The 52,887-nt window shown below is 49.2% G+C and carries 44 protein-coding genes; 17 read left to right on the top strand and 27 right to left on the bottom strand.

What is annotated here, in order from left to right:
• Window positions 1-144 precede the first annotated feature (144 nt).
• The 3 genes from AB1757_29245 to AB1757_29235 form a co-directional block, all read right to left on the bottom strand.
• Complete coding sequence (locus AB1757_29245; GenBank protein MEW6131153.1) at window positions 145-1,263, bottom strand: energy transducer TonB; 1,119 nt, start codon at window positions 1,261-1,263, stop codon at window positions 145-147.
• Between the two features lie 95 nt (window positions 1,264-1,358).
• The gene (locus tag AB1757_29240; GenBank protein MEW6131152.1) at window positions 1,359-2,378 is read right to left on the bottom strand and encodes an energy transducer TonB; all 1,020 of its coding nucleotides are present in this window, start codon (window positions 2,376-2,378) and stop codon (window positions 1,359-1,361) included.
• A 441-nt stretch (window positions 2,379-2,819) separates the two neighbouring features.
• On the bottom strand, window positions 2,820-4,013 hold the full coding sequence (locus tag AB1757_29235; GenBank protein MEW6131151.1) for a YCF48-related protein: 1,194 nt from the start codon (window positions 4,011-4,013) through the stop codon (window positions 2,820-2,822).
• Between the two features lie 190 nt (window positions 4,014-4,203).
• On the opposite strand from AB1757_29235, the gene AB1757_29230 reads away from it, so the two are divergent.
• The 3 genes from AB1757_29230 (at window position 4,204) to AB1757_29220 (ending at window position 8,974) form a co-directional block, all read left to right on the top strand.
• On the top strand, window positions 4,204-5,982 hold the full coding sequence (locus tag AB1757_29230) for an acyl-CoA dehydrogenase family protein (GenBank protein ID MEW6131150.1): 1,779 nt from the start codon (window positions 4,204-4,206) through the stop codon (window positions 5,980-5,982).
• A gap of 199 nt (window positions 5,983-6,181) precedes the next feature.
• On the top strand, window positions 6,182-7,897 hold the full coding sequence (locus AB1757_29225; protein MEW6131149.1) for an amidohydrolase: 1,716 nt from the start codon (window positions 6,182-6,184) through the stop codon (window positions 7,895-7,897).
• Between the two features lie 30 nt (window positions 7,898-7,927).
• Window positions 7,928-8,974, top strand: a complete 1,047-nt coding sequence (locus tag AB1757_29220; protein MEW6131148.1) for an energy transducer TonB — start codon at window positions 7,928-7,930, stop codon at window positions 8,972-8,974.
• Window positions 8,975-9,007: 33 nt separating this feature from the next.
• Here the strand turns inward: AB1757_29220 and AB1757_29215 are convergent, their stop codons facing one another.
• The 11 genes from AB1757_29215 to AB1757_29165 form a co-directional block, all read right to left on the bottom strand.
• Window positions 9,008-10,348 carry an NAD(P)/FAD-dependent oxidoreductase gene (locus AB1757_29215; GenBank protein MEW6131147.1) on the bottom strand — a complete coding sequence of 447 codons (1,341 nt, stop codon included), beginning with the start codon at window positions 10,346-10,348 and terminating at the stop codon, window positions 9,008-9,010.
• Window positions 10,349-10,714: 366 nt separating this feature from the next.
• A complete protein-coding gene (locus AB1757_29210; protein ID MEW6131146.1) occupies window positions 10,715-11,314 on the bottom strand; it encodes a hypothetical protein in 600 nt (199 codons plus the stop codon).
• Window positions 11,315-11,542: 228 nt separating this feature from the next.
• The gene (locus AB1757_29205) at window positions 11,543-12,322 is read right to left on the bottom strand and encodes a LytTR family DNA-binding domain-containing protein (protein ID MEW6131145.1); all 780 of its coding nucleotides are present in this window, start codon (window positions 12,320-12,322) and stop codon (window positions 11,543-11,545) included.
• 106 nt (window positions 12,323-12,428) lie between these two features.
• Window positions 12,429-13,619, bottom strand: a complete 1,191-nt coding sequence (locus AB1757_29200) for a histidine kinase (GenBank protein ID MEW6131144.1) — start codon at window positions 13,617-13,619, stop codon at window positions 12,429-12,431.
• A 71-nt stretch (window positions 13,620-13,690) separates the two neighbouring features.
• On the bottom strand, window positions 13,691-14,473 hold the full coding sequence (locus AB1757_29195; GenBank protein ID MEW6131143.1) for an alpha/beta fold hydrolase: 783 nt from the start codon (window positions 14,471-14,473) through the stop codon (window positions 13,691-13,693).
• Window positions 14,474-14,665: 192 nt separating this feature from the next.
• A complete protein-coding gene (locus AB1757_29190; protein MEW6131142.1) occupies window positions 14,666-16,279 on the bottom strand; it encodes a wax ester/triacylglycerol synthase family O-acyltransferase in 1,614 nt (537 codons plus the stop codon).
• A gap of 83 nt (window positions 16,280-16,362) precedes the next feature.
• A complete protein-coding gene (locus tag AB1757_29185; GenBank protein ID MEW6131141.1) occupies window positions 16,363-16,803 on the bottom strand; it encodes a nitroreductase/quinone reductase family protein in 441 nt (146 codons plus the stop codon).
• 13 nt (window positions 16,804-16,816) lie between these two features.
• Entirely contained in the window at window positions 16,817-17,383 is a 567-nt protein-coding gene (locus tag AB1757_29180) for a GNAT family N-acetyltransferase (GenBank protein ID MEW6131140.1), read from the bottom strand.
• A 13-nt stretch (window positions 17,384-17,396) separates the two neighbouring features.
• Complete coding sequence (locus AB1757_29175) at window positions 17,397-18,002, bottom strand: GNAT family N-acetyltransferase (GenBank protein MEW6131139.1); 606 nt, start codon at window positions 18,000-18,002, stop codon at window positions 17,397-17,399.
• A gap of 118 nt (window positions 18,003-18,120) precedes the next feature.
• Complete coding sequence (locus AB1757_29170) at window positions 18,121-18,720, bottom strand: hypothetical protein (GenBank protein MEW6131138.1); 600 nt, start codon at window positions 18,718-18,720, stop codon at window positions 18,121-18,123.
• 80 nt (window positions 18,721-18,800) lie between these two features.
• On the bottom strand, window positions 18,801-19,673 hold the full coding sequence (locus AB1757_29165) for an SDR family oxidoreductase (GenBank protein MEW6131137.1): 873 nt from the start codon (window positions 19,671-19,673) through the stop codon (window positions 18,801-18,803).
• 224 nt (window positions 19,674-19,897) lie between these two features.
• Here AB1757_29165 and phaR point away from each other — a divergent pair, with 224 nt between their 5' ends.
• The 4 genes from phaR (at window position 19,898) to AB1757_29145 (ending at window position 22,202) form a co-directional block, all read left to right on the top strand.
• A complete protein-coding gene (gene phaR / locus AB1757_29160) occupies window positions 19,898-20,419 on the top strand; it encodes a polyhydroxyalkanoate synthesis repressor PhaR (GenBank protein MEW6131136.1) in 522 nt (173 codons plus the stop codon).
• A gap of 92 nt (window positions 20,420-20,511) precedes the next feature.
• Entirely contained in the window at window positions 20,512-21,609 is a 1,098-nt protein-coding gene (locus AB1757_29155; GenBank protein ID MEW6131135.1) for a hypothetical protein, read from the top strand.
• Between the two features lie 29 nt (window positions 21,610-21,638).
• Window positions 21,639-21,800: a hypothetical protein gene (locus AB1757_29150; protein ID MEW6131134.1), complete on the top strand. Its 162-nt coding sequence runs from the start codon at window positions 21,639-21,641 to the stop codon at window positions 21,798-21,800.
• 12 nt (window positions 21,801-21,812) lie between these two features.
• Window positions 21,813-22,202, top strand: a complete 390-nt coding sequence (locus AB1757_29145) for a hypothetical protein (protein ID MEW6131133.1) — start codon at window positions 21,813-21,815, stop codon at window positions 22,200-22,202.
• A gap of 62 nt (window positions 22,203-22,264) precedes the next feature.
• On the opposite strand, the gene AB1757_29140 is transcribed toward AB1757_29145, so the two are convergent.
• Both AB1757_29140 and AB1757_29135 read right to left on the bottom strand, forming a co-directional pair.
• Entirely contained in the window at window positions 22,265-23,794 is a 1,530-nt protein-coding gene (locus tag AB1757_29140; protein ID MEW6131132.1) for a D-aminoacylase, read from the bottom strand.
• A 13-nt stretch (window positions 23,795-23,807) separates the two neighbouring features.
• Window positions 23,808-25,214 (bottom strand): serine hydrolase domain-containing protein, encoded by a 1,407-nt coding sequence (locus AB1757_29135; GenBank protein ID MEW6131131.1) that lies wholly within the window; start codon window positions 25,212-25,214, stop codon window positions 23,808-23,810.
• 395 nt (window positions 25,215-25,609) lie between these two features.
• Between AB1757_29135 and AB1757_29130 the strand changes: the two genes are divergently transcribed.
• The gene (locus AB1757_29130) at window positions 25,610-26,722 is read left to right on the top strand and encodes a DUF3179 domain-containing protein (protein MEW6131130.1); all 1,113 of its coding nucleotides are present in this window, start codon (window positions 25,610-25,612) and stop codon (window positions 26,720-26,722) included.
• Between the two features lie 130 nt (window positions 26,723-26,852).
• On the opposite strand, the gene lon is transcribed toward AB1757_29130, so the two are convergent.
• From lon to AB1757_29110, 4 genes are all read right to left on the bottom strand, one after another.
• A complete protein-coding gene (gene lon, locus AB1757_29125; GenBank protein MEW6131129.1) occupies window positions 26,853-29,360 on the bottom strand; it encodes an endopeptidase La in 2,508 nt (835 codons plus the stop codon).
• A gap of 95 nt (window positions 29,361-29,455) precedes the next feature.
• Window positions 29,456-29,821, bottom strand: a complete 366-nt coding sequence (locus AB1757_29120; GenBank protein ID MEW6131128.1) for an Hsp20/alpha crystallin family protein — start codon at window positions 29,819-29,821, stop codon at window positions 29,456-29,458.
• A 102-nt stretch (window positions 29,822-29,923) separates the two neighbouring features.
• Window positions 29,924-32,551 carry an ATP-dependent chaperone ClpB gene (gene clpB, locus AB1757_29115; GenBank protein ID MEW6131127.1) on the bottom strand — a complete coding sequence of 876 codons (2,628 nt, stop codon included), beginning with the start codon at window positions 32,549-32,551 and terminating at the stop codon, window positions 29,924-29,926.
• A 111-nt stretch (window positions 32,552-32,662) separates the two neighbouring features.
• Window positions 32,663-33,697 carry a J domain-containing protein gene (locus AB1757_29110; protein ID MEW6131126.1) on the bottom strand — a complete coding sequence of 345 codons (1,035 nt, stop codon included), beginning with the start codon at window positions 33,695-33,697 and terminating at the stop codon, window positions 32,663-32,665.
• Window positions 33,698-33,941: 244 nt separating this feature from the next.
• On the opposite strand from AB1757_29110, the gene infA reads away from it, so the two are divergent.
• A complete protein-coding gene (infA, locus tag AB1757_29105) occupies window positions 33,942-34,163 on the top strand; it encodes a translation initiation factor IF-1 (GenBank protein MEW6131125.1) in 222 nt (73 codons plus the stop codon).
• Window positions 34,164-34,246: 83 nt separating this feature from the next.
• Here infA and AB1757_29100 read toward each other — a convergent pair whose 3' ends face one another.
• Entirely contained in the window at window positions 34,247-36,496 is a 2,250-nt protein-coding gene (locus AB1757_29100; GenBank protein MEW6131124.1) for an SMP-30/gluconolactonase/LRE family protein, read from the bottom strand.
• 260 nt (window positions 36,497-36,756) lie between these two features.
• On the bottom strand, window positions 36,757-37,587 hold the full coding sequence (locus AB1757_29095) for a patatin-like phospholipase family protein (protein ID MEW6131123.1): 831 nt from the start codon (window positions 37,585-37,587) through the stop codon (window positions 36,757-36,759).
• Window positions 37,588-37,739: 152 nt separating this feature from the next.
• On the opposite strand from AB1757_29095, the gene AB1757_29090 reads away from it, so the two are divergent.
• Window positions 37,740-38,303, top strand: coding sequence for an AAA family ATPase (locus tag AB1757_29090; GenBank protein MEW6131122.1), 564 nt, complete (start codon window positions 37,740-37,742; stop codon window positions 38,301-38,303).
• Between the two features lie 40 nt (window positions 38,304-38,343).
• Here the strand turns inward: AB1757_29090 and AB1757_29085 are convergent, their stop codons facing one another.
• Window positions 38,344-40,464 (bottom strand): FlgO family outer membrane protein, encoded by a 2,121-nt coding sequence (locus AB1757_29085; protein MEW6131121.1) that lies wholly within the window; start codon window positions 40,462-40,464, stop codon window positions 38,344-38,346.
• A gap of 188 nt (window positions 40,465-40,652) precedes the next feature.
• On the opposite strand from AB1757_29085, the gene AB1757_29080 reads away from it, so the two are divergent.
• The 3 genes from AB1757_29080 to trpD all read left to right on the top strand — a co-directional run bounded on the left by AB1757_29080 (window position 40,653) and on the right by trpD (window position 43,489).
• Window positions 40,653-41,192 (top strand): hypothetical protein, encoded by a 540-nt coding sequence (locus AB1757_29080; GenBank protein ID MEW6131120.1) that lies wholly within the window; start codon window positions 40,653-40,655, stop codon window positions 41,190-41,192.
• Window positions 41,193-41,444: 252 nt separating this feature from the next.
• Window positions 41,445-42,173: a hypothetical protein gene (locus tag AB1757_29075; GenBank protein MEW6131119.1), complete on the top strand. Its 729-nt coding sequence runs from the start codon at window positions 41,445-41,447 to the stop codon at window positions 42,171-42,173.
• 293 nt (window positions 42,174-42,466) lie between these two features.
• Entirely contained in the window at window positions 42,467-43,489 is a 1,023-nt protein-coding gene (gene trpD, locus AB1757_29070; protein MEW6131118.1) for an anthranilate phosphoribosyltransferase, read from the top strand.
• Window positions 43,490-43,785: 296 nt separating this feature from the next.
• Here trpD and AB1757_29065 read toward each other — a convergent pair whose 3' ends face one another.
• Both AB1757_29065 and AB1757_29060 read right to left on the bottom strand, forming a co-directional pair.
• Window positions 43,786-44,553 (bottom strand): CpsB/CapC family capsule biosynthesis tyrosine phosphatase, encoded by a 768-nt coding sequence (locus AB1757_29065; protein ID MEW6131117.1) that lies wholly within the window; start codon window positions 44,551-44,553, stop codon window positions 43,786-43,788.
• A gap of 165 nt (window positions 44,554-44,718) precedes the next feature.
• Entirely contained in the window at window positions 44,719-46,221 is a 1,503-nt protein-coding gene (locus AB1757_29060; GenBank protein MEW6131116.1) for a serine hydrolase, read from the bottom strand.
• 193 nt (window positions 46,222-46,414) lie between these two features.
• Between AB1757_29060 and AB1757_29055 the strand changes: the two genes are divergently transcribed.
• The 4 genes from AB1757_29055 to AB1757_29040 all read left to right on the top strand — a co-directional run bounded on the left by AB1757_29055 (window position 46,415) and on the right by AB1757_29040 (window position 51,058).
• The gene (locus tag AB1757_29055) at window positions 46,415-48,253 is read left to right on the top strand and encodes a SpoIVB peptidase S55 domain-containing protein (GenBank protein ID MEW6131115.1); all 1,839 of its coding nucleotides are present in this window, start codon (window positions 46,415-46,417) and stop codon (window positions 48,251-48,253) included.
• Window positions 48,254-48,705: 452 nt separating this feature from the next.
• Window positions 48,706-48,945 (top strand): hypothetical protein, encoded by a 240-nt coding sequence (locus tag AB1757_29050; protein ID MEW6131114.1) that lies wholly within the window; start codon window positions 48,706-48,708, stop codon window positions 48,943-48,945.
• A 137-nt stretch (window positions 48,946-49,082) separates the two neighbouring features.
• On the top strand, window positions 49,083-50,327 hold the full coding sequence (locus AB1757_29045) for a hypothetical protein (GenBank protein MEW6131113.1): 1,245 nt from the start codon (window positions 49,083-49,085) through the stop codon (window positions 50,325-50,327).
• On the top strand, window positions 50,324-51,058 hold the full coding sequence (locus AB1757_29040; protein MEW6131112.1) for a hypothetical protein: 735 nt from the start codon (window positions 50,324-50,326) through the stop codon (window positions 51,056-51,058). The genes AB1757_29045 and AB1757_29040 overlap by 4 nt, the downstream gene beginning before the upstream one ends.
• Window positions 51,059-51,074: 16 nt before the next feature.
• On the opposite strand, the gene AB1757_29035 is transcribed toward AB1757_29040, so the two are convergent.
• A complete protein-coding gene (locus AB1757_29035; GenBank protein ID MEW6131111.1) occupies window positions 51,075-51,773 on the bottom strand; it encodes a hypothetical protein in 699 nt (232 codons plus the stop codon).
• 143 nt (window positions 51,774-51,916) lie between these two features.
• Window positions 51,917-52,624, bottom strand: coding sequence for a sigma-70 family RNA polymerase sigma factor (locus tag AB1757_29030; protein MEW6131110.1), 708 nt, complete (start codon window positions 52,622-52,624; stop codon window positions 51,917-51,919).
• Window positions 52,625-52,887: the final 263 nt, after the last annotated feature.

Below are 52,887 nucleotides of genomic sequence, written 5' to 3'. Positions count from 1 at the left end.
AAGAAAAACAGATAAAAATAGATTGGCAATTTTCCATAGAGTCTGCAAGAAGCAAATTGAACAGGCATTATGAGAAGGTCAATGCAGACAATCAGAAATATAACAAAACTTAAAAAACGGTGTACTAAGAGGCAATTCATCGGATTACGAACCGGCTCCGAGATTGACCGGAACTTTGATAGGAACTTTGTAGAGGGTAATCGGCTGGCCTTTAACGGTCGCGGGACGAAATCTGGCTTTGCGAAGCGCAGCAATCGCCGCATCATCCATGCCTTCCAAGTGGGTTCTTACAACAATGTCGGTTATCGTACCATCGGCGTTGAAAGTGGCTTCGAGTAAGACATAACCGTAGACTTTATTTTCCTGTGCTTCGGGCGTGACAATCGGGCGAACCCGACTTATCCATGAGATGCCTGTGCTTTCAGGCATTGATGGAAGTTTAGTATAAGGAATTCCTGTAGGCACGATGTTACCTGTTGGCGACCCGCCCGTGCCGCCTGCGCCGGGTTTGTTGCCGGTGCTGTTTTCATTGCCCGCGCCAGGACCGTTATTATTGCCAACCCCACCATTATTCCCTTCACCAACGCCGCCATTTTTGCCAGTCCCGCCCGATGGGGTGGTTCCGGTTCCGGTAGGCGACCCAATAGTTTCGCCGGATGGAGGCGGAGGCGTTTCGGTTTCGCCTTTTAAGGTTGGATTCATCGGCAAGGCAGGGTTCGGTACATTCGGCGCAGTTGGCGGCAAGACCGGTTCAATTAGCGCGGATTGCGGCGGCATACCTTTATTTGCGGGCGTCGCTTCGTTTTGTCCACCACCACTCGCGGCAGCGTTTTTATCGCCACCACCTAAACCTTCTTGGGGAGTTTTTGAGAAATTATCTTTTGAATTCGCCTCTGGTTCTATGGGTTCATCGGGTTCGGGTTTGTCAGGAGTAACCCAATGTTTAAGAACTAACTCTTTGTCATCATTGGCTTCACTCAATGACCCTCTCTGCCACTTGACCGATACTAAAAAAATCCCTACAGCAATGTGAAAAACGATGGCGAGCGTTAGCCCCATGCGAATCAGTTTTTTGCGTTGCAGGTCTTTCGCTTCGTCAAGGAATAAATTTTTGATGAAAGCTTGCGGGTCTTTGGAAAACTCACGAGCAGCAAGCAACACCTCTTCGACCAGACGCGCAAAGATGCTTTTCTGTTGCAGCATCGCAAACGGCAATTCCGGTTCGGTCTTTTTGAATATTTCGCTGGTCGTCGCTGTAGCCATAGTGAAGCGGTTAAATTTTACCTGATTAAAACGAACGCCGCGATAAAATTCTCGCGGCGCTCCTCATTAACCATTTTTCCCGTAGCGTTCAAACGCTATCGCAAATTGAAATCAATCTGCACGTTGACCCAGTAAGCAACCGGTTGTCCGTTTTTGGTCGCCGGTCTGAAGCGTATTTGATACGCGGCGCGAATCGCTTCTTCGTTCAAGCCGTCGGGCAATCCGCGTGATACCCTAACGGATTTCACTGAACCGTCAGCGCCAACCAGAACGCGAACTAAAACGGCACCCTGAATTTTGTTTTTGCGGGCTTCTTCGGTGTAATTCGGACGTGGATAATTGAGCGCTACAGGTCTGGAATCAACGCTCTTGGCTGAACCATCCGGGTTGCGGTTACCATCGCCGCCACCAATATTCGGGTCGCCGCCGCCCATATTATACCCTCTGCCGGGACCAACGCCGGTGCCATCGCCTGAACCGATACCACCGCCTTTGCCTGAACCGATACCACCACCTTCACCGGGACCGGGCGAGGGCGGGCCCGGAACGCCTGTCGGCAGTCCGGTCGGCGCTAAATCATCGCGCTTGGGTTGCAGACGCGGGTCAACCTGAACGGTTTCAGGAACCGGTAACGCGGGCGGACGAAGCGTTGGTTCCGGGCGCGGCGCAATAATCGGCGGTTTCAAATCAAACTTGGGCAGTTGACCTTGAGACGGAGGGGTTGCAGATTTGCGACCACCGCCGCCGCCACCACCGGCTTTTTCTTTGCCTTTCGGCATATCGATTGTTTGTTCCTGAAAATCCTGAGGATTCGCTAAGGCGATGAATTCCTGCTGCTCGTCGGTTTTTTCTCCGTCTTTTGCGTGAGCAATGGTGTAAGCAGCAAGCACGCCAATGAAAGCCGTTGAAAAGACCATCATGGCAACGGCTAAACCATACAGCAAATTCATCTGGCGACGTTTTCCACCAATTCCATCACCCTTAATGGCACTGGTGATGTAACCTGCGGGGTCGTGAGAAAATTCTCTTGTGGCTTCACTAAATTCTGTCAGTAGACGCTTGGCAATGGATGGTTGATTGATAAACGCGTCTGCAAATAAACCTTTTTCTTGCATATCCTTTTTTCCTCCGTTGAGCCGTTTGGTTGATTGGGAGAATCGCGGCTCAGAGGGTTGAGAGCTTTTAAGCCCTCTACCTGTCCTGCTTTCCTTCAAAAATCATAGGCTTTTTAATTTTGACTTGAGGCTCTTTTGAGTGTCAAGTAATTGCCTTCTATATTCGTTTATAATTTACGGATTGTGCATCGGAGCAGTTTCAAACAACTCCGACAATTCTCGAACGCTTAACGGTTAAGAACTTGCGATTTTATTTCCCCAAACACCCGTTTTCTTTAGTGCTTTAAGTTGGCAATTGCGATGCCTGGGAAAATAGTAGGCAGTAGGCAGCGGGCAGTAGGCAGTTTGATAAGAATTGGGCAGCACTGATTACTCTTAAATCTTCCATTAATTTCGTGATCTACTGAATGGCGAAATTAGAGTTTGAAAACTGCCTACTGCCTACTGCCCCTCATATTTCAGAAATGCGCCGCCAAGTCCTACGGCAAAGCCACGCTCGCGGCTGAGAAAAACCACATCGCGCAAATCCGCACCGATGGCATTCGGTACGGACACCCAGCTATCGCCGCCATTGCTGGTGTAAATAATTTCACCCCGATCACCCACTGCCCAACCGTGGTCTTTATCGAAAAAATGCAAATCGCGCATTTTAAATTCAGGCTTTAAATAAACCATCTTCAACCAGGTCTTGCCGCCATCCGAAGTTTTCGCAGGCCGCCCGCTCTGCCCGACCACCCAGCCATTGTTATCATCCAGAAAACAGATGGCTCCGAAATTCAATTCCGGCAATTTCCCTTGAATCTCCGTCCAGTTCAACGCGCCGTCCGTGGTCTTATAAAATTTGCCATCAGTTGTATTCGCCCAGGCGCGGTTAGCGTCAAGAAAAAAGATGCTGTTCATATTCTGCTCGAACGGGTATTTGATTTCATTCCAGTTTTGCCCGCCATCAATGGTTTTCAAAAATATTCCGGGTTGTTCCGAGTAATCATCTTTGCGTCCACCGCCCCATGCCCAACCATGACTGGCGTTCAAAAAATAGATGCGCTCAATCTGTTCCGGTTGTTCCATCAGCGGGTTGCGCCGGTTAGCGGTGACCTTCACATTGACCTTCCCGGCTTTGCGTTGCGTCGTCCAGGTCTTCGCGCCATCCGTAGTTTTTAAAATGTCCCGGTCAATCGTAAGCGCCCAGCCCGTCTGTTCATCAACGAAAAAGACCGAGCGAATTTTGTATTTGAACTGGTCGGGCAATTGTTTCCAGGTGTTGCCGCCATCCGTGGTCTGCAAAACCTCGAAACCCTGATTGTTTTTCAGCGGGTCATCCTTGTCTTTCTCCTTTTTCTTTTCCTCGTTTTTGTTGGCGTTGCTGTTGGCGTTCTTATTGATGTTGGCGTTGCTGTTGGCATTTTGATCGGTATTGGCGTTGACATTGGCATCTTCGCCAATCGGAAGATAATTGCGGTCGGATTGGGCGTTGATCCATCCGACATTTTCATTCACGAAGTTGACCGAATAAAACGCATCGCCGATGCCTGCGTCCATCGGCACCCAGGTGCCCGGCAAATTGGTATTGGAACAGGCTGCATAAAAAATAATCGTCGTCAGACTGAGAAGCGTTAATCCAAATTTTCGTCGCATCAAATTTTCCTTGAGTTGATTTTCTTTCGCATAGATGATTCTATCATTCGTAGGATTGCACGGGCTAAGGCGTGTTTGCAGAAAAAATTTTCATACAAATAATTTTTACGCTGGCGAATTGGACTAGAACGCGGTTGTGCGATACCCTAACCAATACCTTAAATCGCCAGTTATAAACGGAGACAAGCGAATGACCAGGACAGCGAAACAACCGATCAAGGGTGGCAGTTTTTTAATCGAAGACCGCACACCCGCCGAAGTTTTCACTCCCGAAGACATTAACGAAGAACAACGCATGTTCGCCCGAACTGCCGAAGAGTTTCTTCGTAAAGAGGTCATCACCCGCGAAGAACAAATCTATGCGAAAGACTATGCGACGCATCGCGAACTGATGTTGCAAGCCGGAGAACTCGGACTCTTGAGCATCGACATTCCCGAAAAACATGGTGGACTCGGACTCAGCAAAGTGAGTTCCGCAGTGGTCGGCGAACAGTTCGCTCTGCAACCCTCGTTTGCCGGAACCCAGAGTTCGCACGTCAACATCGGCACCCTGCCACTGGTCTTTTTCGGTAATGAGGAACAGAAAAATAAATATCTCCCGAAACTGGCATCGGGCGAAATGATTGGCGCGTATGCGCTCACCGAACCGCAATCGGGCAGCGACGCGCTCGCCGCGAAAACCAAAGCGGTGCTCTCGGAAGACGGCAAACATTACATTCTCAACGGGCAGAAGATGTGGATAACCAACGGCGGTTTCGCGGATTTGTTCACTGTCTTTGCCAAAATCGACGGTGAAAAATTTACCGCATTTCTCGTCGAACGCGGCGAAGGCTTGGTAAGCGGTCACGAAGAAAAGAAGCTCGGTCTTGACGGTTCTTCGACCACCGCGTTGATGCTCGAAGATTGCAAAGTGCCTGTAGAAAATGTACTCGGCGAAATCGGACGCGGGCATAAAATCGCATTCAATGTCTTAAACATCGGGCGCTTGAAACTCGGCGCGCGTTCCGTTGGCACCATCAAACTTTCGCTCGGCGATGCCGTGCGCTACGCCAAAGAGCGCCATCAATTCGGTCAACCGATTGCCAATTTCGGACTCATCAAACACAAAATCGCCGAGATGGCGATTCGCGGTTATGTCGGCGAAGCCATGCTCTATCGCACGCTTGGCGCAATTGATGATGCCTTGCACGAAGTTGACAAAGACGACCCGACACAGGTTTTGCGCATACTCGAACAATTCGCTACCGAATGTTCGATTATCAAAATCTGGATGACCGAAGCCTTGGCTTATGTGGTTGACGAAGAGGTGCAGATTTTCGGCGGCTATGGTTATTCAAAAGATTACCCGGCGGAACGCGCCTATCGTGATGCGCGCATCGCCAGGCTTTATGAAGGCACCAGCGAAATCAATCGCATCGTCATCGCCTCACAGCTTTTCCGCCGCGCCAAAATCGGCGAACTTGCGTTGTTTGAAGCCGCGAAATGTGTCGAAGCGGGCGACCGTTTGAATTCCGATACTATGGATTTGAATGTCGCGACCTTATTGCTCAATGATGAGTTGAAGATGTTAAGAAGCGCAAAATCCATGACGCTTTTAGCCATCAATCAAGTAAATGAAACCTACGGCGATAAAGCCCGCGACGAACAGGAATTCTTAGGTCTGGTTTCCGATATGGTCATTGATGTTTACGCGATGGAAAGCGCGTTGCTCAGAACCGAACGGCTAATTGCCGACAAAGGCGCGGAAAATATTGAAACGCAAATTAACATCACACGCATCTTTGTTCGTGACGCGGCATTGCGCATAGCACGCGCGGCGCGCACCGTTGCGGTCGAAACCGGCTATGAAAAGAGTCTGGAAACCATTCAACGCCTGGTTCACAGCGCGCCGATTAAAACCATTGCCGCGCATCGCCAAATCGCTGACGCCATCATTGCCGCGGGCAAATACAATTTGTCGTCGCACTGATTTCTTGAGTCGATTTTCCTGGGGCTTTACCACTTTGATGTGCGGAGAGCCGGTGGCTCTTTGTAAAGTACGCTTATAAAGGCGGCGTAGTGGCTAAGAATAAATTCAGCCAACAGGAAAGGCAGAGCCTTTCCGCACATCAAAGCGGCAGAGTCGCCAACACAAAAGCATCCTGCTTATTATCTCATCGAGGTCTTTAATGAAATTTATTACCCTTTCGCTTATTATTCTTGCGCTTTGTTTACCTTCATTGATTTTGCCAACCGCGTCGGTTGAAGCTTTCACGCTGAAAGACACCGCTGACATTGTTTTCAAAAATGGCAATATCTATACGGTCAATGCCAAACAACCGCGCGCCGAAGCCGTAGCCGTTAAAGGCGATAAAATTATTTTCGTCGGCTCTAGCAAAGACGCCAAACAGTACGAAGGCAAAACCACTCGCGTCGTTGATTTGAAAGGCAACACCGTCGTTCCCGGCATGACCGATTCGCATTATCATCTGTCGGGCGTCGGTTTCCGCGAAATGAATTTAAACCTCGAAGGCACCAATACACTTGAAGCCTTTTTAGCCAAAGTCAAAGAGCGCGTCGATAAAACCAAAGCGGGCGAATGGGTAACAGGTCGCGGCTGGATTGAAACCTTCTGGAAACCGCAAGCCTTTCCGACGCGCTCTGATTTGGACAAAATCGCGCCGAATAATCCGGTTTATCTCACACGCGCAGACGGTCACGCGGGCGTCGCCAACAGCATGGCGATTAAACTCGCGGGCGTTGATAAAGCGACGCCCAATCCTTTCGGCGGCGAAATCATGAAAGACAAAGAGACCGGCGAACCGACCGGAATGTTTTTGGACGGGGCGCAATCGCTCATCGGGCGAAAAATCCCCCGACAGGCTGAAGGCAGTTTGGCTGATGCCATTGTGACTGGCGCAAATCGCAGCGTCGAACTTGGCTGGACACAGATTCAGGATGCGGGCGGCAATTACGGCGATGTTGATTTAATGCGCAAGCTTTACGGCGAAGGCAAAATCAAACTGCGAATTTACAAAGCGATTCACGGACCCAACCCGAACGCCATGCGCTTGATTAAAGAAGGCGCAAGCACCGGCGAATTTAAAAATCATTTCACTCTGCGCGCCATTAAAGTGGTGATGGACGGGGCGCTTGGTTCCAAAGGGGCATGGCTTCTGGAAAATTATTCCGATTACAACACCGCAGGATTTCCGACCGTAAAAGAAGACGAGTTATACCCGATGCTGGTTGAAGCCTTGAAAGCTGGCATTCAAGTTGAAACTCATGCGATTGGTGATCGAGCCAACCGCACGATTCTCGATTTGTATGAACGCGCTTTCAAAGCGGTGCCGCCGGAACAGAGAAAAGTTAAAGAGCCGCGCTGGCGCATTGAACACGCCCAGATTGTTCACCCGGACGATATTCCGCGCTTTGCCAAATTGCAGGTGATTCCTTCGATGCAGCCTTCGCACGCCATCGGCGATTTGCATTTCGCGCCCTCCAGACTTGGAATGAAGCGACTCGAAGGCGCTTATGCGTGGCAGAGTTTGATTAAACTCGGCTGTAAAATTGCCGGAGGGTCGGACGCGCCGGTCGAACGCGGCGAGCCGATGATTGAATTTTACGCGGCAGTTTCGCGCAAAGATATTCGCGGCTTTACAGGTGAAGGCTGGCATCCCGAACAGAAAGTTTTGCGTGAAGATGCCTTGAAGATGTTCACGCTGTGGGCGGCATACGCGGCATTTGAAGAAAATCTCAAAGGTTCGATTGAAGTCGGCAAACTCGCGGATTTTACGATTCTGTCGGCGGACATCATGAAAATCGCCGAACCGGAAATTTTAAAAACCCGGTGTGTGATGACCGTCATCGGCGGCGAGATTGCTTACGATGCAAATGCCAACTAAAGCTTCGTTCCTTCAACTGGAGGTTCAAAGATGTTTTCAATAAAAGGGAGCTTGAGCGTTGTGTCGGTTTTTTTGTTAGCTTGTTCTTTGTCTTCAACAGCAATCTTTGCACAATCTAAAAGAAAGAAACCTGAGCATTCAAAAAAACAGCCAATGCTCAAACCTGTTAAACTTCCATCTCTTTTTCCGATTGATTCTTCCGAGGTTTTCATTGCAAGCAAACCTGCGCCCGAACCTTCATTTATCCCGACAGGAGATCATCAAGATATGTCTGATAGACCGGGAATGAGTGCCGATAAGGGGCAAGAAGATTTGGTTCCTTATGAAAGAGCCAAAGAGTTGCTACAAACTATCGGATTGAATACCGCGGTTCCTGTGAAATTCGAGAACCCGCAGAATTCGCCTCTGGTCATTGTAAGTGCAGACCTGGAAATCAAAAAAATCAGACGACCTCACAGACCATTTAGTGATCTTTCGGAAGTTTATGTGATGGAAACAAGCATTAAATTCTCGAATGCAACCAGCAAACCGATTAAAGCCTTTGGTATCTATTTCCTCAAAATTGGCTATAGCGACCCCGATGAACTGCCCTACATTCATTCTACAGGCGTCGGACCATACAACACCTTCACTTTTCAGATGTCGAACACCTCTACGGAACTCAGTTGGCTACAAAACCCTGAACAACTGATGGTCAAAGTTGCAGGCATTGTTTTCGCCGACAACTCGATTTGGGAAGAGCAGGCTGAGTCAAAATACATCTTTGAGAATACAGTTAAGAGATTTCCTGATGAATCTCAAGAGGAAGCTGATTCAAAGCCGGCGCTTCTCAGTTCACCTAGTTCTCGTTACACCGAAGAGGCGCGAAAGAATAAAATCGAAGGCTCGGTTCAAGCAAGAGCGTTGATTGGCGCAGACGGCAAGGTAAAAAGTGTGCGCATCACTTCCGGGTTACCTGACGGCTTGAACGAAGAGGCGATATGGACTATCTATCGAATGCTTTTTAAGCCAGCAATGAAAAATGGCATAGCCATTACCTATTGGATGAAGGTAGACATTGAATTCAAGATTCAATAAATTCCTCACCTGAATCTTTCCTTCACTTCCCTGCTATCGCACCTGATATTCGCCTTCGGTGGTTTGCGCGTCTTGAGTCTGACCATCATTATTCACGGTTTTGCGCGGCAGTAAGCTCAAACGCCTGCCGGTGATGAGGCGCGCGCCACGTTGATAAGTGAAATATGACCAAGCCCAGTTGAACAAAACCATCAAGCGATTGCGAAATCCGATAAGGAAAAAGATGTGCACCATCAGCCACGCCATCCACGCGACAAAGCCGCTGAGATGCGTTGTGCCCATCTGCGCAATGGCGGCGCTGCGTCCAATGGTCGCCATACTGCCTTTGTCGAAATATTTAAATTTCTCGTAAGACTTTCCTTCAAGTGCCCACTGAATATTTTTTGCAGCGTGTTCGCCCATCTGCATCGCCACGGGACTGACGCCCGGCAAGGGTTTTCCGTCCTGATGTGTGAAGCTGGTCATATCGCCAATCGCAAAAACATTTTTATATCCCGGCACGGTTAAATCCGGTTCAAGGATAATGCGCCCGCCTCTATCAAGCGGCACACCTAAAGTTTTCGTGAGTCCGGTTGCGCCGACGCCCGCGCCCCAGATGACCGTCGCGGCGCGAATCTTATCGTCCTTCAAATAAACGCCCGTATCATCAATGTTGGTCGCTTGTGCATTGAGGCGAACCTTGACACCGAGTTCTGCGAGTTGCGCTTGGGCGCTTGCCGATAAATCTTCGGCAAAACTCGGCAAGATGCGTGCGCCACCTTCAAGCAAAATAATCTCCGCTGATTCCGGGTCAACATTGCGAAAATCTCTCGACAAGGCGTAACGCGCAAGCTCGGCGATTGCCCCCGCAAGTTCAACGCCTGTCGGACCGCCGCCAACCACCACAAAAGTCATCAGTTCTTTTTTGCGCTGAGGGTCGGTCTCTTTTTCGGCTTGCTCGAACGCCAGCAACACGCGGCGACGAATCTCTACGGCGTCGTCCAGGTCTTTCAATCCCGGTGCAAACTTTTCCCATTCATCGTGTCCGAAATAACTGGTACGCCCGCCGGTCGCGAGAATTAAATAGTCATAGGTCAACTCGCTGGCGCGCAATTTGATTTTACCGGCGGCAAGATTGACGCTGGTAACTTCGTCGAGCAGCACGTTGACGTTTTTCTGTTTGCGAAGAATCGAGCGAATCGGCGCGGCAATATCGGCGGGCGAAAGCCCTGCCATAGCGACTTGATAAAGCAATGGTTGAAACAGATGATGATTGGTGCGGTCAATGAGCGTCAGGCGCACGGGCGCTGAACGAAGCGTTCGCGCTGCCGAGAGTCCGCCAAATCCGCCTCCAACAATCACGACGCGCGGGGTCGCGCTTTTCTTCTCTTGCATAGCTTTCAAAAATCCCCTGCTCCAATTTGTTCACTTCATTTATCAGCGTAGCAAGGATACTGAACCGCACAAGGGTTTTGCCAGATGGGTTTACAGATAATCGAGATTTTTCAATTTGAGGCAGGCGACAATGAGTGATTCAAAAAAATAGCAGCGCAAAGAACGCGTTCGTTCAGAGAAACCCAGCCGTATCTCTGCTGCTAAAGGTTCACGTCCTTTGCGCTGTTTTGGCGAGGCGACTTTGTTCAGTCGCCAATTTTCAAATCAAAAATAGAGCGCGCAGTTTTTATCTTTTGAGACAGCCACCGCGCGCTCGTCTTAGGAGGAGTGTGGATTGGGCTACTCAAAAAACCTTGCTCTGCCGGTTTAAAACATCCCGACAAAAATTGGTAAATCACGTAATGATCGCTGAGGCAAATCGAGCATAAACGATGGCGAAAGCCCTGCCATCCTGGTCGCCAGTTGCCCTGTCCACTTTGCCGCGTCCAACCATTCAATCCCATCCATTAGCTTTGTCGTTTTTCTCGTAAACGGGTCATAGACATACATGCCTTTGGCAGTAATCGTAAACATCAATAAGCCAAATTTATCTGCAATCTCCATATCATCCGCAGAAGGCTGCGCTTGACAAATGTTGGGATGCGTGTGAACGATGGCAATCGCCGCCGGGTCAAGGGTAAAAGTAAATCGCTGGAACTCGTTGCTCTCGCCCAGGAATTTTGCTTTGTAAAAGCCTCCCAGCATGCGATAAATCAATACCACCCCTTCGCTGTTACTGGTTCCGCATTTGGATACGTGCCAGGCGTTTTGAAATTGTTTGACTACCTCTTTATCAAATTTTGAGAGGTCAAGCGTCCGCATGGGTTTCACCGTTTTGGTTTCTCGATTTCCTTTTGCCATTAAATCCTCGACCTCAATCAAAATGCCTGCGAGGAATATCAGAGCGACAACAGCCGATTTTTTCATGGCTCACTCCTGTTCAAAAAAATTTGCCTGGTTGATGCCAGTGGGCATCAACCAAGCAATGAGAAACTATGTTGAAAATATCCCGCGTCCGTGCAAAACGCGTTGATGTTTATGCAGTGAGTTTAAGCTGAATACGAGATGGGCGATATGAAAGTGTGATGAGCATCAGTGACTTTGTGACAGAGCGATGGATAAAGCGGATGAATCACCTGGCGCTTTACAACTCTTTTACAAATTCCTGCCGACGAATTCAATCAAGCGGTCGCGGTAATTGCGCGACAACATCAACTCCGCGCCGTTTTGCATGATGATTTTGTATTCGCCATGAAACCAGCTTTGCAATTCTTTGACGCGGTCAACATTGACGATGGTCGAACGATGCACGCGCAAAAATTTTTTCGGGTCGAGACAATTTTCCAAAGCCGTGATGGTTTCTCTGAGCAGGTGCGATTCTTTGCCAGTATGCAAACGCACATAATTGCCTTCGGATTCGATCCAATCAATCTCTTCGGTTTTAACGAAAGCAATATGACCGTTGTTTTTTACGATGAGTCGTTCGATGTGGGCGTTTTGGGTTTTCACACATTCGAGAACCTGAATGATTTTGTGGCGCAGGCTTTCATCTTTGCGCGTGTTAATCGCGTTTCTTGCGCGTTCAATGGCTTTGTCGAAACGCGCGCGGTCGAAGGGTTTGAGTAAATAATCGAGGGCATTGATTTCAAAAGCCCGAACCGCATACTGGTCAAAGGCAGTGATGAAAATGATATAAGGCAGGCGGTCGGCGCGAACCTTTTCGATTGCCGCAAAGCCATCGGCTTCGGGCATCTGCACATCGAGAAACAGCAAATCGGTGCGCGCGCATTCGAGTATCGCTGCTGCTTCAAAGCCGTTCGCACATTCACCGATAATCTGAATATCGGTGTGTCGCGCGAGCAAATCGCGCACCCGCTCGCGCGCCAGCAATTCATCATCAACAATCAAGACACGAAGCCCCTGAGTTTCAGACATACCTCTCCCCTCCTCTACAACTCGCAAAGATAAATCATGCGCCGGGACATAGATGGCTCAATCAGAACTTTGATTAACTTTACTGAGTGAACCTTTGCGAATTGGTTTAATGCATTAAAGGCTGGGCGTGTACGCTGTTGCTCTCTATAACGCGCAAGCTATCCGGTTGGTTCATTTTTTCGCGGGATGATTTAAAGGGAATTTCAATGGTCACCACCAATCCCCCTTGAGGGGCATTTTCTATATCAAAACGATGCTCAACACCATAGAGCTGATATAAACGCGCTTGTGTATTGGCAAGCCCGATGCCTTCACGAAGCAAGTTTTTTTGTATGGGAATTCCTGAGCCGTTATCGATGACCTGAACCAGCAAATGGTCATTGCGACATCTGGCATGAATTTCAACCCGTCCCGATTGTTTATGTGGCGCAATGCCGTGAATGATGGCGTTTTCAACCAGCGGTTGCAAAATCAAATTGGGCAGACGCGCCTGCAAGGCTTCCGGTTCGACCTGCATCTGCACGCGCAAACGGTCTTGAAAGCGAATGCACTCAATATCGAGATAGGCTTTTAAAAATTCGAGTTCTTCTTTGAGCGTGACCTCCTGTGCGCCGACGCTTTCCAGTGTCAGACGCAGAAAATCACCGAGCCGGGCAATCATTTTTTCGGCAGCTTCACGGTCTTTATTCATCAAAGCCGAAATGGCATTGAGGGTGTTAAAAAGAAAATGCGGATTGAGTTGCATTCTAAGGGCGCTCAATTCGGCTTGCGCGAGTTGGGTTTCAAGACGCGAGGCTTTCAATTCGCCTTCGCGAAAACGGCGGTGATACTCCAGGGCGTATTTGATTAAGATGATGACCCAATAAATGAGCGTGCCATAATCGAAAATCGCCCACACGTTTCTGAGTACACGCCAAAGTGACAAGGTTTGCCCGGCTTCAGCCATCAAATAAAAAAAACTGAGAATTTCAATTGTCCGGGTCGCAAAGCTGATGAGTAAACTGGCAACAAGGTGAATGACCAGATGTTGCTGCCAGGTGTGGCGTTCAATGGGAAACCGTCGCGCCAACCACAAAATCAACGGGGTGAGCGCCGCCCACGAATAGGCATAGATAAAACTGAGCAGAAAAATCCGGGTGAGTTGAAAAGGCACTTCGCGTGTGCTGTAAGCAATATAGGTTTGACTGGCGATCAGCAAACCGAACAACGTGCCCGCGCCAAAAAGTAGAGCGAGCCGCGCCCAGCGATTTGCTAAACGAAAAGGAAAGTCAAGTGTAGGGTCTGAAGAAGCCAGCAAACTGCATCTCCATGTGGAAATTTATTTTCGGCTGGATTTCTTCAATTTTCGATAAGCCACGAACGTGAAGGCTAATGCTTTTTAATCGCCTTTGACAACCGTTTTGCCATAATGCTGTAGACTGTCGGATTGAATGCCAGTCCGACGTGGGTTGCCAGAACTTCAAAATCGCTTTCAGGATTTTCGGTGATGCAAACTTTCCAGTCAACGATGCCGTCGGTCTTGGTATAGATAGCGGTTTCCTGCACGGTCTCGGAAAACGATTGCAAAGACATCACCGCATCACAGGTGCAAAAGCCCGTGTAACATTCAGGGTAAGTGTCGGGGTAGCCCGGCTTGCCTTTGCGCGCCGCGAGAATTCTTTCGCGGACAATTTTGGAAGTTTCCAAAACGATTGGGTGCGAACGCACACCGCGAAACGGCGAACCCAGGGTAATCACCGAGGCGATATGATTCGGGCGTTTTTCAGCCGCCGAACGCGACAACACGCCGCCGAGACTGTGACCGATTAAATGCACGCGCTTGCCGGTTTCGTCGTAGGCTTTTTCAACCGTTTTCAACAACCGCCTGACCAGTGTATTCAAACAATCGGCATTCCAACCGATGCCGGAAAAATATGGATTATAGCCAATGCGCCGAAGCCAGTAATACATCTCCGTGAGATACAGGTCTGTGCCGAGAAAGCCCGGAACCACGACCACTGCCGAACGGTCGCCGCGCGGCACCCCCAGTCCGTAATAAACCGGTGAAGCGTGAAGCGCCAGCCAATCCATCCCTGCAAGCGCTTCAAGCCAGATTGGACGAGAAGTGGTTTGAAATTCCCTGTGAAATGATGCCAATGGTTTTGATGACATTGCCGAGTCCCCGTTTCCTTAGATAGTTCTTCGTCCCTGCTGTCAGTAATTGTAATCTATTTTTCCGTTAAGCGAGCAACCGATTTGGAAAAACAAAAAAAACCGCACGAACTTTTATCCATGCAGTCTTGCGATTGAATCTCTTTTAATTTTCACGACTCGATTTTTTATCATTTGAAAATTGCTGCTTTTTTATTTGGCTTTTCCGCTTGCAGCCCTCGCCTTTTTACTCGCTGTTTTTTTCGCTGCGGTCTTTTTCGCTGGCGCTTTTTTGGTTGTCACCTTTTTCGCAACCTTTGCCGGTGCCTGCTTCACCGGTTTCTTTATTTCGCTTTTGACTTCAACAGATTTCTGCTTGACTTCGGGCTTGGTCTTTTTTATTTCAGGCGGCTTAATCTCCGCAACCCCCGCCAGCGTCCGCAATTCGACAAACGATTCATGCAAAAACTTCTTCATATTTTCGACATCGGGCATCGCATGTGTGTCTGCGGTGATGCCAAAAGTCAACTTCTGGTCATAGCTCATAATCGCGCAACCGCAACCGACGGCGTAGCCGACAGGCACATAAGGATAATAGGCAATCATTTTTTTGCCAACCATATAAAGCGGCACCTGTGGTCCGGGCACATTGGTTGAAACCATGTTGTATGGCGCAACCGGCGTGTTGGCGATTGCCCCTGCAAGAGCCTGCACTGGCGCAGGCAAGATGCCCATCAATGCTGAAAACAGATTCAAGCCTTCGGCAACTCGCCCGGCTTTCATCTTCATGGTTTTGTCATTGATATAACGAAAACGTTCTAAGGGATTGCGCATATCGAGCGGAATCTCAACCGGCAACATCGATACCAGGTTGCCGAGCGCGCCGCGTTGGTCATCCTGACGAAGGCTCACCGGAACCATCACCCGCAGCATGCGACCTTCGACCGGTTGTTTGTGCAATGCCAGATAGCGCGCCACTGCGCCTGAAAGCACGGTTAAAACCACATCATTGACGGTGCCGCTGCAAGCGCCGCGAATCGCCCGCGCTTCGGCAAAAGAAAATTCCTGCCACACCAACCGGCGGTCGCCCGTGGTCGCTTTATTGAAAGGCAATTGCGTGGGCGGGGTTGCAAGCCCCGGCAAAAACCCGGCAATCCCCTGCATGGCGGTGCGAACATCGCGTTTCGTCCAGGCTTCCGCTAAATTTAACAGCCCGTTTTGAAATTCCATCCAGCGATTCATGCCTTCCTGCATACCGCCCAAAAGCGAATCAAAAAACTGTCGCGTTGCGTCCCGTCGCGGTTCACGCGGTTGCGGCGCGGGTTTAGGCGGAATCGGCGCAGGGGTTGGCGAAAAATCGAATAACAGCTTCACCAGATCAACCCCCGACACCCCATCCACCATGCAATGATGCACTCTGGAAATCATCGCCGTGTTATTGCCTTCCAATCCATAAACCAGATAAATATCCCAGAGCGGTTTTTTGCGATTCATCACCGGCGTAAAAATTTTGCTCGCCAGTTCTACCAATTCTTTTTCGCCGCCCGGGGCGTCAATTTGCAATTTAAAAATGTGATTGCGGATGTCGAAATCCGTAGCTTGTTCCCACGTCGGATGCCCCAGGTTGAACGGGTCATTTACGACAATCTGTTGATAGCGCGGCAAGAGGTGCAGTTTGGCATCAACGCTTTCGACGAATTTTTCAAACGGCACTTCGCCTTCAAAAATCATGACGCTGCCAATATGCATGGGCGCTTCTTTTCTCTCGAAATAGAGAAAGCTTGCATCCAGGGTCGTCAGTCTGCGATGCAGGTTGGGTGTTGACATGATAATTACTCCGTAAAAGAATCCCGTTTGCTCATTTTTATGCGAAGCGCTGCATCATAAAAACCGCAATCATTGCGTGTTGATTATTGGTTTTCTTGCGGTAATAAAACCGCTGCATACCCGCCGAATGCCCGGAAATATTGGTTCAAGTTTTGCGCAAAGTTTCTAAGTGTGGGCGGCAAGTTTTCCAAATTGTCGCCGGTTGAATCCTGCGACAAAACCAACGCGACACCCACGTGCGCTTTGCCGCCGATCCAGTAGCGCACCGGCGGATTGGCTTCGATATTTTTCACCCATTGCGACTCACTGCGAAAAGTGCTGACGAAAACGTATCGCCCAAACCGTGTTGCCAGAAGCGGCACATTGAATTTGCGCCCGCTTTTGCGCCCTGTGGTTTCCAAAACGATCAACCCCGTCGGCGTACAAACAGGCGAAGCGACTCCCAGTCGAATCCAGGGTTCGACCACCAGATTCAAATTGCGAAAAAAATCATTTTGTAAATTGGTAAAAGCGTTTGCCGACATATTGAATCTCTAACTACTCGGTCAAGCCGCGCACATCGTGCGACATCACCAGCAAATCGTGGGTGCGGTCATTGCGATCAATGACGAAATCCGAAAGCAGGGCTTCAGCGCGAAATCCCAAGCGTTCAAAAACCTGAATTGCGCCGCGCTGGTCAAATGCCATGCGCGCAATGATTTTCTGCATCCCCAAATTTTTCGCCATTGCGAAAACTTCATCCGCCAGGAGGCTGCCTAGCCCAAAGCCACGACATTCACGGCTGATCATCAAATGAATTTCACCGAGGTGCCGCACCCAGGTCAGTTCGCTGATGATGAGATTGGCATAGCCGACGAGTTTGCCGTCCATTTCCGCCAGGATCACATTGAAGCGACCGGCACTGACATTGTCGATGGCACGTTCGACCACTTGCGGCGTGGTGATGTCCATCGACAGGAATAACAAATCCTCTTCGGGCAAAGAGCGCGCAAAATTGAGCAATGCCGCTTTATCGTTTGCATTCAGTAATCGAATGGTGACTTTTTTATCTTTGATTGTCGTGTTCCACGGATATGAGCGTTTTGAAGCCGCTTTTCGAGCCATCAATTTCATCTCCTTAAAGTTTGCCTGCTCTTCTTATCAATCTTTTTCGCGGTTGTCCAGCGTCGCGTTTTAATAACAGCGTAATGTAAAGCCGCCCTTCTTTGACCTCACTCGTCAATTTAAAACCCGAATGTGAAAGCAACCGCTTCATCGCTTCATTGTCCAACGCCACCTGACATTCAAATTCGGTGATGGTCTGTTGCACTGCAACCGCTGCAAGTTTCTTGAGTAACATTGAACCCACCCCTTTACCTTGCCAGTCATCAGCAACTGTTACAGCCGCTTCGGCACGTTGCGAACTTTCGTCGCCTCTGTGAAACCGCGCCACCCCGACGATTTGATTATGGAATTCGGCAACCAGCGCGAAATGATTTTTCGCATCGACATCTGCCAGATATTTGGCGTAATTGGGGTCAGGTTTGGGGACAGTGAAAAACCGGTGATAGAGGCTTGTAGGTGAAAGCCTCCGGTAAAGGTCGAGCAGTTTCACATCATCATCAGGTTTGATTGGGCGCAAGGAAAGCCTGGAGCCATCACGGAGTTTCACGTTATCTTCAAGCTTTTTTAAATAACGTTTATCCTTTTGGGTTGCGCTTCGAGTTCTCCAGCCTTTTAACATTGCGCCCCCTGAGTTTTATAAAATAAAAAACGGCGATGAGCGACAGGTCTTATCGATTTTACTCAAATAGATTGTAAACCCACCGCCCATCACATTCGATAAAATTTATAGCGGCGAACTATTTCTTAGCCGGTATTCCGAAAAACGGCAATTGGGTGGCAAGGTCGAGCCAGCGCTTTTGCACCTCAACATAATTATTGAAGGATTGCTGCGCGAAATCCGCCAGCGCCGCAGCCGGTGAGGACTCATCAATGCCGAAGCTTTCTTTCATGGCATTGATGACCTGGGTATTTTGTTGCGCCGCAAAATCGAGCCACTGGGTTCTCGCTTTGATGACGGTTTCAAGTCCTTGTCCCATATAATCGCCCATCGCAGTAAGCATTTCCGAACCGTTAAAGCTAACGCCTTCACGAAGCGCGCCAAACAGTTGTGTGCTTTGTTGCGACACCATTTCAGCCCAGCGCTTTTGTGCTTCAACGAAACTTTCAACCCCTTGTTTTGCCCATTCGCCAAGCGCAGGCGTCGGCGCAGTATTATAGAGTTCCATGCCTTCTTTAATCGCTTTCATTACCAGAGCGTTTTGTTCAGTGGTAATTTCAATCCATTTCTTCTGCGCTTCAACCAGATGTTCGGCAACCTGGCTTGCCCATTCTGCCGCCTGTAAATTTTCGTTGCTTTTCGCGTGACTTCCTTTTGCTGATTTTGCTTTCGTAGCCATAATTAAAACTCCTTTCTAAAATCCAAACAATCATTGCAAAGGCATTTGCCTGCCTGACACTTCAATGTTCAGTCAATCCATTACGATTCTTGAGAATCATCATTCGTGTAGAGGTTGCCTTTTTTCGCAGATGCGTTAGATTTTCCGCGTCCGAACGCTTCTACAAAAGGCAATCCCCATCCCATCGCATAATCCAGCAGTCCCGGCGCGAGGGTGTTAAAGAAATTGATTGCCATCGCATCCAAAGCCATAACCACTTCCGGTTGCGGCAATCGCGCGTTTTGCACAATCACTCGTGCCAAGCCCCGCGCCGGAAATTTCGGAATAAATGCGGGCATCTCAAATCCTGTTTGATTTGCCGAGGTCTCGAAAATTTCAGTTTCAATCGCGCCCGGGAAAATAGTCGTCACATCAATTTTATCTGCCATCACTTCGGTTCTAAGTGATTCCGAAAATCCCGCGAGCGCAAATTTGCTGGCGCAGTAAGCTGTTTCATACGGCACGCCGCGTTTGCCTAAAATCGATGAGACATTAATAATCACACCGCCGCTTTTTTGCGACTTCATCACCGGAAGCGCCGCTTTACAGGCGTAAACCGCGCCCCAGAAATTGATTTCCATCACCCGACGGAAATCTTCAAGCGATAATTCATCAAACCGCGCGGCAACCCCGACGCCTGCGTTGTTGACCAGCGTATCAATCTGTCCAAAATGTTTTAAGCTTTTTTCGATGAGCCGTTCGACCTGTTTTTGCTCGGCAACATCGGTTTGTACGGCAAGCGCCTCGCCGCCTTTGGTTTCAATCTCGCGAACCACTTCCGCAAGCCGCGCTTTACGACGCCCCGCCACGATAACGCGAACTCCAGACCGGGCAAATTCCAGCGCCGTTTCGCGCCCGATACCGCTGGTTGCTCCGGTGATGATGGCTGTGGTTCCGCGTAATTTGCGCAGCATGACGATTCTCCTGACGCCGTGAGCATAGCAAATCGCCAAACTTGAAGTCAAGAATTATTTTTCGCAAATGCGAAAAATAATTCTTGACCGCTTTTTCTTTTCATCACCGATTGGGAAATAATCGGCGATTTACCGGCAAGTATTTATATTTTTCTTATACTCGTGATTTTCGCACTTGCGTCAACAAGCCTCAATCCTGTATTTCTAAAGGTACGAGGAGAGCGATGGCTAGAAAAAAGAAACAGGCAACCAAAGCGGCGGACGATAATACGCTGGTGATTAAGCGTTATGGCAATCGGCGGCTCTATAACACGGAAACCGGCAGCTATGTCAATTATCAGGATTTGATTAAGCTCATCCGTGATGGGCAAGATATTCAGGTGATTGATTCAACCACCAAAGCAGATGTCACCAAATCCGTATTGATGCAGATTATTTTGGAGGAAGAGAAAAACGACAGGAGTTTATTACCGACCAACTTCCTTTATCAATTGCTGCGGTCGCGAGAAGAGACGGTTCAGGACTTTTTTAAAAACTACCTGGCAACCAGTTTCGCCGCTTACATGAAAACCAAAGAAGAGTTCGACAGGCGGTTTCGCGGGTGGTTAGAGATGGGCGCGGCAGCTCCGCAAATGTGGGAAAAGTTTTTACCGGGCGTTGAGGTGATGAAAGATATGTGGGGTGGCGGAAAAAAAGCTCAAGAGGAACCGCCTAAACCCCGGACTCGCAGTAAACCCAAACGATAACCCGCTTTGAATTTGACGTCTTGATTTTAGCTTATGCTAAACTAAGCATCCTTGAAGTTGCAGTGAGTTCGATTTCTCAACGGGAGGAAACCATGGCATCTGCGGCTGTTGCGATTAAAGAAACCAATCGCTCACTCTTTTCTTTTGGCTGGATGATCAGCCAGAAAGATGACCTCATCTGGTTTATTGGCAGCGTTGTTTCCAGTTACATTCTTTTATTGGTTAATCTCCAATTCGGCGTCACGATTTCCGTTGTGCTGTGGGTCTGGGCACTCCTGTTCGACGGTCCGCACGTCTTTGCAACGCTTTCGAGAACCTACGCCGATACCGAAGAAATGCGGAATCGCAGGAAACTTTACCTGGGTAGTTTGCTATGGTTTGCGCTTGGCCCGACCATGGTTATTTTAGGTCGTCTGAATTTTTTAGGAACTGCTTATTGGGGCCCGGCTTTTTTTGTCTTTGCGTCACTATGGGCATATTACCATCTGGTCAAACAACATTATGGCTTCATGATTTTATACAAGAAAAAAAATCATGACCTTGCCGAATTCGACAATTTGATTGACCGCGCTTTTTTATTCATCGGCATGACCTATCCGTTGTTGCACTTCATTCAACATGGGGTCGCAGGGCAACGCCGGATTCCCTTCGCCAAAGATTCCATCGCCTTCACCTGGTTTGCCAACATCGTTTTATTTGCCTTCATCGTTTCTTTGTTGCTGTTTTTAGGCAGACAGGTGCAACGCGCGATGTCGCGCCAACCGGTTAATATTCCCAAATTACTTTTGCTTGCCGCCTGCTTGCCTGTGCATTGGATTGTGGTGCGTATGGTTGAGCCGATGGAATATGGCGATTTAGCGATTGTGGCGATGCTGACGATTTATCACAACATTCAATATCATCGCATTGTCTGGTTTCATAATCGCAACAAATACAAACCCGACAGCCATTTCGGCGCGGCATCGTTTATCAGCAAAAATTTGTGGCGCTATGCCTTGCTCGCTTTTCTATTCGGGGCGATTTATCACATTCCCAATCGCGCCGGTATTTTCGTTCCAGGCGGCATCGGCGCAGCCTTTATCTGGGGCGGCGCGTTTATTCATTATTATCTGGACAGTAAAATCTGGCGGGTGCGTCACGACAAACAACTCAATGAAAATCTGCATATGGCAGAACCCGCGAAAGCCTGATTTTTGTGCGGGTGCGAAAAGGAATCCCAGTGAAAATCATTTTAACGGTTTTAATCAGCAGCGCGATTTTAATTCTTTACAGCTTGATTGAGAAAAAATTTTCTCAAAAAACCTGCTACACCTGCGGCGCGAAATTTTCGCTTGATGACCCTGAACAGCGGTGTCCGAATTGCGGCGTACTGCCAGCCTGAAGCAATAAATTTATGAATTATTTATTGAAAAACTGGCATAAAATTACCTTGATCGTTTTACCTGCGATGATTGTCACGATCAGTTCGGCAGCCTTATTTCGGGATTGGCGACAGACCGATTCACAAAAAGCCATTCGTCTGGTGAGAGAAAGCAAATCGCGCAAGGAAAATTTCACCATTCAGCAATACCTTTACGCGACCGTGTATTACTATCAACAAAACGGCGAAGCCATCACCATTGAGGGCTGGCGGGCGGAACCTGATGCTGCACCTGCACAATTTCTGATTTCATTCACCTACAGTGATTCCCAAGGTACTCATCAAGCCCTCTGGGAAGCCAATCCTTCCACCAGAAAAGTTACACCCAAAAATAAAGAAGCAAGCGACCTTTCATGGCAGTGAAAAAATCACTCACTTCGGGCAATCCAATCGCGTTCTTTGACCGCGCCTCAACGGTTTATCTATTAAGAGCTTTTCCTGGTCTTAATGAACTGATGGCGCAAAGCCGTGCCGGGCACTGCCCCAGTGACTTTACTTGCTTCAACCACGACAACCCCGTTGACGAAAACCTGCGCGATGCCGATGGGTTCCGCAAACGGTTGCATCATGGTTGATTGATCAATCACTTTTTCGGGGTCGAAAATCACTATATCCGCCTTCATCCCTTTGCGAAGCAAGCCCCTGTCGTTTATTCCCAACCGCATGGCAACTGCCGATGTCATTTTGCGAATCGCCTCTTCCAAGGTCAGCCATTTTTTCTCACGCACAAAACGACCAAGCACACGCGGAAACGTTCCCGCGCCGCGTGGATGACGCATACCGATTCCGCCATCGCTTGAAACCATCACCCACTTCTGTTTGTAAAAGGTCTCGATGTCGGATTCTTTCATTGAACGGCAAACCACTCCCGCGCCGCCATCTTTGACAATTTGCATATACACCTCAACTGCGGTTGTGCGATTGGCGCGGGCAATCTCATCAAGCGTCTTGCCTTCGTAATCTCTGTGCGCCGAACAACTGGTAACCAATACATTTGCGCCGCCACCGACATCGGCGAGTCCCTTAGTCACCTCCTTCACATCATCGTGACGACGTGAAGGCACGAGCACCGTGATGGTCGAAGACCAGGCATCATAAGGGTAGCAATCGGCGGTTACGTCTTGCCCCTTTTTTCGCGCCGCTTCAACCATCTTCACAGCCTCTGCGGCTTTATCCCAAACCGCGACCGTGCCCATTTTGATATGCGAAATCTGTACGGGAATTTTCGCTTCTTTGCCGATTTGAATCGCTTCGCCTAGAGCCGTGAGCATCAAATCCGCTTCATCGCGAATGTGACTCATGTAAATGCCGCCGAAATGCGCAGCCACTTTTGAAAGCGTTACGACCTCTTCGGTTGAACTCGGAAATCCGACATCGTACTCAAGCCCCGTGGAGATACCAAACGCGCCATCTTTCATGCCTTGTTCAATAACGGATGCCATTTTGGCAATCTCCTCTTTGGTCGCCTGACGCTTGAAATCTTCGCCCAGCACCTGCGCCCGCGCCGTTGCATGACCGATGAAGGTTAAAACATTGACGCCAATTTTTTGCGCTTCGCGGCGCTTGAGGTATTCGCTGATGGATGCGGGCGAGCCGCCATCCGCGCCGACCGCAAGCGTGGTGATGCCCTGTAAAATCTGGCTATTTGCGGTTGGTTCTCTATCAAGTCCCCTGTCGGAATGATTATGAATATCAATAAAACCGGGCGCGACAACCATCCCGCGAGCATCTACCACACGCTCATTGGGTAGCGGTTTGAGGTTGCCAATCGCTTTAATCGTATCGCCGACGATGCGTACATCAACGCGACGAGCAGGTGCGCCTGAGCCATCAATCACCGTTCCGCCAACAATCAAAATTGAGCCGGTCTGATTTTGCGCTTGCGAAAAAGAGAGCGGATGAATTGAACTAACAATAAGTACAGCAACCAACAACATGATGAATTTTATTCGCATAATTTTCCTTGCTTTATTCAGGCGCAAATTGCATTGCGGTAATTTTATTATCTTTGGTGAAGGTCATCGCAATCAAAAGTACGGTATCGTTGAATGCGACTTTATAACGATAGAAGCGATTCTCAGCTTCCTGTTTGCGTTCAATCAGCGTAACCGATTTCAAATTGCCAAACGACTTCAGCAGTTCGCCAACCTCTGTGACCCTATCGGGAAACCATTGCTTTTGCATTTCCGCAGTGAGCAACTCTCGTTCAAAATTGCCGGCAATCATTTTATTCAGCGCCTCTTTGAACATTGCCGTCACCTGCGGTTCAGTGTCGGCTATCGGTTTGGGTTCGACAGGTTTCACCGCAGGGATATAAAAGCCTGCAACCTGATGCGCCAGTTTTTCGGGATTGGTTTGCGCTAAGTTCGCTAATAAAATCACTGTGGTTTTATCATCGACGTAACGCGCAATGTAACTTTTAAAGCCTTGCCACGCGCCGCCATGCTCAATCACTTTATGACCATTCGTGTTATTGATGACCCAACCGAACCCGTAATTGCCTTTGTTGGTTGTGCCGTTGTTTTGTTTAATCGGCGTCCACATCAAATCAAGGCTTGATTTTTTCAAAAGTTTTTCGGTGTAAAGCGCAGCGTCCCATTTGATTAAATCCGGCAGGTTGAAATAGAGGCTGCCATCCGCCGTGGTATTCAGGGTTGGCGATACCCACTGCTGATGTTTGAGTTCGCCTTTCACCAGGCGATAGCCCTCAGCGCGATTCGGGATAATGTCGGCTTCGTTGATGATGCGCGTTGAAGTCATGCCAAGCGGTTTAAAAATTCGTTCCTGCAAAAAGTCGCCGTAAAATTTTCCCGTCACTTTGCCAATCAAAATGCCGAGCATCACATAGCCCAAATTACTGTACATCCACTTTTCGCCCGGTTGAAAGGCGAGCGAGATTTTTGCAGCTTCGGCGAGCAACTGGTCTTCGGTGTAATCGCGACGAAAATCGAAATCACGCGGGTAATCGGTAGTCCCTGCGGTATGCGAAAGCAGGTGGCGGACGGTAATCTCTTTCCAATGTTCGGGGGCGTCTTTGAAGTATTTAGTGATTTTGTCATCCAGGCTGATTTTGCCGTCTTCGACCAACATCATCACAGCGGTTGCGGTGAACTGTTTGCCGACCGAACCGGATTGAAAAATGGTTTCGGGTTTAACCGAAATTTGGTGTTCGAGGTTGGCAAGCCCGTAGCCTCTGGCTTTCACAACTTTGCCATCCCGAATGACAGCAACGGCGAGTCCGGGAATTTTCGCCCGTTGCATTTGAACGAGGATGTAATCATCGACTTCATCGCCCGATGATTTGGCGGTCTGCGCCGTGAGGTTCGTGGCAAAACACAAAAACAGAATGGCGGCAATACAGAAATTTCGCTTCATCAATTTATTTCCTTGTGTTGAAATCCGTGTGATTCAATCAAAGCGTGAAGGGATATTAAATTGCTGCAAAAGAAAAAAGCAAACTGATGCGACCATCCATCAAAGGCTTTCAGGGTTTATTCGTCGTGAATCGCTTAACTTCATAAAGCGCGTTGCTCTATAGCAAAAGTTATAGCGTGTTTTCGGCAGCAGCGGTGGGTTGGGCAGATACTTAATTCAGGTCTTATCCGCCCAATCCGAAAGCACATCTTTCCCTTTTTGTCTGGCTGATGTTGTCACAGCGAAAGCTTCATCGACTTGACGGCAGTTGGTTCATAGATAGACAAGCGGGGATTTTTATTTTTATTATCTTTACGATTTTACGGACGACAACATCTGAGTCGCATCAATTTCTTATGACCAGAATCAACGGACTTTTATTGGCATTTATTAGCTTTTTTCTGCAAGGCATGACATTGGTCGCGGCGCAAAATCCCGTCTACCCCGAATGGAAAACCAATACCGAAAAGCGCTCCATCAATCTCAAAGATTTGCTCACCCCAGGGGTCACCAAAGACGGCATTCCGGCAATCGACCGCCCGCGTTTCGTGAGCGTCAAAGCAGCCAGCAAATGGCTGTCGGATAATGAACCGGTTATTGCGTTGCAAGTTAATGGCGTCAATCGCGCCTATCCGCTGCAAATTCTCATCTGGCATGAAATCGTCAATGACCAGATCGGCGGCGTGCCGGTCATTGTCACCTACTGTTCAATCTGCAACAGCGCGATTGTCTTTGAGCGCAAACTCGGACGGCGCATTTTATCATTTGGCATCGCGGGTTTTGTGCACGGCTCGAACATGGTCATGTATGACCGCGAAACCGAATCGTGGTGGCAACAGTTTACCGGTGAAGCCATCGTTGGCGATTTGCTTGGCATGAAATTGAAACCTATACCGGCGCAGATGATTAGCTTCGCGCAATTCGCCAAGGCTTTCCCGAACGGGCAAACGCTTTCCAGACAGACCGGATTCGTTCGCGATTATGGCAGCAATCCGCATTTTCGGTATGACAACCTCGAAGGTCGTCCAAGCCATTTTCGCGGCAAACCCGACTCGCGCTTAATTCCGATGGAAAAAGTTATCGGCGTCGAAATCGGCGATAAAGCGAAAGCCTATCCTTATGCAATCAGCCGCGCGCGCAGAGTCATCTATGACCGTATCGGCGAGCAGGAGATGGTTATTTTTCATGCCGATGGAGCACTCTCGGCGCTTGATGAAACCGATATGAAAAAATCGAAACCGGCAGGTTCGACTGGCGTATTTGAACCTTTCATCAATGGACGACGCCTCACCTTTGGCTATCAAGACGGCGAGTTTGTGGACGCCGAAACCGGAAGCCGCTGGAACATTTCAGGCAAAGCCATAAGCGGCAAGATGCAAGGCAAATCACTCAAACGCATCGCGCACGGCGATTATTTCGCCTTCGCCTGGCTGGCATTCAAACCTAAGACTGAAATTTTCACTCAATAAAAATGCAGCATTCAAAGCGCGGTCAAAGACCGCTTCTTCAACGTTGCATTATTGAAGGCAATCACAATAAAAACGCACAGAGCTTGATATTAAAACCCTGTGCGTTATCGAATGAAGTGATGTTTGTTGATTAAGCGTGAGCTTCCTGTCCATCAATGCCGGTGTCTTTGACCGGCGGCATTTCATCTGCATCTTTGTTCCCTTCCATCACCATCTCCTTTTCTACGGGAGCCGGCGTGAGCGTATTTTTCAACAACTCATCAATGGTTTCAACAAAGACGATTTCCAAATCATGCAATGCCTCTTCAGGAATATCTTTGACATCGGGTTCATTGCGTTTGGGCAAAATCACCCGCGTGATGCCTGCGCGCCGCGCCGCCAGCACTTTGCCTTTGACGCCGCCAATCGGAAAGACCAAGCCGCTCAAAGTGATTTCGCCGGTCATCGCCGTGTCGTTACGAACCGGACGCCCGGTGAGCAATGAAGCGAATGCCGACACAATCGTTACACCTGCCGAAGGGCCATCTTTAGGAATCGCCCCGGCTGGCACGTGAACGTGTATGCCGTTTTTATCGAAGTCGAAATTTTTAATGCCGACCTCTTTGGCGTGCGACCACAGATAGCTGTAGGCGGCGCGCGCCGATTCCTGCATGACATCGCCGAGTTGCCCCGTGATGGTCAAGCCTTTGGCAGCCGGTAAAAGTGTTGCTTCGATGAACAACACTTCGCCGCCCATCTCGGTGACGGCAAGTCCCGTGGCGACGCCCGCCGGTAAGGTTTCGCGCGCGGTCTCCTGGAAGAATCTTTCGTGACCGAGATATTCTTCCAAATCATTCGGCACAATCGTAAACGATGCGCCTTTGCCTTGCGCCACTTTCAAAGCCACTTTGCGACCCAGTCTGCCGATGGTGCGTTCAAGCTGGCGCACCCCGGCTTCGCGTGTATAGCGCGCGATGACCGCTTGCAAAGTTTCGTCTTTGATTAAAATCTGCTCTTCCGTGAGTCCCGCTTCTTTGACTTGGCGCGGCACCAGATAACGTTTGGCGATGTGCAGTTTTTCTTCTTCGGTGTAACCGGCAAGTTGAATAATCTCCATGCGGTCGCGAAGCGCAGGCGGAATCGGCGCAAGCGAATTCGCTGTAGCGATGAAGAAGACTTTCGACAAATCGAAAGGCAAATCCAGATAATGGTCGCGGAACGAAAAGTTCTGCGCCGGGTCGAGAATTTCAAGCAATGCAGAAGCCGGGTCGCCGCGAAAATCCATGCCGAGTTTATCGACTTCATCAAGCATCATCACAGGATTGTTTACGCCTGCGCGCCGCAGGGCTTGAATGATGCGACCGGGCATCGAACCGATGTAGGTGCGACGATGGCCGCGAAGTTCCGCTTCGTCGCGCACCCCGCCTAGCGACATACGCTCGAATTTGCGCCCCATCGAACGGGCGATGGATTGACCGAGACTGGTTTTACCCACACCCGGAGGACCAACGAAACAAAGAATCGGCGCTTTGCTTGTCGGATTGAGTTTGATCACCGCCAGATGTTCGAGAATACGGTCTTTGATGTCTTCAAGGTCGTAGTGGTCTTCATCAAGTACGACTCTCGCGTTGTTCAAATCCAGACTATCTTCGGTGGATTTGTTCCAGGGCAGTTCCAAAATCCATTCAAGATAGGTGCGAATCACGTTGTAATCGGGCGCGGCTGCCGGCAGGCGTTCCAGGCGGCGCAACTCGCGCTCGGCTTCTTTACGAATGTCTTCCGGCAAATCGGCTTTTTCGACGCGCTCGCGCAACATCAAGGATTCAGCCTGTTCGGGATCAGCTTCACCAAGCTCTTTTTGAATCTGCTTCATCTGCTCGCGCAAAATATAATCGCGCTGCGCTTTGCCGAGTTCTTCCTGAGCCTGGCTGGAAATTTTATTGCGAATGCCGAGCACTTCGACTTCCCGCGAAAGATAGGTGTGCATCAAGCGCAGCAACTTGTCTTCGTTATCGGCTTCAAGTAAGGCTTGCTCTTGTTCAACCCCGAGGTCGAGCACGGAACCTAAGAAATAGGCGAGCCTGACATAATCATCCTGTGATGAAACGATGCTGCGAATTTCCGCAGGCACATTTGGCAGTAGGGTTAAGGCTTTCTGTACCAGTGCACTGATGTTGCGTCGCAGGGCTTCGACTTCAAGGGTCTCTTCTTTAACCGGCTCGGCAAGAATTTCGACTCGTGCCTTCAATAAGGGTTCCGATTGGGTAAATTCCAGAACCCGAAAACGCTCCTGCCCCTGCACAATCAAGTGCAAAACCTCTTCATTGCCTGGTGCGCGCATCATGCGATTGATGACCACGAGCGTGCCAACCTGGTAGAGATTATCAACCGAGGCTTCCGCGTCATCATCTTCGCGTTGGGCGATTACGCCGAGCAATTTTTCCTGATTGTTTAACGCTTCTTCAACCGCTGCGAGCGACAACGCGCGCCCAACCGTTAAAGGTGAAATTCCCGACGGAAAAATCACCGTGTTGCGCAAAGGCAAAATCGGCAGTTCGTAAATTCGATTCGGCTGTGCGGTTGTCTGCCCCGTTGATTGCTGCACAGCTTGATTTTCGAGTGTTTCCTGGTTCTGTATCATTTCGTTGTTTTCTGACATTTTTATTCTCCTGCAATCAGATGCCAGATGTTAGACGTTCGACGTTAGCCAGGTCTTGCGGCTAACCTCTAACTTCTGACACCAGTCATCTGCGCTTAGCAGTTGTTATCAATATGAACAAAGAGCCAACCATCAATTGATTCGACGCGAATTTCGGTGTTCGATAAATCGCAGGGAATCACCAAGACGCGCTCAAAACGGCTGTAAGTGATTTCGAGTTGATGATAACTCCACCCCTGCGTCATAACCGAATCGCGTCTGACACCGCGAACGACAATTTTGTTGTCAACGACCAGAACTTCCACATCTTCCGGTCGAACGCCCGCCAGATCGAATTTAATTTTCCAACCGTCGGGCGTTCGATAAATATCAACTGCCGGTTGCCAGAGCGGGCCACTGGTGCGTTGAAGACTCAATTCACCGGTGAGCCGTGTAATCAAAACTTTTCTGCTTCTCGACATTTCAATCTCTCCATTCGCTTTGCGGAAATTTTTGTTGGTGGTTGCGGCGAGGGTCTGAGACCTTCGCTTCAACTCATATTAACCCACGCCTCAAGCTGATTATTAGCGCTTGGCTTCTGCGGCTTGCGCTGCCGTATTAAAGGCAATTTTATCGTCCGCAACGCCAATCTTGACGTTGGTGTTATCGCGCACTTCGCCTTTTAAAATCAGGCGTGACAGCGGCGTTTCAAGTTCGCGTTGAATGGCGCGTTTCAAAGGACGCGCGCCATAAACCGGGTCGTAACCCACTTTGGCAAGCCAGGCACGCGCTTCATCATTCAAGTCAATGGTAATTCTCCGCTCATCCAAACGCTTACGCAAACGTTCGAGTTGAATATCGACGATGTGTTGCAAATCTTCTTCCGTCAGCGAATGGAAGACGATAGTTTCATCGACGCGATTTAGAAATTCCGGGCGGAAGTGATGGCGCAATTCATTCATCACCGAATCTTTCATGCGCTCGTATTTATCGCCTTCGGTATCGCCGTGATATTCCAAAATCAAATGGCTGCCGATGTTCGAGGTCATGATGATAATCGTGTTCTTGAAATTCACCACGCGACCTTGCCCGTCGGTGAGCCGCCCGTCATCGAGGATTTGCAGCAAGACGTTGAATACATCGTGATGGGCTTTTTCGATTTCGTCGAACAAGACCACCGAATACGGACGACGACGCACGGCTTCCGTGAGTTGTCCGCCTTCTTCGTAACCGACATAGCCCGGAGGCGCACCGATGAGCCTTGCGACCGTATGTTTCTCCTGATACTCGGACATATCAATGCGAATCATGGCGTGTTCATCATCGAATAAAAATTCCGCCAGGGCGCGCGCGAGTTCGGTTTTACCGACACCCGTCGGGCCTAAGAAGATGAACGAACCAATCGGACGATTGGGGTCTTTGAGTCCTGAACGCGCGCGAATTACCGCGTCGGATACGGCGCTGACGGCTTCATCCTGCCCGATGACGCGCTTGTGCAAATGCTCTTCAAGCGACAGCAACTTCTGCATTTCACCTTCGAGTAATTTCGAGACCGGTATCCCTGTCCAACGGCTGACGACCTCGGCGATGTCCTCTTCGTCAACCTCTTCTTTCAATAGACGACTGCCGCTTTGCGGTTTATCTAAACCGTCCTCGTACTCGTGCAGTTGTTTTTCGAGTTGGGTGAGTTTGCCGTAACGCAGTTCAGCGGCTTTGTTCAAATCGTACTCGCGTTCGGCTTGTTCGATTTGGACTTTAGTTTGTTCAATCTCTTCGCGAATGGCGCGAACTTTTTGCACAGACTCTTTTTCAGATTCCCATTGCGCTTTGAGCGCATCAGCCTGGGCTTTCAGGTTGGCAACCTCTTTTTCAATTTTTTCGAGTCGCGCTTTTGATGCCGCGTCGGTCTCTTTTTTCAAGGCTTCGCGTTCGATTTCAAGTTGCATCACGCGACGCAAGGTTTCATCCAACTCCGCAGGCATCGAATCGATTTCGGTTCTCAGTTTCGCTGCCGCTTCATCCACAAGGTCGATGGCTTTGTCGGGCAAGAATCGGTCAGAGATATAACGATGCGAAAGCACTGCTGCGGAAACCAAGCCCGAATCTTTGATGCGCACACCGTGATGCACCTCGTAGCGTTCTCTGAGTCCGCGCAAGATAGAAATCGTATCTTCGACGGTCGGTTGGTCAACCATCACCGGCTGGAACCGCCGTTCAAGCGCCGCATCTTTTTCGACGTGCTTGCGATATTCATCAAGGGTGGTTGCGCCGATGCAATGCAACTCGCCGCGCGCCAGCATCGGTTTAAGCAGATTCGAGGCATCCATCGAACCTTCGGCTGCGCCAGCGCCGACAATCGTGTGCATTTCATCAATGAAGAGGATGACTTCGCCTTCCGATTCCTGAACTTCTTTGAGTACGGCTTTCAAACGTTCTTCAAACTCGCCACGATATTTTGCGCCTGCAACCAGCGCGCCCATATCGAGGGTGACGATGCGTTTGTTCTTTAGCCCTTCGGGCACATCGCCGCGAATGATGCGTTGCGCCAAGCCCTCGACGATTGCGGTTTTACCGACGCCGGGTTCGCCAATCAGCACCGGGTTATTTTTGGTGCGACGCGACAGCACCTGAATGACGCGGCGAATCTCGTCGTCACGCCCGATGACCGGGTCAAGTTTGCCTTGCGATGCGGCTTTGGTGAGGTCACGCCCGTAGCGTTCCAGGGCTTCATAGGTCGATTCGGGATTTTGCGACGTGACGCGCTGATGACCGCGCACTTGTTTTAAAACTTCCTGAATGCGCTTACGTTCCGCGCCCATAGTCTTGAGTATGCGCGAGGCAGCGCCTCCCTCGTCGATGATGGCTAACAGCAGATGCTCGACGCTGATGTAATCATCTTTTAATTTCTTGGCTTCATCTTCGGCAGAGACAAAAACTTTATTTAAACGTGCCGTGATATAGACCTGATCGACTGGACCTGACGGACCTGTGACCTTCGGAAATCGACCAACCTCCTGATCGACTGCCTGTTTGAGGGCATCGACATTGACGCCAGCTTTGGTCAAGACCGAAGGCACCAACCCGCCTTCCTGTTCAAGCAAGGCAAGCAAGAGGTGCTCAACTTCGATTTGTTGGTTGGAATTTCTTGTAGCGATGGTTTGGGCAGCACGAACCGCCGCCTGGGCTTTTTCTGTAAAACGATTGATGTCCATCCTTAAAACCTCTTCAATAACTTCTTATTTATAAAGACGGTTCGATTATACAGACGACTTTAGCGTTAAGGCAACAAAAAATTTGATAGCAATATACTCAGATTTATAATTTTATCTGGGTTTAAAACTGCTAATCTCCATAAGTTGTTTATATAATTGCTGTTCTTGCTCGGTTGGGGAAGTGGGAACGACGATTTTAAGTTTAATATAATGGTCGCCGCGTCCGCCGCCGCGTTTATTCAGCCCGTAGTTTCTGAGCCGCATTCGTTGACCGCCTTGCGAACCGGGTTTGATTTTAATCTCGGCTTTGCCATCGATGGTCGGCACTTCGATATTTGCGCCAAGCACGGCTTCCGCAGGGGTTATTGCTACTTCGGCATTGGTATCATCACCGTTCACAGTAAAAATCGGATGCGCTTGGATACGAATTTTAATGTACAAATCGCCCGCGGGCGTGCTGCCTGTGCCTCTGTGTCCTTGACTGGGAACTTTTATGGTTGCGCCATCGCGAGCGCCGACCGGTATATTGATGTCTATGGTTTTGGGGGCAATCACCAGCCCTTTTCCTCTACAGAGTGTGCAAACCGTATTCCCAATGATGCCCGTTCCCTTGCAGGTTGGACAGGTTCTGGTTTTTTGCATGGTGAGGCGCTGGCGGCCGCCTTTGTGGGCTTGTTCAAGCGAGATACTGATTTCGGTTTCGCGAGCTTTGGTCGGCGAGGTTTCGGGTTCGCCACTGCCGAAAATCATTTCAAAAAAATCGCTGAAGATGCCGCCGCCTGTCGAAGTCGTAGTGGTTCGCGTCGTGGTGCGGGTTCGCGCATTGGTGCGATTGAAATCGCCAAAAATATCTTTGAGGTCATCGTAGTTGACCTCGGTTTGCTGCCAACCGGGCGGCGGCGTAAAGTCCGCGCCATTTTTCCAGTTGGCACCAAGCCGGTCGTATTTTTTACGTTTTTCCGGGTCGGACAACACTTCGTTGGCTTCGTTGATCTCTTTGAATTTTTCTTCGGCGGCTTTATTGCCGGGGTTCATATCGGGATGGTATTTGCGCGCCAGTTTGCGAAAGGCTTGGCGAATTTCATCTTCGCTGGCATCGCGCTTCACCCCTAAGACTTCGTAATAATCTCGAAATTTTACAGACATTCAATTGCGTCCCGATTCAACAGTGATGGTGCATCAATATCATTAAAAGAGCCGCAGGCTTATGTCAAATGATGTGCTCTTTCACGGAACCAAGTTTTTAAAAGCGACTTTGCCAGATCGCAACCATTGATTTGCCTGGTTAGTTGAAAAAAACGCCATGCCGATAGACTGATTTTCGAGGTTGATGTATTCTTGTCTCATCGTTTGATTCCAGGCGATCAACTCAATTCAAGGAGGTGTGCTTATTCCGAAAGACGATATGATTCCCGTTGATGGCGTGGTGATTGATTCATTGCCCAATGCCACGTTCAGAGTGCAAATCGCCGAAGGTCACCAGATTTTAGCCCACCTTTCAGGCAAGATGCGTAAGAATTTTATTAAAGTATTGCCGGGAGACAAGGTGACGGTCGAACTCTCGCCGTATGATTTGACCAAAGGTCGTATAACCTACAGACATCGAAGCTGAATTCTTTACTATCAATTTTTTGCGGTAATAAAAAAATCGGGCTGGCAAATTGTGCCAGCCCTGTTGTTTGTTTGCTGCGCCAGTTAATCGAGCAGCGGAATTTTTCTGATGCGGAAGTTTTCATAATCCGCAACATACAGAGTGCCGCGATCAATGGCGATGCCTCTTGGGAAATTAAAGGTGGCGCGCGATCCCGGACCTTCACGGAATTTGACGCTGTCAGCTCCGGCAAGCGTAGTCACATTGCCCTGCTGATCAATGCGGCGAATGCGCCCCGGTCCCATTTCCGAAACGTACAAAATGCCATTGGCATCAAAAGCCAAGCCAATCGGTTGAATGAAATTGGCAATGAATCCGGGTCCATCGCTGCTGCCGCCGCTGCCTTCGCCTGCAAAAGTTTCCACTTTGCGGGTCTGCAAATTAATTTTGCGAACGCGATTGTTGCCGGTATCCGCGACATACAGGAAATTCCCATCCGCCGAAATCGCCAACCCCGTCGGCGTGTTGAATCTGGCGGTAACCCCGTCCCCGTCAATGAATCCCGGCACACCGTTTCCGGCAACCGTTTCAACCATAAATTGTCCGCCTGACTGCGCGACTTTGCGAATCGCATGATTATTCGGGTCAGTGAAATATAATGCGCCATCCGGCCCTATGACGATTTCATCGGGGTGACGGAAAGCCGCGTTACTGGCTACACCATCTCTGAAGCCTTCGATGCCTTCTTTTGTGGCATTCAATTTTTCCTGCCTTGGCGCTGTGGTTATCAATTCAGTGGTTCCGGCGATGGTATCAACCGAAATGCCGCCGCCATTTTGACTGATGCGTCGCACCACATCATTGCCGTTTTCGGTTACATAAATTGTGCCATCAGGAGCCACCGCCAAGCCGTTCGGGAAGGAGAAGGTTACAGGGCGACCGGCGCTGTTGCCGGAGTCGTGATAACCGAAATCCCCTGTCGTCCCGGCAATGTTGCAAACTTCGCCGGTGTCCGGGTTGATGCGACGAATCGCGTGGTTTTGCTGGTCGGTCACATACAGCATGTGGTCAGTCCCAACGGCAATGCGCCTCGGGCGACGCAGCCTGGCTTCTTCTGCCGGTACACAGGTGGTTTCGTTGAAGCCTTCGCGGGAAATGCCGACCAGCGTACTGACTTCAACATCCTGAACAATCTCGAAAGTCGCCGTGACCGTGTTGCCTTCTTCGTTGGTTATTTGAATGGTGTGGGTGCCGAGACTGGTCTGTTTCTCTTCAGGAATCACAATGCGTAGTAAAGTTTTGGTTGAAGATTGCACTTTAGCCTTCGCATCATCAAGTGTAACGGTGAGGTTATCACCTAAATTTGCGCCGTATAAATCAACCGTCGGGCGCTTATCGCCGAGTCGTATACGGGTTGGCGCAACATTGAATACAATCGGTTCCTCTTTTGGCGGGCGCACCGTGAAAATGATGTCGCTTGATTGAATACCTTCCTGTTCGACACGTACGAAGATGCGTCCGGGTTGTGCAAGCAATGAAGCGGGAAGCGTGGTCATCAATCGGCCTGGACGTTTCAAGGTCGCCGGAATCGGCACATCATTAATCACCAGAATGGCATCGTTGGCGAAATCGCCGCGAACAATCAGTTCAAGGTCTTCGCTCCCGGCTTCGGCAGTGTCCGGTTCGATGCTATTGATTTGGGCGGGTTGCGGAACCACATAAAAGATTTCCGCATTCGAGATGTCGCCGTTTTTATTGCGCACATAAATCGGCACGCGCGCGGCATTCTCAACCAAATCGGCGGCGATTTGCACCGATAGCAATTCATCGTTGATAAAGGTTGTGGCAACCGCTTCAAAACCGGAGGTCACGGCTACGGTTTTATCGGAAAAGCCTTCGCCGCTAATCGGAAAAAGCAAATCCGAGCCGTGTCCGGCTTCTGTCGCATTGCCCTGCAAATGCATGCGCACTTCGGCACTTGCCTGCACCACGCTCAAGGTGAGGGTGGCGCTCGATTGCCCGTCACCATTGACCGCTTTCACTTCATGGGTGCCAACGCTGGCGATGACCGAGGCTTCGATTTCGGCTAACAGCAAGCGACCTTTTTTCCCGATGACTCGGGATGTGGCAAGCGGTACGCCATCCAGGTGAACCTTTGCATCAGCGGAAAAACTGTTGCCTTGCAATCTGAGGGTAAAGGTTTCGGTTCCCGCTGGAATGACATTAGGCGCAAGCCGCTTGATGAAAGGCGCTGCGCTTTGAGCAAACACCGTGATCTTTTGAATTGCGTTGGGAATGATTAAACCCGAAAGGATGAAGATTGAAATCAATACGGTTGAAACTACTCTTCTCATCAAAAACTCTCTCCTTGAACTACATTGCGCGATTGCTGAATGCCTGAGTAAAAAAATAGCGTTAATTTTCTTTAGGGTAACTTGATTCATCGGATTTTTAAACAATCGCTTTTTCATGAATAGAAATATCGCAGAGCCGATCCTTGCACGGATATTTACTTTTTTGCTGGCAGTCTCAGAATTCTCTAACTCCAGTTTGTTAGCAGTGCCGTACGCAGTTAAGAAAGCGATTGGCAATTATACCCAGCGCAACAAAACTTTCACAAACCGATTTCCGCAAGTCGCTTGAGCGCGAATTGATATGCCGCATCGACTGCCTGGTTTCCTTGCGCAAGTTTATCGGGACCCAGTTGCGGCACAATCGGTTCAATCCAACTCAGACGCTCTTTGAATTCGCCCAACGCTTCGACGCGATGCTGTTCAATCTCTTTGCGGGCAGCAGTGAGCGATTTTTCAAGCATCGCAAACGCCGTCCAGTTGCGCTCATTCAAGCCGCGTTCGTCTTCGCGGGTTGGCAAATAATGAACCAGAATGCGGTCGGGTTGTTCGCGGGCAATCATCGCTTCAAGCGGAATTTTTGCGAGAAACCCGCCATCCCAATAGTCGGCTTCGCCGATTCTTCTCGGCGCCATCAAAAACGGATAGCTGCACGAAGCGCGCACCTTGTCGGCAATGGTTCCCGAATGAAAGGTATCATCTTTGCCGGTGGCCAGGTTGAAGGCGGTCAAATATAACCGTCGCGAACAGGCTTCAAAAGTTTTGGCGCGCAGATGACGTTCAATGATGCGCTCGAATAATTCACCCTTTAACAGTCCCGTCCAGCCGCGCCCTTTTTTTAAAAGCGCGCGAATAAATCCGCCGGCGCCGGTGCTGTCCCAGAAATCGCTTTTGCGAATTTCACCGAGCGTCGCGATGATTTCGCTTGCCGGTACGCCCGAGGCGTGCAGGCTTGCGACAATCGCGCCGGCGCTCGACCCGGCGATTGCCGTGTAATCAATGTTGCGTTCTTCAATCGCCCGCATAAACCCGGCGTGCGCGAAAAAGCCGAAATAACCTGCCGATAATACAATCGCTATGTTGTCCCTAGTCATTTGTCCTTCGTTAGTGGCTGAATTCATTGATTGCCTGTGTCTATCAATCATCAAGCCAGAAAGTTTGATATAAACACCGGGCAAATGACAAATGACCAATGACAAGTGACCGACGACGACGTACAATGTCTGCTTTTTAGCGGAGGCAGAAAATGTTCAAAGTCGCCCTGGTGGGCACGCATGGCGTCAATAAAACCACCCTTGCTTACGAACTGGCGGGGGTTTTAAAACGGCGCGGTAAAACCGTCGAATTGATTACCGAAATCGCCCGCGAATGCCCTTTTCCGCTGAACGAACAGGGGACGCGCGAAGCTTATCAATGGATTATTGCGCGACAGATTCAACTGGAAATCGAAAAATCGCCGCGCGCCGCAATTTTAGTTTGTGACCGCGCCGTGCTCGATAACTTCGCTTACTACGCCAGACGCTTTCAGCAGGGTAATCATGAATATCGTTCATTGCATTCCTATTGCCGCCACTGGATGACGACTTATGATTTGCTGGTGCGTTTACCCATCACCCACACGCTCACCGCTGATGGCTTTCGTTCAACCGATAGCGCCTTTCAAAAAGAAATTGACCAATTGTGCGATGAGTTATTTGAAAGCGACTACTCTATGCAAAGCAAACCTTCCTATATCCGAGGAGCGTTCAATGCCCATCAAATTGCCGATTTGATTTTGCAAGATGCCATTAAAGCAGAGGTGGGAAATTAAATCGCATCTGGTGATTTTATAGAATTGAACCCAATACAGTTTAAAAGAATTTGCGTTTGAATTCTTCGTGGCGGGTGCGGGCGGTTTCCATCAGTTGGTTAAATTCGCTTTCGTTGCGGAGATTTTTCAACAGCGCATCGGTCTTAAAATACGGATAACAATAAAAGCCACCTTCGATGCTGCGGCGGAGCATTTTCAGGGCGGTCGCTTTATCGCCCAGCATCGCATAAGCTTGCACGACTTTATAGATACCTTCGGCATCCGCGACATTGCGCTCTTCAATCATCTGCCGCGTATCGCGCAACAGTTCAATGCCTTCCCGATTTTTGCCCTCAATCGCCAAGGCTATCGCTTTACCGATGCGGGTATACAAATCGGGATTGAGTTCATAAGCGCGATTTAAAAACTCTATTGCCTGTTTATCATTGCCCATATAGTGATGCGCGTAGCCGCGATAAAAGACGATAAAGGCAATCTCGCGTTGCGGCAACGAATCGATAAATTTTTGATAATCGCCGTTGTATAAATAACTATTGAGCGCCGAACTATACAATTTCACTTCCGGGTCGATGCGGCGCGCCGCTTCGCATTCGGCAATCGATTCCTGAATCAGACCGCCGAACCGATAGGCGTAACCCAATTCCCAATGGGCTTCGGCTAAATTGCTGTTGGCTTGTAAAACTTCTCTAAGTAGCGGCACCGCTTCAACGGCTTTGCCGGTATCGGTGAGCAGATTGGCTTTAAAAATATGCGCTTCAATCTGGTCAGGATTCAAATCCAGCGCCCTGTCATAATAGTCCTGCGCTTTTTGATAATCAGTTGCTCCTCCCAGTTGAAAAGCTGCCGACGCCGAGTAAGCTCTGCCCAGATGCGCCCAGGCGAGCGCAAATTGCGGGTCGAGCTTAACGGCTTCATCAAGGCGTTCAACTGCGGCTTTGAAGCGGTTGGTTTGATAGAGATCAACGCCCTGCAAAAATAATTCAAAAGCCTGATAGTTTTGCGTATTGCCACGCTCAGCGCGCGCGCTTTCGTCAGAACTCATGCGCACCTGCAAGCCTTTGATGACCTGTTGCGCCACTTTGTCCTGCACTTCGACAACCCGGTTGTATTTCAAACGAATGCTCTCCTGCCAGGCAGTGCGGTCATTTTTTACATCAATCAACTGGGTGTTGATGATGATGTCATCGCCATCTTTTTGATAGGTTCCGGTGAGCATGGTTTGCACTTTGAGTTCGCTGGCAATCTTTTTCGCATCAATCTCCTGATTGCGATATTTGCTGACATAGGAAGTCGGCAAGACGCTGACTTCGCTGGCGTAGTTCAACTTGGTGATGATGACATCGGCAAGCGCGAGACTCAAGAAATCAATATTTGCATCGTTCTGCAAATTAACAAACGGCATAACCGCCAGACGGCGCGAAGGCGGCGCGGGTTTTAAAAAGTTGAAATAGATAAAAACCGCAAGCAAGGCGACCACTAAGGCGGCGGCGGCAATCACCAATTGTTTATTGCGCGCCAGCCAGCCCGATTTTCGCGCAAGGCTTACCGCATTGCGTTGCGGCATTGGCAAAGCACTTGCGGTTTGAGGAGTTGAAGATTCCCACACTCCCAGTTTATCGAGCAACCGCGCCGTATCGTCATCAAGTTGATTATTTTCCTGAGCCGCACTTGCCTGCCCATCCTCCTCAGGTGAAATAACTGTAGTTTTGATTGAGACATTCGGGCGGGATTTAAAGACCTCTACCGAGAGCGGGTCGTCGTTGGTCTCTTCGGGAGTTTCTTCAATGCGGCGCATCGCTTCAGCCTGAACCGCTGGTTCGCTTGCCTCAATGACCACTTTTTTGACTTCGGCGCTGAACCGATACCCTCGACGTGGAATCGTCTCGATGAAATGTAAGCCGTCTTTCGCTTCATTCAACGCTTTGCGTAATGCCGATACATTGACTGCGAGATTGGCTTCTTCAACAAAGGTATCGGGCCAGATTTTTTCCAGCATCTCCTCTTTTTCGAGGATGCGTCCGGTGTTTTCAACCAGCAGCAGCAGGGTATCAAAGGCTTTGGGAGTTAGGGGAATGAGTTTGCCATCGCGATAGAGGGCGCGTTCCGCAAGGTCTAAACGGAAGCCCTCGAACTCATAAAACTCTTTGTTTTTCAGCAACATAATGCTTTTAGAACTCTTTTAGAACTCTTTTAGACATTCTTAAAGACTTTTTCTCAGGCTTTCGCTTACGATCAAGCACGTCGGTTGAAGTCAATGGGGCTGCTCCAGACCGCAGCCCCCAACCGAGTGTCTTGAGATTATAAGTCAGCGTGAGAAGTTGACTCAAGACAAGCAAAGGATTTGCTTTTATGACGACTCGAATCGCTTACCACAATCACATAACGAACGCTAAACCAAATATGGCGAGCCGTCCGGGCTGCCGCATTCGAGTTGTCCGATTTTCTGGCGACAGTAACTCTTTAGCAGATAATTATATTCAAGTTAAAGCCCAAGACGCGCAGAGCGATGTCGCTGGAACGATTTCTCAAAAGCCCGTGTTCAAAAAAGGCGAATACCCGAACGTCAAGCGGTTCGGTCGAGTGACGAAAAATTTGCTTGCGGGTGAGAGATTGACGGCGCGCGCCGGACTATTTTTGCCGACGCGCGCTTATCAAAAGGCGAAAGCCTCGTGTATCAAAGCGCTCATCGTTTTTTATCTGTGCGCAATCATCTTCGGCTATCTCTTGCCCGACGCCGAGGTCAATGTCGTCGAGCAAATTCGGATTTCAGTTTTATTCAATCTCAGGCAAGCGAATACTGAACCGAATTTACCCGGCTTGGCAACCGATTTAAACGATTATCTGAAACTTTCATTGAGCTATACCTCAATTTGTAAACCGAATGTTTGAGGTTTAATCAAGGCTCGCTTCTATTGGCAAGACGAAGGGAAGCACACAACGCAACCATTGAATAGAAGGCAAAGGCAATGAGGCGTGCAGGTCAATTTTTCGCACCCTCGCTCGTAAATCGTCTTCAGTAATCCCTGAGACAGAAAATCATTTTAGCACTCAACACCTGAAGAATGTTTAAGCCTGACCGCAAGGGTAAAGCCTCCATCGGAATCCATGCCTGGCGAGAGAAGTGATGAGAAGGAGAATTCATTGATTACCCTAAATTTTTTGAAAGGTGTTCTATGGGTTGAAAACAGAAGCGATTTTTCTGAGCCTGTAGATACACCGCAATTCACCGGGATATCGAATTTAACTATGCTGCAAGTTGCCTGGATTGCAATTTTACTTGGCTTTGCCATTGAAGTATTGTTGGCTCTGGTTGCATTTCTTTATTTCGACGTCGCAAGCGCAAAACCGTTCATCGCCGATTTAGCGCATAAAGTTTCGTGGTCGGTGATTGTTTGCGTCGGATTGGCGATGGGCAGACTGGTGGCGCAACACCGCGAAAATTTTATGGGCGTCGCGGGATTCTTATCCGCCCCCATCGGCTTTTTAATCGCCAATTTATTGCAAAAGAGTGTCGCGCAAACTCTGGGTTTGACCGCAAATGTGGTTTCCGATACGCCGTTATTTTTAATCGGCTTCATCAAAGCTATCGAATATGCCTGTCTCGGATTGCTGCTTGAATGGCTGGAAAAACAATCCCGCAAGAATCTCTCAGCTTATATTTTCATTGGCATTACGGTCGGCATTTCGTTTGGCAGCATCATTTTGTTTGCCATTACCGAAACCGCCAATTCGCCTTTAACTGAAGCCGATTTAACCGCAAAAGCGATTAGCGAAATTATTTTTCCCGTCGGCTGTTCTCTGGTGATATTCGCCTCAAAAAATTCAAGACGCCTGAGCGTGAATGACGAACCAACAGGTTTGAGCAGATAACCCTTCAACCTTTGCAACCGGGCACCGTTTAACGAAAAGAGATGTGCGTAACTGAGCTTACACAAGCAGAAGGTTTGAAAACGATTAACTGCGACTTGCCCCGTAAGGGCAGTTGCGAATAGCCCAGCGATGTATTGTCAGGCTATTTTTAATGAACCTGATAAATCCGTCTTTCTCATCAGCAACTATTTCCCAAAATCCATTCGGAAAGCGAGTGAAAACATTTTACTACTCGCGCTGCTTAACTTTTCTTCCATCACCGTGCTAGTTTTTCATCAGCAACTGAAAAACTTATGACCATCAACGAGGCGATTAAAAAGGTAATCGAGCGCCAGCACCTGACAACCGATGAAGCGGCGGCAGTGCTCGAACAAATCATGACCGGGCAGTGCGCCGAGGCGCAGATTGCCGCATTGCTTACGGCGCTTCGCATGAAAGGTGAAACGGTTGCCGAACTCACAGGCTTTGCCAGAGTGATGCGAAGTAAAGCGACGGCTGTGCGTCCGCGTTTAATCAATACTGATGAGGCGTTAGTTGATACCTGCGGAACCGGCGGCGACGTAAGCGGCAGTTTCAATATTTCAACCGCTGCGGCTTTCGTGGTTGCGGCGTGCAAGGTGCGCGTCGCCAAACACGGCAACCGTTCAGTGTCGAGCCATTGCGGCAGCGCCGATGTGATGGAAGCGCTCGGCGTCAAAATCGAACTTCCCATTGAGCGCATTAACGCCTGCCTTGATGAAGTCGGCATCAGCTTTCTACACGCGCCGCTCTTACATGAAGCCATGAAACATGTCGCTCCGGTGCGCAGGCAACTTGGGGTGCGCACGATTTTCAATATGCTGGGACCGCTAACGAATCCCGCAGGCGCAAACTGTCAGGTGATTGGCGTGTTTTCACCCCAGCTTACGGAAATGTTCGCGCATACGTTGAATGATTTGGGAACCCGGCGAGCCTTGATTGTTCACGGAAGCGATGGTCTCGATGAAATCACCATCACCGGCACAACCCGATTAACCGAGTTAAAAGATGGTGAAGTCAAAACCCGAGAAATTCATCCCGAAGACTTCGGTCTGGCTTGCGCTGTTGCTGACCAGATTAAAGGCGGCGACGCTCGACAAAACGCTGAAATAATTCGGCAAATTTTGCAGGGAGAAAAAAGTTCGCGCCGCGATATTGTGTTACTCAATGCCGCCGCAGCTTTAATCGCGGCTGGTCGCGCTCGTGATTTCAGCGAGGGCATCCGGCTTGCGAGCGAAGCCATTGACACGGGCGCGGCGCTTGCAAAATTGCATCAACTGATTCAATTCACCCAATAACCGTGGTTCACTGAATGCGCCTTTTCGGTATTCAGTGCCCTCCATCAACTGCAATCGTTCACTGGAGAGAAGCAAATTTTGTCTTCAGATTGAACGGAGAAAACCGATTTGGCAGATTGATTTCTCAAATATTTCCGTCCAATCCGAATTGATCCGCCTGCTCCGAAGACAAATTTTCTTTTTAAAGAATCACTCAGAGAATGAGTGACAATCCCCTCAAGCCAATAGCTGCCCGCCTTAGAAGCGGCTCCTGTAGCCAGATTCGTGTTTGTGAGTTCTCGCCTTAAAAAATTGCACTAAAAAAACAACCAGCGTTTTTTCTTCTGGGGTAAGACAGGTGCGGGACGTGTGGGGATAGCGCGGTCTTCGATAATCGCGCCGGGGTTATCTTTTGACATCGCCTGTGCGTACTCTTCGCCAACAAGTTCAGAAATCGCTGTCATTGCCATTGAAAGCCCAGGCAGACGGTTGCGCAGGTTGTGACAATCGCTTGCCACAAAATGAAGCAAGCCATTTTCAAGCATGATGATTGCCGTCTCTTTGACTTTACTGCCAAATTGTCCGGTGAATGAACCGGTATCGGCTTGTCCCAAAGCGCCGAGTTCTACCAATTCAAAAAATTTTTCAGGATGTCCCATCAACATCACGTTGCGTTCCGGGTGCGCGATGATTGGACGTATGCCGTTATTCATCAACTCAAACAAGGCGCGTTCACTGCCGGGCGGCACTACTTGATGGGGAAATTCGATTAACGCATAAGAGGTGCCCGCAAGCGTCGGCGCGCTTTGTTTATTGCACAGGTGATTGACGACATCGTGTGTGAAGCGCAGTTCGCTACCTAAAACGATTCGCGGTTCGCCCTGTAGCAACTCGTTGAGTTCATCCACCTTTTGTCGCAGATGCGCAGGGTCGTGGGTTTGGTGAACGCCGTCGTGCGCATGTGGCGTTGCAACAATCGTGGTTACGCCATCGCGCGCTGACATCCGGCACATTTCAAGCGATTCATCGAGCGTGCGCGCTCCATCGTCTATCTGAAATAAAATATGGCTGTGAATATCAATCATAAAACCACTTGAATTCAACGATACGCGGTTCAATCAACTTTCAATTCAGGCGCATCAAGCATACCACAAAGCGACGAGTGAGTCGCACCTTTCTCAAACCACAAAACTGCTGCAACAACGCTCAAAAATTGTTGCAGCAGTTTTCAAAACCGATAAATTGAACCCTTACGGCAGGCGCTTTGCCGGAATTTCCTGTGCGCCCTGGCGAATCGTAATTGAAATGGTTTTGCCGTTTTCGTCTTTATTAAAAACTAAAGAGAGATTCGCAACTTCGGGGGTAAAATATTTCACTTCCGATTCGGGATAGATTTCGATTTTTCCCTGCCCTTGAAGTTCAACCAATAAACTATCCCCTTCAACCGTAACCGATAATTTTCCAAGCGGCGTGGTGTATTCGCCAACGTAAGTTTGATAAACCTTCGCATCTACGCTGGCGACTTCACGCTCAATGATGAACGACTGCGCCCATCCGTATTCGGCGGCAATGGCGCGAATAATTTCTTGAGCCAAAGCGCCGCCGGTATCGGAATTGGTCATCACCACCGCGCCTTGCCCGCCATTTACAAAAGCTGTGAGTTGACAGCGGAAGCCTTCATTCGCGCCGCCATGTCCGAAGGTCGCTTTATTATCTTTGCCTTCAAGATTGAAACCCAGTCCCCAATTTTGAAACTGCCGGGTGAGCATCTGTTCAGTCATCGCCTGTGAAAGCAGGCGAGCGGATTTTCCGAGTTTGGCTTTTTGCACTTCGATGGCAAGTTTCGCCAAATCCATAGGCGTGGTCCAAAGTCCTGCGGCAGCCATTTCAGGATAAGTATGCCATTTGCCTTTGACGATTTGACCGCTCGCGCGATGCCCGGTAGCGGCTTGTTTGGCGCGTTCAACCGGAAGCGGTTGACGATAGGTGCTGTTCGTCATACCGATTCGCGAGAGCACTTTTTCCTGCATGATTTGCGGAAACGCTTTGCCGGTCGTATCCGTCATCAACAGTTGCATCACACAAAACCCGCCGCCCGAATATCGCCAGATTTTTTGCGGTTCGATGTCGTTAATGATGCGCGCCGAATTTGCGGGCTTTTCGCCGTTTAACAATTGCACAAGCGTCGGCACCGTTTCCGTTGCGGCATACCCCCTGAATCCATGAACCGTGAGTCCGGCGCTGTGGCTTACGAGTTCACGAAGCGTCACGCTCTTTTCTTTTACGAACGACGTGTCAGGCACCTTCCAGGATTTGAGTTTCACATTCACATCTTCATCGAGATTGAGTTGGCCTGCCTGTACTAATCTCAACATCCCGATAGTCGCAACCGGTTTGCTGATGGAGGCGGCTTGAAACATCGTATCAACGGTGACCGGTTCATTGGTTTCAACATCTTTTACGCCGTAACCTTTCGCCCATTCGATTGCATAATTATTAATCACTGCCACGCTCACGCCCGGCACTTTGTGAAAGCGCAGGCGTTCTATGAGGCTGAACTTTTTAGCGGGCTTGCCTTTAATTGCCAGTGCCGGCAATAGCCCGTTTTCGATGCGCGCGATGCGCTCACTCGTCGTTTTATTTTTTTGAATAACGCTTTGTGGGGTATTCGCCGATGATGGAAAACTGAAGGCGCAAAGGCTAAGCGTCAAACCTGCGATTAACAAAAGGCGAAGGCGATTTTGCAGCTTCATTTGGGGCATCCTCTCTTGGATAAAATCAGGGGTAAACTTTATCCGCTTGAGTGAAGGGTGTAAACGAAAAATATCAAGTCTTGACGCAGCGATTTACGGGAAACTATCATCAAGTCTGAGCGCCTTGTTATGAAGTTGCCTTTGTTGTTCACCCGTACAGTCGAAGACGCACAAACCCTGCGAGAGGAAAAGTATGATAAAAAGATGTTGTTTGTTATTTGGTTTAATGATTGCCATCAGCGGTATCGCCTACGCTTCCGACCCCAATCTGATGAATCCGGCAGACGTTCGCGCCGGAATGAAAGGGTTCGGAATGACAGTTTTTCAAGGCTCGAAACCGGAACGCTTTGAAGTCGAAATTCTCGGCGTCCTTGATGGTTTCGCCAACCCGAAACAAAAAATTGTGATTGCCAAATTGAGCGGCGGACAGGTTGATAAAACCGGCGTCTTTGCGGGAATGAGCGGAAGCCCGGTCTACATCGACGGCAAATTGCTCGGCGCGGTCGCTTATGCTTTTCCTTTCGCCAAAGAACCCATCGCAGGCATTCAACCGATTCAAAATATGATTAGCGTGGTTGAACAGGGCACCGAACAAACGCCGGTCAATTCCAATACGCCTTCGAGTTTTAATACCTTGATGGGCTATGCAGTAACGCCGAGTTCGCCCGGCGCCAACGTCAATCCGCTTGGGGCGCGCGCGGTGAGCGGCGTGAATGCATTTAACAACAACGGGCAGGCGATAATTCCGATTGCCACGCCGGTTACTTTTTCGGGCGTGCCGCAATCGGTCATCGAGATGTTTGGCGATGACCTGAGAAAACTCGGCATTCAACCGGTTGCCGGTCTCGGTGGTTCTTCAAGCGCCTCTTCGGCGATGGTCAAATATGATGACACGACGCTTGCGCCTGGTTCATCGGTCAATGTGCAACTGGTACGCGGCGATTTCAATTTCGATGCGGCAGGCACCGTGACCTATCGCGATGGTGAACGCATTTATGCATTCGGTCATCCCTTCTTAGCATCCGGTTCAACTGCCTGGCCGATGTCCGAATCATCGGTGATCACAGTCGTGGCGAATTTAAACAACTCGTTCAAACTCGCAGTGGGCGGCAATCTCGTCGGTTCCATCAATCAAGACCGTTCAACCACGGTATTCGGGAAACTCGGCGAACAACCCAAAATGATTCCCATGCGTTTGAATGTTCGCACCAGCCGCAACAAGGTCGAAACCTACAATTACGAAATGATTAACGACCCGTTTTTGACGCCGATTCTGATGCGCATTGCGATGATTGCCGCAATCGGCGCAACCGAACGGCAACTCGGTCAACAGACCGTCAAAGTCAACGGGCGCATTGCCATTAAAGGACAGCCCGAAGTTTTACTCGACAGCACCTTTGCTTTGCCGAGCAACGCCGCGCTGTTTGCTACGCTTGGGGTTGAAAAACCGCTTGCGGCATTGCTCAATAGCGGCTTTGAAGGCATCGACGTACAGAACATCGAAGTCAATATCACCTCATCCGATGTGCGCTCGAACGGTACGCTTTCGCGTCTGTGGGTAGATAAAATCGAAGCCCAACGCGGCGACAAGATTGAGATTCAAGCCTTTGCGCGGAAAGATAATGGCGCAGAATTTGTTGAACGCATTCCCTTTGAAATTCCCCACGATGCGCCGCTCGGACAGTTGATGATACTGGTTGGCGATGGCGCTTCGATAGCCCAGGCTGAAGCGCGCGCCGGTATCGGCGCCGATTTCGTTCCCAAAGATTTAGGGCAACTGATTCGCGCCATTAACAAGATAAAACGCAACAACAAACTTTATTTAAAGGTGTTGCGTTCGGATAATGGGGCAATCGTCGGCAACGAAGAAATGCCGGGACTGCCGCCTTCGGTTTTGATGACGCTCAATTCCGAACGCACATCAGGCGGTTACACGCCGCTTTCGGTGATGACGGTTGCCGAACGCGAATTACCGCCTTCACAATTTTTAATCACCGGTCAGGAAGTCATTCTCATCAACATTGTGAAATAAGGGTGTTGAATGATGCATTCAACCAAAGCCCGTCCACGAGGCGGGCTTTTTTATTGCCGCAACTCATTAAGTTTTTACTGAATGTTTTTTCCTTGCAGGTGAAAGGTTGGTTTTCGGATGAAGCGGATAATGTTTATCCTTGCGTCAGTATGCGCTTATCAATTTGAGCAGTTCGTCAAAACCCTCATTGCGTGCGGGACAGGTTCTGGTGCTCCGCAAAAGTGGTGACAGCCGCACAAGGAAGCGTTAAGATATTTGCGTCTGCTTGATTTGACTTTAAGGTTGGGCTATGATGCCCACACTCAAATTCACAAAGAAGGGAAAGAAAATTACGTTTAACGTAAGAAAAATCGTGGGCAAAATCTCACGAATCATCATCGCTAAAGCCGCGACCGGATGAACTTGCCTGTGGTCAGTCTCCTGTCGCCGTCAGATGCGCGAGGGAGGCAGTTATGACTAACAAACAATTATTACTGAGCAAGACCGAAAATCTTTCCGAAACCGAAATCACCCAGGTACTCAACTACATCACCGCAATTGAATCAGCACGCGAAAAATCGACCCGAACAGACCTCTTTGATGATGATATGGTTAGCTTGCTTTCCGATGCGACAGAAAATCGCCGCGCGCGGGTTGTCGCCGAATGGGATAAAATCAGAAGGCGCGCGGAAATCCGCGATTTGTTGCGCTAAAAAATTCTTTGACGATTTACAAATTTTATCACTGCTTTATCAAAGCGCCGCCCCTATAGATTGCAGACCGTTGTTGACGCGCTTTGAAACGTAAGCATAGAATCCCTGCGTCTATTCATGCAGTGGAGGTGAACCCCATGTCAGCAACCATTCCTTTTCCGGCAATGCTCAAACGCGCCGAAGAACTCAAACAATCACTCATCCAATTCGCTACCGAAGGTCATTTAAAAGAAGACTACGAACAGGTGCGCGAAGAATTTTTCGGACTTTCGGAACCCGAAGGCGAACACGAAGCGCACACCCTGCTGGAGTGGTTTCTTTACGACTGGGTAGATGATTACGGCGAAGGCGTCATCGAGCATTTTGTCGACTCACAGGATGATCTTAGCGAAAAAGAAGAAGAGTTGCTTCTGGAATGGACGAATTCCATCAACAGCATCTTTGAAATCAAATCGCTTAAAGCGAATTTAATCACCCTCAAAGACCTCGATAGCGAAGACACCTTCACCATCGCAACCATCGGCAATTTAAAAGACCTGCCTTTTAAAAAAGGCGAATATCTGGCAGCGCGAATTTTACCGCTTGGCGAGCAGTTCATTTTCGCGGGCGCGCAATTCTTACTGCCCGATAAAGATTCGGCGATGCAGGCGCTCGCTATTCGCCAGACCTTTGAAACCTTGAACGATGAAGAAGGATTGGAAGAGGCGCAGCAGGAACAGCGCGAAGCCTTCATTGAACTATTTGGCAAAGATGAAATCTCCATTGCCGCCAAACAATTGCCTGCCACCATCGGCAGATTTCAACGCTTTCTGTTTTTAGAACGCAAAGACCCTGAGACCGGCAAAACCGCCGCCCAACTTTTTGAGGAAGAATTCGGACGCGAATTGAAAATCCCGGAACTGCCACCCATTCCTCACGAAATGACCGCCGCCAGCGAAGTGACCATTCTTTGCGATGAATTTGAAGGCATTTTGATTTTGCCGGAATATCAAAAATTCAAACAGATTTTCACCAGCAAAAATCGTGATAAAGAGTTTCCGGGTTGGAAAGACCTATTGTGGAATTACATCAAAGAGCCTTCGCTTCCCATCGTTGCCTTTGAACGGATTGCCGAAGAACATCCCAAACAGGTCGAAAAGGTGATGCGCGATATTTTAGAGGACAAGAATTTTTCCATTGAGCATCTTTACGCCGCTCTGCTGCATTACAAACACCCTGCGGAAGGTTTTGAAGATATGGAAGATGAAGAGTTGTTGTGGGATTTATTCAATGGCAACGAACCCGCAAAGCCCGCGAATGCGAAAAGTCAAAAGTCCGGCAAAAGCGGGGATGCCGATTCAAATGTCATTGATTTCAACAGCAAATCGAAAAAAGAGAAATGAACCTTGCCCAAGCGCAATCGCTCTTCATCGCGGCGTTGGCTAAAAACCGCGATGAAGAAAATCATCTGGCGATTGCCGATTGCCTGCAAGCTTTAGAATGTCTCGCCACCTATTTCGGCAACGTTAGGATTGCCACCATCACACCCGAACGATTGCGCGATTTTCTCGCCCGCTGGTATGTCGAAGAAGCGACTATTAAAACTCAAAGACGAAATACCGATTTCTCAATTACTGATTCAGTCCCGCATTTGCCTGATGCAGAAATTTTAATCAAGTCGCTCATTGCTTTTTTCAATTGGCATGGCGAAAGTTTCAATGACCCGTTGAACCAACAGCGACTGGCGGTTTTAAACGAATTGCAATCGACTTTGCGGCGCGCGATTGCCATCAATCTGGCACTGAGCAATTACTTAACAACTCGCGGCGGAGCAATCCAATTTCCGGAATTTCTCACCTCGTTTGAAGCCGGCGGACACAGTGAATATGACGTTGGCGCAAATGGTGAAGTGTGCGCCCGTGAAGGTTATTTTCGCATTTTGCGAATCGACGGCGAAAAGGTCGAAGCCGAAGAATTAATTTCAGAAACGCGGGTTTTTCCGATTATTTTCCCCGAAAATATCGCTCGATGGTTAGAAGTTGCTTACCTCATCAATCTTGAAATCGTTCACACTCCGGAAGGTTGGCAAATTACGAACTGCGGTTTCGCTTATCCGCCAAACACCGAGAGCTAATCATTCCTGGGTCACTTCAATCTTCGATGATGAAATAATGGGTTCGCTCGATGGCAAGTTCACGTTCATTCATTTTGCCGACGCGCACGCGATTACGTTCAATGGAATAGGATTCGACGGTGTAACGTTTGCCGTCTTGATGTAACAGGGCATGCAGTTTCCGACTATTGAACCGTGCAGACGTATCGGCGCATTTGAGCATCACTTCGCCGCTCTTATTTTCGCTGCACGCAAAAATTTCGGTGCCGCGAATTTCACCGGAGCGGGTGAGGATAAAAACCGTGACCTGTTGTTTATCACTGCCGCTCACAGACCGTTGTTCTTTTCTTGAAATCTGGTGTTCGCCAAGCGCTTTCGCCAATTTCGCCAGTAAATCGGCGTTTATTTCCGTACTTTGGGTTTTCGGTTTGGCAAAGGCGCTCTCTTCCCAATCGCGAATCAATTCCCGGGCGGCGGCAGGAACTTCGCTCACATTTTTTTTGTTAGGCTTAAAAGCCACCGCCGCTCGTTCAGCTTTTGCGTAGAGCGCGATTTCTTCTTTACAGGTCGAACAGATGGCAAGATGTGCGGCAACTGTAGGTTTACTGGCTTTGCCGTAAAAAAATGCGGCGAGGTCGCCCGCGTCCGAGTGTTCATCCTGAGCCGCAGCGGCGCGCGCTTTCAAAGTATTTTGTAATCCCTCGTATAAATCTTTGTTCGCTTCCGATGATTTCATAACTGCCTCGAAATAAATAAAAATGGCGCGGTCAACGACCGCTTCTCAACCTGAAATTATTTTCAAAAATTGAAGGTCGGCATTTGACCTACGGGTGATGCGTTCCCAACTTGGCGAAGGTTGAGAACACGCCTTTTCAAAAATTACTTTTTGCCCTTCTTTCCACCGACGCCCAGCAAAGTAGTTGAAGAGGTAATGCCACGTTCGGCAAGGCAATTCATCAACCGTTCTTTCAAACGATGGGCGCGTTGATAAACCACATCTTCACTCATCTCGTACTTCTCGGAAATCTCTTTCGCGTTGAGATTCAGGATAATGTAATCGCTGACAATCACGCTATCTTTCCAATCACGACAAACCTCTTCGAGGAGGCTATCAACCAGTTCGCGTTGCTGGCGATTGAGCAACTGCGCTTCCGGTGAAGGTTCACGCGAAGGCGCGCGGTCAATTGCCGTCGGTCTATCGTCATCGTCCGCAGCGACATTGGTCATCAACGGATTCCAGCTTTTATCGCGACGGACGCGGCGAATCGTGTCAATCATTTCACTGGTGGCAATGCGTGCGATAAAGCTTGAAAGCTTCCCTTCCCTGCGCCATTGCACCAAGCCGCGATAGACTTTAAAGACGGCACGGGCAATCACGTCATCCGCCGAATCCCAAGCCGGAAAGCGATAGCGCGAACTGCGTATCACATGGTTAATCAACCATTGATAGCGCGAAATGATAATTTCAAAACACCGTTGCTTGTTTACGTTTGTGGCATCAAGAAACCGGTCAACCAGTTCTTCGTCGCCTAACGCTTCAAGCGATGGGTTATCAAATTGGGCTGCCGATGCTGCATCACTTGCCATGCGCTCAAAATTCTCCGATATAAATTGACTTGTTACATTTGAGCGCATTCTAACATTCGAGAGCAAGGGCTGAAAGTCCACGCGGGTTGACGGGCTTAAAGCCGATTACCTGACAAACGACAAATAAAAAGTCTCTACTATAGACCTCATGAAAAAGAATTTCTGAGAATCACTTGAAAGTAAGGATTCAATCGGGGTATCTCCATAGTTTCACTTTATCCAAAAACCAAAGGAGATTCCCCGATGTTACCCTTTCGTCTTAC

It is taken from the genome of Acidobacteriota bacterium (genome assembly GCA_040754075.1).
Classification (GTDB): Bacteria; Acidobacteriota; Blastocatellia; order UBA7656; family UBA7656; genus JBFMDH01.
Note: the sequence above shows the minus strand (reverse complement) of the source record. Positions and strands in the feature narration are given on the sequence as shown.

Bases quoted from the DNA above. Each gene is read 5' to 3' on its own strand.
- AB1757_29040 (MEW6131112.1), top strand. From the start codon at position 50,324: ATGAACCTTGCCCAAGCGCAATCGCTCTTCATCGCGGCGTTGGCTAAA.
- AB1757_29050 (MEW6131114.1), top strand. From the start codon at position 48,706: ATGACTAACAAACAATTATTACTGAGCAAGACCGAAAATCTTTCCGAA.
- AB1757_29245 (MEW6131153.1), bottom strand. From the start codon at position 1,263: ATGGCTACAGCGACGACCAGCGAAATATTCAAAAAGACCGAACCGGAA.
- AB1757_29230 (MEW6131150.1), top strand. From the start codon at position 4,204: ATGACCAGGACAGCGAAACAACCGATCAAGGGTGGCAGTTTTTTAATC.
- AB1757_29065 (MEW6131117.1), bottom strand. From the start codon at position 44,553: ATGATTGATATTCACAGCCATATTTTATTTCAGATAGACGATGGAGCG.
- AB1757_29035 (MEW6131111.1), bottom strand. From the start codon at position 51,773: ATGAAATCATCGGAAGCGAACAAAGATTTATACGAGGGATTACAAAAT.
- AB1757_29235 (MEW6131151.1), bottom strand. From the start codon at position 4,013: ATGCGACGAAAATTTGGATTAACGCTTCTCAGTCTGACGACGATTATT.
- AB1757_29030 (MEW6131110.1), bottom strand. From the start codon at position 52,624: ATGGCAAGTGATGCAGCATCGGCAGCCCAATTTGATAACCCATCGCTT.
- AB1757_29165 (MEW6131137.1), bottom strand. From the start codon at position 19,673: ATGCTGCGCAAATTACGCGGAACCACAGCCATCATCACCGGAGCAACC.
- AB1757_29205 (MEW6131145.1), bottom strand. From the start codon at position 12,322: ATGTCTGAAACTCAGGGGCTTCGTGTCTTGATTGTTGATGATGAATTG.
- AB1757_29090 (MEW6131122.1), top strand. From the start codon at position 37,740: ATGTTCAAAGTCGCCCTGGTGGGCACGCATGGCGTCAATAAAACCACC.
- AB1757_29085 (MEW6131121.1), bottom strand. From the start codon at position 40,464: ATGTTGCTGAAAAACAAAGAGTTTTATGAGTTCGAGGGCTTCCGTTTA.
- AB1757_29240 (MEW6131152.1), bottom strand. From the start codon at position 2,378: ATGCAAGAAAAAGGTTTATTTGCAGACGCGTTTATCAATCAACCATCC.
- clpB (MEW6131127.1), bottom strand. From the start codon at position 32,551: ATGGACATCAATCGTTTTACAGAAAAAGCCCAGGCGGCGGTTCGTGCT.
- AB1757_29145 (MEW6131133.1), top strand. From the start codon at position 21,813: ATGAATTATTTATTGAAAAACTGGCATAAAATTACCTTGATCGTTTTA.
- AB1757_29120 (MEW6131128.1), bottom strand. From the start codon at position 29,821: ATGTCGAGAAGCAGAAAAGTTTTGATTACACGGCTCACCGGTGAATTG.
- AB1757_29170 (MEW6131138.1), bottom strand. From the start codon at position 18,720: ATGGCTACGAAAGCAAAATCAGCAAAAGGAAGTCACGCGAAAAGCAAC.
- AB1757_29055 (MEW6131115.1), top strand. From the start codon at position 46,415: ATGATAAAAAGATGTTGTTTGTTATTTGGTTTAATGATTGCCATCAGC.
- AB1757_29225 (MEW6131149.1), top strand. From the start codon at position 6,182: ATGAAATTTATTACCCTTTCGCTTATTATTCTTGCGCTTTGTTTACCT.
- AB1757_29175 (MEW6131139.1), bottom strand. From the start codon at position 18,002: ATGTTAAAAGGCTGGAGAACTCGAAGCGCAACCCAAAAGGATAAACGT.
- trpD (MEW6131118.1), top strand. From the start codon at position 42,467: ATGACCATCAACGAGGCGATTAAAAAGGTAATCGAGCGCCAGCACCTG.
- AB1757_29180 (MEW6131140.1), bottom strand. From the start codon at position 17,383: ATGGCTCGAAAAGCGGCTTCAAAACGCTCATATCCGTGGAACACGACA.
- AB1757_29140 (MEW6131132.1), bottom strand. From the start codon at position 23,794: ATGCGAATAAAATTCATCATGTTGTTGGTTGCTGTACTTATTGTTAGT.
- AB1757_29095 (MEW6131123.1), bottom strand. From the start codon at position 37,587: ATGACTAGGGACAACATAGCGATTGTATTATCGGCAGGTTATTTCGGC.
- phaR (MEW6131136.1), top strand. From the start codon at position 19,898: ATGGCTAGAAAAAAGAAACAGGCAACCAAAGCGGCGGACGATAATACG.
- lon (MEW6131129.1), bottom strand. From the start codon at position 29,360: ATGTCAGAAAACAACGAAATGATACAGAACCAGGAAACACTCGAAAAT.
- AB1757_29210 (MEW6131146.1), bottom strand. From the start codon at position 11,314: ATGAAAAAATCGGCTGTTGTCGCTCTGATATTCCTCGCAGGCATTTTG.
- AB1757_29045 (MEW6131113.1), top strand. From the start codon at position 49,083: ATGTCAGCAACCATTCCTTTTCCGGCAATGCTCAAACGCGCCGAAGAA.
- AB1757_29060 (MEW6131116.1), bottom strand. From the start codon at position 46,221: ATGAAGCTGCAAAATCGCCTTCGCCTTTTGTTAATCGCAGGTTTGACG.
- AB1757_29185 (MEW6131141.1), bottom strand. From the start codon at position 16,803: ATGTCGGCAAACGCTTTTACCAATTTACAAAATGATTTTTTTCGCAAT.
- AB1757_29190 (MEW6131142.1), bottom strand. From the start codon at position 16,279: ATGTCAACACCCAACCTGCATCGCAGACTGACGACCCTGGATGCAAGC.
- AB1757_29155 (MEW6131135.1), top strand. From the start codon at position 20,512: ATGGCATCTGCGGCTGTTGCGATTAAAGAAACCAATCGCTCACTCTTT.
- AB1757_29080 (MEW6131120.1), top strand. From the start codon at position 40,653: ATGACGACTCGAATCGCTTACCACAATCACATAACGAACGCTAAACCA.
- AB1757_29135 (MEW6131131.1), bottom strand. From the start codon at position 25,214: ATGAAGCGAAATTTCTGTATTGCCGCCATTCTGTTTTTGTGTTTTGCC.
- AB1757_29220 (MEW6131148.1), top strand. From the start codon at position 7,928: ATGTTTTCAATAAAAGGGAGCTTGAGCGTTGTGTCGGTTTTTTTGTTA.
- AB1757_29215 (MEW6131147.1), bottom strand. From the start codon at position 10,348: ATGCAAGAGAAGAAAAGCGCGACCCCGCGCGTCGTGATTGTTGGAGGC.
- AB1757_29130 (MEW6131130.1), top strand. From the start codon at position 25,610: ATGACCAGAATCAACGGACTTTTATTGGCATTTATTAGCTTTTTTCTG.
- AB1757_29195 (MEW6131143.1), bottom strand. From the start codon at position 14,473: ATGTCATCAAAACCATTGGCATCATTTCACAGGGAATTTCAAACCACT.
- AB1757_29110 (MEW6131126.1), bottom strand. From the start codon at position 33,697: ATGTCTGTAAAATTTCGAGATTATTACGAAGTCTTAGGGGTGAAGCGC.
- AB1757_29100 (MEW6131124.1), bottom strand. From the start codon at position 36,496: ATGAGAAGAGTAGTTTCAACCGTATTGATTTCAATCTTCATCCTTTCG.